Genomic DNA, 57,671 nt, shown 5'->3' with positions numbered 1-57,671 from the left:
TAATATTTTATTAGGCAAAAACGCCAAATTTATGGGAGGTTTCGATATTATTATATATTTCAATACATTTTAAAAGCTTAGATTTATTTTCCTATTTTTGTATCATGAAACATATCATCACAAGCCGTTTTATAGTATTAACTCTTCTTGTCATTGCAGCTGCACTAAGCAGGGCACTACCCTATTTGATTCCACATATCTGGAACTTTACGGCCATTGGAGCCCTGGCAATATTTGCAGGCGCTCAGTTCAGTGATAAACGAATGGCATTCATTGTACCGATAGCAGCTATGGCTGTCTCCGACCTATTCATTGGAAATGGATTTAGTATTGCGGTCTATATCGGCTTTGTTGCAATGGTTGCATGCGGGTTCATGATCAGGAATAAGGTAAACGCGACTAATGTAATTTTAGCTTCATTTATCAGCGCATCAGTTTTTTATCTGATCACTAATTTTGCATTTTTATATCCGGCTACCCTATACCCACGAAATATATCAGGAATTCTGACTTCGTATGCTGCAGGCCTTCCATTCTTTAGAAATATGCTGGTAGGTAATTTGGTATTTTCGGCACTCTTATTTGGAAGTTTCTATCTTTTATCAAAAAGATATCCTGTATTGGCAAAAGTTTAGTTTGGGATTAAGAGATAATTCGTAGAATATACAACTGGAATAGTTCTGATCTTTGTAAAAATCCTGAATTCCTTACTCGGGATTTAAATGTGGAATTTAATGTTTTTCCCCTCTCCGAGAGGATTTACGATGCATATTTTTTACGAGCTTCTAATTGTGCCCTTTCGCCTTCAACAGTAATCTCTTCGTGAGTTTTAAGATTAAACTCTTTTAAAATATCCTTCACCAGGACATCCGGAGATAAACTTTCTATAATTGCCCACTCTTCCTCATGGAAAACTTTTATATCCACTTTGCGTCCGTATTTTTTCTGAATTGCAGGAAAATGTTGTACGAATGGCCATAGATGTAAAAAGACTTTCTCCAGGTTTACAGGAGCCCAACAAAGTTGAGGGTTCCAGGAGCCTGTCTTTGCCAGCTCTTCACCACTGATACTGCATATTTTACTGGTTCCTTTTCTGGTACTGGAAACTACAACGCATTTATGCTTCCATGCACGTGCATTAATCATTTGTCCGGCTGAAAAAGCTGAAGGGAAGAAAATGATTTCAGCTCCCTGTTTACGGTACATCTCCCATCCATCATCCCATAATATATCAAAGCAAATCTGAACCCCAATTTTCCCGAAATCAGTTTGGATAACAGGCTGAAATAATGGTCCGGGCATCACTCCACTTTTTATCTCACCTTCTGTCGGATGAACTTTATGATACGCTCCGACACGTTTCCCTTGCCGGTCAATAACAACAGACGAGATATAAAACATCCCATCCCCTGCAGGGGTATCAACAGAACATATAGTGTAGCAATTGTTTTTTTTAGAGAAATCAGAAAACTGGTTTAACACTTCTTCTGATTTAATTATCCTTTGCTTTACAGAGAACTTACCATCCATTTTAGTATTTGCAATGTAGAAACATTCGGGCAGGCAAATCACATCGGGGCTAAAAGGTTCGATACCCTTCAGATATTCCAACACTCTATTAACCATTAAATCCGGAGTGTCTTCAGATAGTTTTTCTTGCGAAAAACTTGCTATCCAAACCTCGCGTGGAAGTTTGTTAGCTGAATTTTTTTGGGAATTTAAGGGATGGTCTATGCCTGATGTTTCAGACATGCCAATGTTGCCTATAGACATGAGACCTGCAGTTATTGCTGACTTTTGCAAAAAATTTCGTCTTGAGTTTTGATTCATCTTCATTTGTATATAATTTCTTATCAGTTCTTATCCTCTGCTTAAGTAAATATAATGCTAAAGTACCGTTCTAAGCTATTTCATTCCATACAAAGCAAACTGGTTCCTATAAGACCAAAAGCCCATAAAGGCCAATCGCTGATAGTACTACATCAGGATAGGCTAATCTCATACATTAACTTATTGATTTAACAATCGCTCTACCAATTCAGGAACAGCAGCAACAGAGCTTTCAGGAATCCGTTCAATATTTATTGCAGATATCTCCATTGCCTTGGGATCTACCAGAAATTTCTGGGCTTTACCAGGTATCAGATCAATGAGGCCTGCTGCCGGGTAAACCTGTAATGAGGTACCTATTACTATGAATATATCAGCAACGTAGCATTTTTCAGCAGCTTTTTCGATCATTGGAACAGCTTCTCCAAACCAAACAACATGTGGCCGAAGCTGAGAGCCTAATTCACAACTTTCGCCCATTTTCAATTCCCAGCCGGAAATGTCATAGGTCAGATTGGGGTTTTTATCCGATTGGGACTTTGTGATCAGGCCATGTAAATGAATAATTTTGGAAGATCCTGCACGTTCATGAAGATCATCGACATTTTGAGTAATGATTGTCACATCATACTTTTCTTCCAGTTTAACCAGAGCATAATGTGCTGCATTGGGTTCAGCTTCAAGAACAGATTTACGTCGTTCATTATAAAAATTTTGCACAAGGTTGGGATCCCGTCTCCAGGCTTCCGGGGTAGCAACATCATAAACATTGTACCCTTCCCATAGTCCCCCAGAATCTCTGAAAGTTTTTAAGCCACTTTCGGCTGAGATACCGGCTCCTGTAAATACAACAATTTTTTTCATGGTTTTTGTCAGATTATATCCAGGTATAAGAATCCAGCTTCCTCTGCCATGTCTGTTTGCTTAATTTGCAATGGTCTGAATACAACTTCTCCGGTTTGATAAGTTATAGGCTCTCTGAAGATTGGCCCATTGTAACAAAAAGTGTGGAATTCACCATTTTCTCCGAATGGATCAATTCCATGGGGTAATTTCTTGAAGAAATCCGGATTTAATTGTTTTCCAATCCAATCCATCCCTAATTTATCCGATTGGACACAGCAAGTTATAGCTTCATATCCTCCATCTGATAACTCTTTTTGAAGTTCCATCAAAGAAATCTTCCACAAAGGAAAATATGTTTTCAAGCCCGCCTTTGTTGCTAAATCCTCCCGATATACCCGGAGGTCTTCCAGAAAAATATCTCCAAACACCAGGGTGTCAACACTCATTTCTGTTAATTGTGAACAGGTTTTCATAAATGCCTCTTCATAAGTATGATTGTCAGGCTGACTTGATACCCACATTTTAATGACTGGAAATCCAAGTTGCTCAGCTTGCCTGTCAAGCACTTGTTCGGCTATTCCATGCATTGAAATTCGCTTATAATCACTATTTAAAGTGGTTATAAGTCCTATTATTTCGACCTGAGGGTTTTGTTTAAGCCTGTTTAATGCCATTGCTGAATCCTTACCTGCACTCCAAAATAAAACTGCCTTCATCATGAATAATCTGTCTTAAAACAAAAATAGCGATGAATTTTCATCCATCGCTATTTATTATTTGGTTTTGCAACTTATCGGATATCTAACTTAAATCCAGCATTAAAATTAATCCCTTTTGTTTGATAGCCTGCAAATTCGACATAATTCTCATCCAGCACATTCTTAACATCTGTAAACAAGCTAAGTCTGGTTGAAACTTTGTATTGCGCATAAACATCCAGCACATTAAATGAACCCAGTTCAGCGTCCACCGTTTTGAAAGTCTTACCATCAAAATATCTGTCTCTTCTGTCGCCAGTAAACTTATAGATCAGATTAAAGCTTAGGGATTTACTTAAATCAAGACCCGCATTCAATCCGAAAGAATTCTTTGGCCTACGGAAGAGATTAAAAGATGTGCCTGCCGGAGTAGTCACCTCCCCATCTACATAAGCATAGAAAGCATTCAGATTCAGTAATCCATTTGGTTTATAGCTTAGTTCAACTTCATAACCTTTATCATTTTGTTTATTTTGATTTAAGTAACCAAATTTACCAGGAGAAACCTGACCAAAATCAATTACATTTTCAATATCCCTCTTAAAATAAGAAAGGGATAGATTTATTTGCGGTGTAAAATTCAGATCAAAACCTGCTTCATAAGTTCTGGATGTTTCAGGACTAAGAGCCAAATTCCCGTATTCTGAAAACAACTGATACAGGGATGGCACTCTGTAAGCAGATGAAAGGTTTGCAAATACCTTATAACGGTCTGCAATGAGGTAGGATGGATTTATAGTATAGGTAAAGTTACTGCCGTATTCACTATGATCATTAAATCGACCACCAATCTCTGCCTGAAAGCCCAATTTTGATTTAATAAAAAGAGAGCTGAACAGACTTTTTATATTATTGTCTGCAAATAATCTTGAACTAAATGGATTTCTCTGATCAGTACTAAGATTCCTGTATGAAATGCCACTTGCCACATCTATAAAATTATTGAAAGCATAATTGAGGTTAGTTTCCAGATGCGTAATATTCCCTGTATTATTGGTAAGTGAACCCTGATTATTATATTTATTTTTCAGGTTATTCTGGCTTAGATTGAAATTGAGAACAGCTTTATTTAGATCCAGCTTCCCCCCAATTCCGGCCAGAAATGAAGATTTGCTATAGGTATAGTCCTTTGCATCAGCAAATGCACCATTATCGAGGTCGGCGGCATTATTGTTAGCCTGAAAGTTCCCTCTTAACAGAAAGTTTTTGCTTACCCGCTGCCCCATATTAAACATCATGGATTTCTGATGGAATCCATCCTTATCAAAACCTGATTCAGCATTAGCAGGCATTGCTGAAGAGAAATTCTTTGAATCCAGATTAGAGGCATTGAATGATAAAGATGTATTTTCGATTTGTCCGCTCAAACCTAAAACTTGTTTATAAGTTCCGTAACTCCCTCCGGTAGCCAGAAGATTTGCTGCTAATTTGCCGCTGCCTTTTCTGGTAATCACATTAATAACGCCTGCTACTGCATCAGAACCATATAATGTAGAATTTCCTCCCTTTAAAATTTCAATGCGCTCAATATTTTCAATCCCAATGGCCGAAATATTGTATTCTCCGGATATTTCTGATGCATCATTTACAGGAATACCATCAATCAGTATCAGGGTATTGGCAGCACTTGCACCACGGAGATACACAGCCTTAATATCAGCAGGATTTCCTCCATTTCCTCCTATTGTCAAGCCGGCCACATTGTTTAACAGTTCGGGCAAAGTCCTACCCTGACTTTTTGAAATCGTTTCTGCAGTGATTACCCGAACCACCTTCCCTATTTCCGATAATTTTTTGGGTGAACGGCTGGCCACTACCACCACTTCATCGAGATTTGACGCAGGTCTTTCCTGTGCCAGGGTACTGCTGTTCAGCAATACCAGTTGTGCAAGTCCCAGACTTAGCCCAACGTAAAGTTTTTTTGTTTTCATTTTGTTGTGAGTTTTTGTCCCACAGCAAACAGATAATGAAGGAATACCAGAAATGAATCTATTCTTGCGAATAGTCCTCTCCAAGCTTCAATCCCCGAAAGCTATGAATTATTATGCAGAGGCAGGTCTTCTGACTTACTCCCGGTTTATCCTGCCTTCCCATCCGCATATGGCGAAAAGTGGCTTATTATGGAACCGTTATGGAGAACACAGCAGCGGGACTGTCCGGGATTCTAACCCGGTTCCCTTTTAATTCCGATTTTGATTTCGGAAACCTAAAGCATTGCAAATTTAATATTAGCACATAAAACTACAAATGAATGTTATCAACATTTTAAGAGAATAAATCTATATAAACAAATTAAGGGAAATTCGCTTAGAAGGTTAAGAGGCCTTAAGGCATTTTAGGAGATGAATGAGATAATATTGGGAATAAAAACAGGCTAATAATATTATTTACCAATCGTCATAAAAAATCTGGTTGTAGAAAAAATAATAATTTTCTTACAACCAGATAAAAATTGGAGTTCAATAAATATGAGGTATTTTGATTCAACCTATTCTTAGAATTCGTCTTCTGGTGCCGGTTCTTCCTGATCAATTTCACCATCCTCACGAGGTGTATCTACAAATTCTTGTTCTATTGCAGCAAGGTCAGCATTTATTTCAGCCTGAGATAAAAAAGTTCCCTTGTATGGAAATAATTGAACATCCCCATGGTCTAAATGTGCATCCAATGCATTCGAAGAAACTTCAATCATTTTTCCTTTGTGTCTGATCTTAATTTTTCCGCCTGCTGCATTCGCAGTAAACGATGCCGCAACTAATGCAGTGATCGCCAATAAACTTAATGTTCTCATTTTTAATAAAATATTTACGTTTTGTTTACGAAAGATAAATTAAATTATTTAACTAAAACTATATTTCATTTCCTATTTTTTTTAAAATATAAAATATTGAGATAAATTATTAATTTAAATTTAATACAAAACACTAAAATCTTAACAAGGATAACAGGAAAAAAGGCACTCATGATAACGTAATAAAAACAAAGTCATTTTTTATTATGAAATATGACATACTATTCAATATAATGGGGGTTCTATTATATTTGTTTTAAAATATTACTTTGAGCCCTAAAATGAATTTTGGTATGAATTCTGCTGTGTTTTAACTTTTACCTGTTCTACATAATCATCAAGATTAAATATCTAACCAGATATCAAACTGAAGTCAACTAATATGAAGGAATTACCACTAACCGTTAAACGATCAATAGAATTAATGGGTCTTTGCCTTATAGGGGTACTAGTTGCCTATGGTCAGCAAATCATTATGCCGGTAATTCTTGCTTTTTTCCTGAGTATAGTTCTGCTTCCGGTTTACCGATTTCTGAGGTCAAAAAAAGCACCAGAATTTTTGGCTATCCTTTTACCCATATTACTAGGGGCTGTTTTAATTGCACTGGTTATCTGGTTCTTTACCGGACAATTCAACAGCCTTCTGGCTGAGTTTCCGATGATTAAGAAGAATATAGCGATGCATTTGGCTGATTTGAGCGGATGGATCAACCAAAAAACCAATTTTTCAACTCCTGAACAGCTAAAATTTATAAATGAGCAAAGTAATAAAATTCTGTCCAATGCAGGAGCAATTCTCGGTGGTGCTGCAAATTCAATAACCTCTATTTTAATTTACATTGGACTGGTACCTATATACATTTATCTTTTTTTATCCTATAAATCACTGCTGATACGCTTTGTATTTGTATGGTTTGAAAAAGCAGAACATAAAAAAGTTGAGGAAGTCATGAAAGAAACCGAAGTGATAATAAAGGGCTATCTGATCGGACTTATGATCCAGATAAGTTATATCATAGTACTTTTAGGAGGATTACTACTTCTATTTGGCATAAAGCACGCCTTATTAATAGGTGTGATCTTTGCAATATTAAACCTGATTCCTTATATAGGTGCCTTGATAGGGAATATAATAGGTGTACTTCTTACACTAACTAATTCACAGGAAATATTACCGGTATTCATTGTTCTTGGTGTTATTGCAGCAGTTCAGTTTCTTGATAATAATATTTTAATGCCAAGAATTGTAGGTTCAAAAGTCAGAATAAATGCTTTTGCTGCGATATTGGGTGTATTTATTTCAGGAAGTCTGGCCGGTTTTACTGGTATGTTCCTTGCCCTGCCTATGATCGCAATTTTCAAAGTAATTTTTGACCGCTCAGAAATGTTCAAACCCTGGGGAATTCTCCTGGGTGATGAGGTTATCCTAAAAAAGCCTATCAAATTTCCCAAATTAATTATTCGAAAAAAGAAAATCGATAAGTCAGAAGTGTAAAAAAATAGGCCCTATTCAGATGATCCGGTTTTGAAATTGTTCCTCAATGCCTAAACCAAATAATGCAAAATCATACTTGACAGGGTCATTAGGATCAAATTTCCGTAGGTTTTCAGTTAGTTCAGTTGCAGTTAGCCAATCAACCTGCTTCCGGCTGATGAGTTTTAACTTTCTTGCTACCCGTTCAACATGAAGATCTGTCGGACAGATCAGATCTGAAGGTTTAATGCTGTTCCAGAGTCCGAAATCTACACCCCGATCATCTTTACGTACCATCCACCGTAAAAACATATTCAGTCTTTTACAAGTTGATTTTTTTGAAGGCGAACTGATATGCTTTTTTGTACGTGCCGGAAAATCAGGTAAAGAGAAAAAATATGTTCTGAAGGAATTTAATGCATATTCTGTAACAGATTCTGAATTTTTGTTTTTCAATTCGCTAAGGAAACATGGTGCAGATGCAACTTCATTATATTCCGAAGAAAGCTTTCCCTCTTCAATAAAGTCTTCACGGAAAATATTTGGTCTTAAAGTCTTAAAAGCTGTTTCCAATGTATCAGACCTTAAATAGTGCTGTCTGAAAAACTCAATGAAATATAAGGTATCTGTATCGTTGAAGGTGCGGTGCTTAAAATTGGCGAAACGTTTCAGATCGGTTTCCTGGTGATTTAAAATAAAATCATAAGGAACGCCGTCCATCAAGTAAATAAGTTCTTTACACTTATTAATAATCGTTTTTCTTTGCCCCCAGGCCAGAATTGATGCCCAGAAGCCCATGATCTCGATATCCTGCTTTCTCGCAAATAGGTGAGGAATGCAGATCGGATCATTTTCTATAAAACCCGGTCGGTTATACTGATCGAATTTGACATCAAGAAATTCTTTCAGTTCCTGAAAAGTATGAAAGGAAGCCGGGTAAGCTATCATTTAATTTCAATCAATCAGGAAAGTGCTTGTTTCAAATCATCAAGCAAATCTTCTATATCCTCCACTCCTACGCTTAACCGTAAAAGATTATCAGTTACCCCAACTTTATCACGTTCAGCTTTTGGAATAGAGCCATGGGTCATAGATACCGGGTGATTAATCAGCGATTCAACCCCACCCAGTGATTCAGCTAATGAAAAAACTTTAAATGAAGATGCAACCCTGTAAGTCTCCTGCAAATCAGCTCCTTTCAGTGTGATAGAAATCATTCCACCGAAATCACGCATTTGTTTTTTTGCAATATCGTGGTTGGGATGATCGGAAAATCCGGGCCAGTATATTTTATCCACTTTAGGATGGGTTTTCAAATAGGTTGCGACTTGAGAGCCATTTTCACAATGGGCTTTCATTCGAAGATGAAGTGTTTTTAGCCCCCTTAAAACAAGAAAACTATCCATTGGCCCGGGTGTTGCACCACAAGCATTATAAATGAACCAAAGACGATTATACAGATCATCATCATTCAACATTAATGCGCCCATGACGACATCTGAATGGCCCCCAAGGTATTTGGTAACTGAATGCATTACGATATCTGCCCCAAGATCAATCGGATTCTGAAGATAAGGAGAGGCAAAGGTATTATCTACAGCCAACAATATCTTATTTGATTTTGCAATTGCAGCGACAGCCTCTATATCAACAATTTGCATGGTTGGATTAGTAGGTGTTTCAATCCAGATCAATTTGGTATTCTGGTTTATATACTGCTTCACATTCTGAGCATCATTCATATTTATAAAATGAAATTTGATGCCATAATTTGAAAATATTTTGGTGAATATGCGATAGGAACCTCCATAAAGATCATCCCCTGTAATCACTTCATCACCCGGACTTAAAAGTTTCATCACAGCATCAGTAGCGCCCATCCCACTGGAAAAAGCCAGTCCGTGTTTTGCGTTTTCAAGTGCCGCAAGGCATGATTCCAATGCTTTACGTGTTGGGTTGGTTCCCCTGGAATATTCAAACCCCTTATTGTCTCCAGGCGACTTCTGCCAGTAAGTTGAAGTCTGATAGATTGGAGTCATTATTGCCCCGGTACTTGGATCTGGTTCCTGCCCGGCATGTATTGCTTTGGTTCCGAATTTCATAGATATTTTATTAAAGATCTTGCGAATTACAAAAAATGGATATAGTTATGAATTAATTGAAATTAAGCAGGTTATTTACTCTTATTTACCGGAACTAAAGATGGATTAAGTTCCTGTTTAAATTTATAGCCCATGTGTTTGCCTGTAGGATAACCTGAATTTGAGCCCATGTATTGTTTTTCCTCCAGAGATATTTGCCTTACAGCTTCAAAAGGTGGAGTCAGCAAATCAAAATCCATACAATAAATTATAGCAAGTTCCAGGATCTTCCTGATCTGCTCTTTTTTTAATTTGCCTTTCCAGAATGAGTTAAAGAGAAAACCAAGCTGGCTCTGACCGTCTACAAAGAAATGTTCTTCCCTGTTTATGAATATCCTGCCTATCAGATAACCAATATCTGAACTTCTGTTATACTTTAAGGAGTCAGCAAGAAAATTATGAATGTGAATGATTCCGCAATATTTCCTAGAGGGGTCATCCTGAACATATTTTAGTTTATTGATCTCATGTTCAGGTGGGAAACTGAACACATTGCTGTGCATGGATAAAACCAGAACATCGCCTGAGAACTTAAGTTGTGCTTCAAAATCTCCCCTGTCAGAGTAGCTAATCTCAACATTCCGATCTATTTTGTGAAAATCATTCTGCATATCAAGACAGATCTCCTGAAGCACCACTTTAAACTGATTAAAAACAGAAGAAGTTGTTTGGAAAATTTGCTGCTTTACTGAAGCTTTATTCTCAAGTAGCTTTAAAATATGTTCATAAGATTCAACTTCTTCCATTTTTCAATTTTTAATATGCTCTGGCAAACAACACCCTTTGTGTGGAAGGATTTCCGGTCACCATACAAGATCCGCTCTCTAATTTATTATTTAAAGGAATACAACGTATCGTTGCCTTTGTTTCGTCTTTTATGCGCTTTTCGGTTTCAGATGTACCATCCCAATGCGCTGAAATAAATCCTGCCCTGGTATCCAAAATTTCTTTAAACTCCTCGTATGAGTTCGCCTCATGAGTGTTTTCCTCTCTGAATCTAAGGGCTTTATTGAATATATTCTGCTGAATATCTGAAAGTAAATTTTCTATATGATCTATAATACCTTCCCTCGAAATAGTTTGCTTTTCTTTTGTATCCCTTCTGGCGATCTCAATCGTACCATTTTCCAGATCACGCCCTCCTATTGCCAAACGAACCGGAACACCCTTCATTTCATACTCTGCAAATTTAAATCCAGGTCTTAATGTATCCCGGTTGTCATATTTTACGGATATGTTTTTTTGTTTAAGTTCATTTGAGAGCGCTTTCGCAAGTTCAGATATTTTTTCGAGTTCTTCGTCCGAACGATAGATCGGAACGATAACTACCTGAATAGGTGCCAGTTTTGGAGGTAAAACCAATCCGGAATCATCAGAATGTGCCATGATCAATGCCCCGATAAGCCGTGTTGAAACTCCCCATGATGTAGCCCAAACATAATCGAGTTTTCCTTCCTTACTTGTAAACTTAACATCAAAAGCCTTTGCAAAATTCTGACCCAAGAAATGGGAAGTTCCTGCCTGTAAGGCTTTTCCATCCTGCATCAAAGCCTCAATGCAATAGGTATCCAAAGCTCCTGCGAAACGTTCATTGGCCGTTTTCTTGCCTTTGATGACAGGAACTGCCATCCAGTTTTCTGCAAAATCTGCATAAACATCAAGCATGCGCTCTGTTTCTTCGATAGCTTCCTGTGATGTGGCATGAGCGGTATGGCCTTCCTGCCATAGAAATTCGGCAGTACGTAAAAATAGTCTGGTCCGCATTTCCCAGCGAACCACATTAGCCCACTGATTAACCAGAATTGGTAAATCTCTGTAGGATTGTATCCATCCTTTATAGGTGTTCCATATAATAGTCTCTGAAGTTGGTCTGACAATCAGTTCCTCTTCCAGCTTGGCATCCTCATCAACAATAATATTTCCATTACCATCATTTTTTAAGCGGTAATGGGTAACTACAGCACATTCTGTCGCGAAACCCTCAACATGAGATGCTTCCTTCGAAAAAAATGACTTAGGAATGAATAATGGGAAATAGGCATTGCTATGGCCAGTTTCTTTGAACATTTTATCGAGAGCTGCCTGCATATTTTCCCAAATCGCATAGCCATAGGGTTTTATGACCATACAACCCCGCACTGCAGAATGTTCGGCCATATCTGCCTTCCCTACTATTTCATTATACCACTGTGAATAATCCTCTTCTCTACTGGTTAAACCCTTACTCATCTTACTTAGCTGTCAAAAAATTACGTATATTTATATAATTTAAACTTTAGGCAAAGTTATAAAACTAGACGATGTATTATAATTTTTTGAAATGCAACCAATAGGGATATAATCTCGTCTACATATTAAGCGTTAACATTAAATACTACGGCCATGATAAAGAAAATCATTTATTTTTCAGCACTGCATGCTTTTATAATTGCAGTAAGTCTTTCTTCATGTATGAGTACTAAAACTGCTCAGATTACACTTCCTGAAGATGACGTTTACTACTCCAATGCAAAAGCTAAGGAGATTGTGATTGCTGAGCGGGTTATACGGGAAGAGAAGCCGGCCTCTGATTATGTTACAGAAGAAGAATTATACGGTGATACCTACAGCAATTATGGTTATACTGATTATACCTCACGTATTAACCGGTTCAGAGGATATCATCCTTCATTAAGTTATTATAACAGCATTTACGGTTTTAATTATGATCCATTTTTCAGCCCATCCTTTTTTCCATATAGTTATTACGGTTCACCAGGTATAAATATTGGGATCGGAATTAACAGTGGGTTTTTCAGCTACAATCCATGGAGATATTACGGATTTAACTATGGCAACAATTTCTGGGGACCATATTCCTACTATAATCCGTACAATTCTTTTGGATTTGGAGGCGGTAATTTCAATCGGGGTAATTTCAACCGCGGATATTACAGCGGGATTTACAGTAGTCCGGCAGTTAGCGCACCTAACTACCGTGCACGTCCAACCCGCGCAGGAGATAACATCCCAATGGAAAGGGGTACTGTAATAGGTGCACCCGGTTCAATTATCAGGGATAACAGCGGGAATATCATTCAATCACGTGGAAGAGCAGAACGTTATGGTACTGAACCAACAAACAATACACCAAACCGGACACAGCCTACCACACGTCCTGAACGTGTAAACCAGAGTCCCCCAGCAAGAACCACCCAGCCGGAGCGAATTTATACTGCTCCAAGACAAGATAATGGTTCAGGTTCAAGAAGTTCACAACCATCCAATAATAACGGAGGCGGCGGCAGCAGTGGGCCACGTCCGTCAAGAGGAAACTAAGAGAGATACTTTATGAAATTAAGAGTTTTATTCTCTATGGCAGTCATAGTGGCTGCTACAGGGGAGATACGTGCCCAGTATTCGGAAGATGCATTACGATTTTCAAGATCCCAGTGGGGAAGCACAGCCAGATTTAAAGCAATAGGCGCACAAACAGGTGTCGGGGGAGATTTAAGTTCTGTTGGCGGAAATCCTGCAGGAATAGGCTTTTTCACACGTTCTGAGTTGAGTATTACCCCTGAATTTAACGGCTATAATAATAGTTCGAACTATCTTGGCAATCAAACTATTGCAAGAGGGGATAAACTTGGCCTGGCAAATGCCGCAGTTGTATTTCATACCAGGGCAGCAAAACCCAAAGGTGCGAAGCTTGACCAGGGATGGTTAAGTTTTAATTTTGGTTTGGGATACAGCCAAACACAGGGTTTTGACAATGGCATCGGGTATTCAGGCACAAATCCAAATAATTCAATTGCTGATTATTTTGCAGAATCCGCGAGCAATAATTACGGAGCACCAAATACCCTTCAATCAGGTTCATTGGAAAGGATGGCCTATGATAATTATCTGATCGGATATGACAATCCGGGCGGATACTATTTCCCCGAAACTGATGTCAATAATGTACAGACAAAAAATGATCTGAGATTTGGAAGACAATCTGAAGTCAATTTTAGTGTCGGAGCAAATTACAGCAATCAGTTCTATGTTGGTGCAAGTGTTGGTATTGCAAATATAAATTACAATACCAGTGATTTATATCAGGAGAAAGGGTTCAATGTAACCGAAAACAATGATTATGAACTCTCATACCGTCAATCACAGTTAACCAGAGGCTCAGGAATCAATGCGAAGATTGGTGCAATTTACAGACCAATCCCGAATGTTCGCTTAGGAGCAGCGGTAGAAAGTCCAACCTGGTATACCATTGACGATAGCTATTCAGAAGGATTGGATACAAAATATGGTAAAAACAGAGTCGATTCGCAGTTTGTAAATAATGATGAATTCTATGATTTTACATACAAATTACGAACTCCTTTAAAAATCAGTACAGGTATATCTTATTTCTTTGAAGACAAGGGGTTTATTTCCGCAGATATTGATTATGTAGATTATTCAACCATTAACTTTGCACAGGCAAACACAGGTGACATTCAGGTAATATCTGATAACAATAAAGCAGTAGTGACAAATTATACCGATGCAATTAACTTCAGGATAGGTGCAGAATACAAAATTGATAATCTGATGCTCAGAGCGGGATATGGCTCACAGGGCGATCCTTATGTTGTTACAGACTATAAACGCTTTAATATAAGTACTTATAGCGGGGGTTTAGGGTATCGAATTAATAATTATTATATCGATCTTACTTACCAGAAAGTAGTATCTGACTCAGAAAGGTGGCCCTATTCATTCAATAATAATCCTACCTCAATTGCAAGTATAAAAAATAACAGGAATAATGTTTTCTTAACAATAGGGAGCAGATTCTAACAAAAAAAACCGCCGGAAGGCGGTTTTTTTTGTTTACTAACTCTTTCCGACAAAGGATCTGAGCATCCAGTTATTCTTTTCTTTAAACTGCATGAATTTATTGATAAGATCGCTTGTACCCTCATCACCAGCTTTTGAAGCCAGGTCCATAATCACACGTTCCATTTCAATTAAATTACTGAAATCATCCATAATAGCCAATACCATTTCGGTATCCTTCATCCCAATAGTATTGATCTCTTTAAGTTTTGATATTTTTAAGTAATCTGTAAAAGTACTATAAGGTGATTTACCTATTGTCAGTATGCGTTCTGCAAGTTCATCAATGGTTAACTGGGCATTGGTGTAGAGTTCTTCAAATTTTACATGAAGTGTAAAGAAATGCGAACCTTTTACATTCCAATGGCAGCCTCTTAACTTTTGGTAATGAATATGATAATTTGCAAGTAAATCGTTCAGATGATCTACAATTGGCTTTAATTCTTTTTCTTCCAGACTTATTTCTTTTGCGTTCATATGATTATTGATTTATTGATTCATATAAAAAACTTCACAATTTTCATGCCCGAAAGTTTTAATGTATTTTAGGATCATCTCTGATTCAATCAGAGTTAATAATTATGTGTTTCTTTTCATGAACTTGAATAAATCAAAATTAAGACAAATTTTATCCGAAAAATTTGATGGCATCATCTGGAAAATTGAGATGAATGATAAATTTGGTTTAATGGCAATTGAAAGCCGCATAATAGATTTAAAGAAAACATCTTTTACCGTCATGAATTACCACACCGGCGAAGTCCATTTTAAAGAAAAGATTTTTCAGGAACCATGGAATCTCAATCTGGCGTATATTGCACAGAAAAATCTGATTATTAAAGGCTTTGATCAGCATGAAAGCCTGGAAAGTAAAGGGATTATCTCTGTTAATATTCTAAATGCTGAAATCTTATGGGCACATTATAATTTATCTTTGAACAGGGCAACCGATGAGGGTTTGCAGGTATATGATCCAAGGATTAATCCTAGAAGATATTCCTGGATAAGCCATATTAATGGAGAAAGTATATTAGATTCTGAAAAAGTAAACTATCCCCGGGAGCCAGTTTTATTCCCTGAATTTATACAACAATCGGAAATTCCTGATTTCCTTACGAGGGCTGAAATAATTGGAAAGCCCTCGGCATTAAGTCTAGAAAATCATACTATTATATGTTTTCATGAAAAAATTACAAATAAAATTCAGCAAAGACTGCTTGTTTATCAGGAAGATACCATTTTACTTGATGAAATATTGATCAGGGATATACAAAAACTGCAACCTGAATCGTTCTTTATGGTAAATAACTACTTGTTCTATATCCGGAACAAGAATGAAATAGTTTCATATTTTGTATAATTGCACAATTTTTAAATTCTGATTAATGCTGAAACGATTCGTTTTGTCAATTTGTATTGCCCTAATTTCATTCACAGCGAGCGCATCAATAGATTCAATCAATGTTGAGGAATTAAATGGCTATAAAAATATTGTACATAAAGTGGTAGCTAAGGAGACTTATTATTCCATAGCCAGAAAATATAATGTAAGTCCTCAATCGGTTATTCAATTCAACAGTAACCGTTCTTTGCAGATAGGTTCCATTATAAGGGTACCTACAGAAAGGCCTTTTAAAGAGTCGGCAACTAATAAACCTCAGGTTGCAGGTGGCTCTAAGCTTGCGGTTATCGATTATAAAGTTGGCCCCCGTGAATATTTAGGCTTGATTGCCAGAAAGTTTAATACCACGATAGAGGACTTGAAGGCCTTGAATAATTTAACAAACAATACTTTAGCAATTGGCCAGATCATAAAAGTCCCTTATGGTACTGCTGCTCAGGAACAGCTTGCACCTCCGCCATCAGCTCCAATTGATACTCCATCAGCAGATTCCAGAAACCAGCCTACCATGGTTGATAGCAGCAGGAATGCCAGCGATCGCCTGAAGCTACCACCGTCAAGGTATGGTTTAAGAGAGGTAACTGAACGTGGTGTTGCAATCTGGATAGCAGATGATAATCTTGATGGAACTAAAATGCTGGCACTGCATCAAACTGCACCAATTGGCACAGTAGTAAAAATCACCAATCCAATGACTGGAACAAGCACTTTCGCCAAGGTTGTTGGGAAATTCACGCAGAATGAGTCAACCAAAGACGTTATTATTGTTATAACGAAAGCTGCCGCTGATTTAATCGGGGTAATGGACAAACGATTTCAGGCAACTTTAGTTTACGGTGTTCCAAATGAATAAGAGACCTTTTGTAATTGGTGTAGCAGGTGGCAGCGGATCAGGAAAAACATTTTTTCTAAAATGTTTCTTAAAACATTTCAAAGAAAATGAAGTCTGTTTGCTCTCACAGGATGATTACTATTTTCGGATTGCCCATACCATGACGGCAGAAGAAAATAAATTCTATAATTTCGACCTACCCTCAACCATTGATAATCAACAGTTTATAAGCGACATAAAAAAGCTGATAAAGGGCGAAACTGTGCATAAAAAGGAATATACCTTTAATAATCCGGATGCTGAGCCAAAACTTCTGGAAATAAAGCCTGCGCCAATTATTATGGTTGAAGGCTTATTCATACTTCATTTTAAGGAGATTGCTGATCTGCTGGACCTTAAAATATTCATCGATACCAAAGAAGAAATTGCACTACAACGCCGCTTAAAAAGAGATTTTACTGAGCGGGGGTATCCCGAAAGTGATGTTCTTTACAAATGGAAGAATCATGTAGTCCCGGCATTCAAAGATTATCTTTTACCTTATAAGGAGCTTTGTGATGTGATTATTACCAATAACACCCATGTTGCGGAAGACATTATTAAGATAACCAGTGAGATATCAAAAAAATTACGGAAAAGCATATTGGCAGAACAAATAAGCTAGATCTGCATTTCAGGAATTTGGCCCTCGATAATCAGTTTTCCGGATGTAGCCTTACGTATATCTTCCAGGCTTACTCCCGGGGCTCGCTCGAGCAACCGGAATCCACCTCCTGATGCGACTTCAAGAACTGCAAGTTCGGTAACGATTTTTTTAACACAGTTTACACCGGTTAGAGGCAAGGAGCACTCTTTTAGTAATTTACTCTCACCTGCTTTATTAACATGCTGCATTGCTACAATAATGTTCTTTGCTGATGCCACCAGATCCATTGCTCCACCCATTCCTTTCACCATCTTGCCAGGTATTTTCCAATTGGCTATATCGCCATTCTCAGAAACCTCCATCGCACCCAAAATTGTAAGATCAACTTTCTGAGACCTGATCATACCAAAACTCATTGCTGAGTCGAATATTGCAGAACCCGGCAATGTAGTAATAGTCTGTTTTCCTGCATTGATCAAATCCGGATCTTCTTCACCATCATATGGAAACGGCCCCATTCCTAATAAACCATTTTCAGACTGAAGTACCACATTGATCCCTTCAGGGATGTAATTAGCCACAAGGGTAGGAATCCCGATACCCAGGTTTACATAATAACCATCTTTAATTTCCTTAGCGATACGTTTTGCTATTCCGGTTTTATCTAACATGTTTGATTTGAGGATTTGAAGATTTGGTAATTTGAAAATGATAAAACATTAATTTGATTTTGAAGATGAAATAATCTTGGAAATAATTTTGATTATAGATTGAATTTGGGTTGTGGGTAAGTCTATTGTGGGTAAATCTTCTGAATGCTGTATTAAACTAAAGTAATATTCCACTTCATCTGCTTCTTTGGCTGCAATTTTCATTTTATGTATAAAGTCAGCTTTACTCTCTGCATTTTGAGCCTCCCTTACATTTGCACCTATTGAAATACCTGCTCGTAAGATTTGATTTGAGAGGGCGTAATCATGACTTTGTTGTAAGATTTTTGAACACTTTATGATTTCTATTGCAAAATCAAATGTCAATTTAACGATCAAATTCTCTTTGTCACTTCTCATTTAATCATCAAATTTTCAAATCTTCAAATTGTCAAATCCCGATTGCCAAATCATCAAATCAATCTCACCGTCCTCTGCTCAATCCTCTTCTCATAATTCCTTCCCTGAAATATCCGGTGAACATAAATACCGGGTGTATGAATCTGATCGGGATCAAGCTCCCCTATCTCTACCAGTTGTTCTACTTCGGCAATTGTAATTTTCCCAGCCATAGCCATTACCGGATTAAAATTACGGGCAGTTGATCGGAAGATCAGATTACCGGCTGTATCCCCTTTCCAGGCCTTCACAATTGCAAAATCAGCATCAAAAGCCATTTCCATCAGGTAATCCTTACCGTTAAAATTACGAACTTCTTTACCTTCTGCCACCTCAGTACCAACACCTGCAGGTGTAAATATGGCCGGCATTCCGTACCCTGATGCCATGCAACGCGTTGCTAGTGTACCCTGAGGGATAAGTTCCACTTCCAGTTCGCCGCTCAGAAGCTGTCTCTCAAACTCCGCATTCTCACCAACATAGGAGGAGATCATTTTCTTTACCTGTCTTTTTTTTAGCATTAATCCGATTCCGAAATCGTCAACACCTGCATTATTGGATATGCAGGTTAACTGATTAATCCCTTTTTTAACTAATGCATTTATGCAATTTTCAGGAATACCGCAGAGTCCAAACCCTCCAAGCATCAATGTCATCCCACTCTCAATGTCGCTAATTGCCTCATCGGCATTTGCCACTACTTTGTTGATCATATTTTATAATTGGAAAAGCTGAAATTAACAAATCAATAGTGAAATACCGCAGATTTACTTCTTTTTAAGTACAATAATTTTATCATTTGAACCATTACTGGTAGCTACAAATACCCTGCCATCCGGTGACACACAAACATCCCTTAAGCGACCATAGTTGGCTCTGAATATCTCTTTTGTCTCTTCTATTTTATCAGTACTGGAATTTAGTTTTAGCTGGTAAAGAGTCTGATCCTTTAGTGTAGCCAAAATCAAAGAATTCTTCCATTGAGGAATTCCATCATGATTATAGTAATCCATTCCGGATACAGCGAGCGTTGGGGGTCCAGCTCTTAAGCGGGACTGCCACATTATTAGTGGTGCAAAATGATTGTTCTCCACTTTCATTGCAAAAGCCATTGACTGTTGGCCATCCGAAATTTCTGTTCTTAAGGATCAGATTAATTTCATCATCTATATTTGACCCATGCTCTGAACTGAACAGACTTTCTTTTACAAAAACCAGTCCTTGCGGATTACGATGACCAAAGGACCATACAGGATTCGAATTTATAGGATTATCTGAAGGAATAGAGCCGTCCAGATTTAAACGAAGAATCTTTCCACTTAAAGAATTAATATTCTGAGCCGATGCCTGATTTGATGCATCACCGGTACTGATAAATAATTTGAGATCCGAACTGATCAGTAAACGACAACCATTATGAATGCTTGATGCTGGTATATTGTCCAGAATGATCAAAGGATTTACCAGACTTCTGCCATTATAAGTGTACCTGACTATTTTCTCGGTATATGTACCGGCCTTATCATAATTATAGGCAACAAATACATGAGGATTCAACGTAAAGGAAGGATGCAGAACCATTCCCAACAATCCCCCTTCTCCAATTGATTTAACATCCGGGATTGTGAAAACCATATTTATAGTTCCATTATCGGGGTTAACACGACTAATCTTACCACCCCTCTCAGTCATCCAAATTAAATTATCAGGACCCCATAATAATTCCCAGGGAAAAGTTAGATTCTGCGTAAGAATCTGAATATCAAAGGCTATATCCTGTGTTGTTTCAGAGGTACTGACTGAATTCTTAGCTGATTTTTTGCATGCTGTACAGGCAATAAATAATGCGAAAACCAAAAAGATTAATGAAGTTTTCATATTCTCTGTTTCGTATATAACGCATTAATCAGAATAATTATCTATTTAAGATAGACATAAGTTATGCCATCCCCGCCCCGGTCGGCATGTTCATCCTCAATACGGCTGACCTCAGTATATTTACGTAAATATTCACGAATAAGTTTGCGCAAAATTCCATCGCCTTTGCCATGAATGATCTTCAAAGAGGATAAACCCAGCATTACAGCCCTGTCAAGATACTTTTCAATCTCATAGATAGCCTCCTCGCCCCTTCTTCCGCGAAGATCAAGTTCTGTATTGAACGTTGAGAAACTCCCGGTAAGATCAGTACCATGTGATTTTCTGATCTCTTTTGGAACAGAGCGGTTTGATACCTTCTCAACACGGCTTAATTTTACAACTGAGCGTAAGTCGCCCATAGCCAGAATGACATTATCACGTGCAATTTCCATGACTTGCCCTACAGTTTCTGAATCGATGAGCTTCACCCAGTCGCCGGACTTAATTTCCACAGCTTCTTTGATCTTCGTGATTTTCTTTTCCTGAACATCATGCTTCTTCAATTCCTGCTGCAGATTTTGTCTCAGATTTTGCGTTTTCACCTTTTCTGCCTTGCTTTCCCTGATTTCTGAAATCGTGTTTTCGATCAGCTTGTTTGCATTTTTAATAATATTCTGTGCCTCAAGTTTGGCATCTTTGAGAATTAACTTCTTATTCTGTTCCAGATATGCCTTTAATTGCTCGTTTTCAGCAAGTAGAGCCTTCACTCTTTCCTCTTTCTTATCTACCGACCTTTTCGCTTCAATCAGGTCTTTCTTATCCCGCTCAAGGTCTACAAGCAGCGTATCTACTTTTTTCTGATAATTACCTACTTTTCTTTTTGCCGATTCAATCACATCGGCTCCAAGGCCAATTTTCTGTGCAATTTCAAATGCATATGAACTTCCGGGCTTACCTAAAGAAAGTATATAAAGTGGTAGCATCTTTGCATTATCAAATAACATGGATGCATTTTCAAGTCCGGGAGTGGAATTGGCAAAAGTTTTCAGGTTTGAATAATGTGTAGTGACCACACCCCTTACGTTCTTTCTGTTTAGTGATTCCAATACTGATTCGGCGATCGGTCCTCCAAACTGCGGATCCGTACCTGTACCAAATTCATCAATCAGAATCAGCGTTTTCGCATTGGCCCATTCCATAAAATATTTCATTTTAGAAAGATGAGCACTATAGGTACTTAAATCACTCTCAATAGATTGATCATCACCAATATCTGCAAATATCTGTTTAAATACACCCAGCTTTGAGTGTTCATCTGCAGGGATTAAAAGACCGGCCTGGACCATGATCTGAAGAAGGCCAACTGTTTTCATACACACCGATTTACCTCCGGCATTAGGCCCTGATACTACAATAACCCGATCCTGTTCGTCAATTTTAATATTAAGGGGTACAACCGACTGATTATCCTTCTTCAAACTAATCATTAATAAAGGGTGCCGGGCATTTATCAGATTAATTTCTGATTCCCTGACCAATACAGGCATTTCGGCTTCAATGCTAATCGCAAAGAGGGCTTTAGCACGAACAAAATCAAGTTTTGTTAATAAACCATGATAGGATAATAATAAGGGTACGTATGGTCTTAATTCGCTGGTCAGAGCAACGAGCAATTTTATAATCTCTCTTTTTCTCTCAAATTCAAGATCCCTGAGCAGATTATTTAACTGAAATACCTCTTCGGGCTCCAAATATACGGTCTGTCCGGAAGCAGATTCATCGTGAATAAAACCTTTTAATTTTCGTTTATTTTCAGCCAGTACCGGAATGCATAACCTACCATCCCGGATGGTTAGATTTCCATCAGCAGTCCAGCCATTATTTTGAGCATTTTTATAGATTTGATCTATTTTCTTCCGGGCTTCCTGTTCAGCCTTCGAGATTCCGGATGTAATCTCCATTAAAGCTGAAGATGCATTGGGTTTTATCTTTCCTTTGGGATCTATAATTTTTTCGATCTTTAGAATGATGGATTTTTCAATCGGAAGATGTTCAAAAAGTGCCGTAAGATTTGGATAAAGACCCTCACGGTCAGAAAAATACTGAATAATAGAGAATACTGTTACCAGTGAGGCAGATACCTTAAAAAATTCATCTTCAGAAAGATAGGTTCCTTCAATTCTGGCCTTTTCAACCATACTTTTGATATCGAAGAAATTTTGAATACTTAAGGGAGAATCATTTTGAAGGATACTCTTAAATTCATTGGTTTGGCGTAAAAACTTATTTATATGATCGTAATTATGCATTACCTGGATCTTATCGACCATCTCCCGTCCCATAGGGCTTAGGCAGTATAACTTAATAAGTTCCTTAATGTCCAGAAAGCCCAGCTTTTCACTGGCATTATTGGGGTATATCATTTCTTATTCTGTGTCCTGTTCGTTTTTCTAATCTCGGCACTATTGATTATATGCTCCTTTTCATCCAAAATTGCCTGAACCCTGTTATACATGGTGTCGAGCATTGCCGGTTTCATACTGTAATACTTCAGGCTTTTTTCGTACAATTCAGGTGTAATATTATATGTTTTATAAATGGTAGCATATAGATGCTTATTATTCTGTCTGAGTGTATCATTGTATATGATAGTTGACATGTAACCATCCATTGTATGGAGATCTGCCATAATTAGGATCATTTTTTTTTGATCTATAATGTCCTTTGGTATTTTTTTCTGCTCACAGGCAAATAATAGTGGAGCTATAAGGAAAAGAAGTTTGATTACTTTCATTTAAATTCAGGTTGCAGACTGACAAATAAGATTTGATATGATAATTCTGTTGCATTTTAGTATTGTATCCCGTAGGTTTAGCAATTAAAAAAATCAATCAAAAATACAGATTAATGAGCATTGCAGATAATATATCGGCTATAAACAAAGAGATTGCGAATACCGGAGTGAAATTAATCGCAGTGTCTAAAACAAAACCTTTAGAAAGTATTTCTGAAGCATATAATGCCGGACAGCGGATATTTGGGGAAAATACAGTACAAGAACTTGTTGACAAACAGGAAAAGCTTCCCAAAGACATAGAATGGCATTTAATTGGGCATCTTCAAACAAATAAAGTTAAATACATAGCTCCTTTTATCAGCCTGATTCATTCGGTTGATAGCATGAAACTATTGCTGGAAATCAATAAACAGGCATTGAAGAACAATCGTGTCATTGATTGCCTGCTTCAACTTGAGATTGCAGATGAAGATACGAAGTATGGCATGGATCTGGCAGAAGCAGTCGAATTGCTGCGATCTGAGGAGTTTAAGGGATTAAAGAACATCCGGATTTGCGGAGTCATGGGAATTGCAACCCTTACCGAAAATAAGGAAATGACCAAAGAAGAGTTCTATGAGTTAAGTACTTTCTTTAAAGGTTTGAAGGAAACATTTTTTAGAAAGGATCCGGCTTTCAGTGAGATTTCAATGGGTATGTCGGGTGATTACAAGCTTGCAATTGATCAGGGAAGTACAATGATCAGACTGGGTAGTACAATCTTTGGATCCAGATCAAATAAGAAAAATTAACTATGTCAATAACTATTCGAACTGCAGTTAAAGCAGACTGTAGCAGATTACTTGAGCTGATTCATGAACTAGCTGTTTATGAAAAAGCTCCTAATGAGGTCACAGTGAGCCTGGAAGAATTTGAGAATGCAGGTTTTGGACCTAATCCCGTATGGAAAGCCTTTGTAGCTGAAGTAGATGGAATCATTCAGGGATTTGGCCTCTATTATGTTAGATATTCTACCTGGAAAGGCAGCCGTATGTATCTGGAAGATTTGTTAGTTACTGAAAAAATGCGAGGAAAAGGAATGGGAAAGATGATCCTTGACAGATTAATCGAAGAGGCTAAAGAAAAGGGATTCAATGGCATTTCCTGGCAGGTCCTTGACTGGAATGACCCGGCTATCCATTTCTATAAAAAATACAATACCGAGTTTGATTCAGGATGGATTAATGTTTCCCTTTCAAAGGATCAGATTGAGAAGTTATAAATTTTAATAATTGTTTTTTAACCAAATATACATTAGTGAAGGTATTTAAGTTTGGAGGCTTTGCGGTTTCTACTGCAGCAAATATTAAAAATCTGGTTAATATTATCAACATGAACAGTACAGATCAGCTCTTGATCATCGTATCTGCCATGGGAAAAACAACAGATGCACTTGAAAAGCTTTGCCTTGCATATTTAAACAATAGAAATGAAGCGATCCTTCTTCTAAATGGTATTAAGGAATTTCATGAGCTGATTATTTCTGAACTATTCGGATCTGAAGATCATCCGGTTTATGACGAAGTTGCCAATACCTTTATTGAAATTGAATGGATGCTTGAAGAGGAACCTCATCCAGACTTTGATTTTATTTACGATCAGATTGTTTCTATCGGCGAACTTGTTTCAAGCAAAATAATATCAGCCTATTTAGCAGAATGCAAGCTCAATTCTAAATGGATCGATGCCAGGAGCTATATTCATACCGACAATTCTTATAGGGAAGGTATAATTGACTGGGAAAAAACCTCGGCTTCAATCCTTCAATTACAAGAGCATATTAAGAATCAAATTATTGTCTCTCAGGGTTTTATTGGCGGTACAAGCGAAAATTTCACAACAACACTTGGAAGAGAGGGTTCTGATTATTCAGCTGCTGTTTTTGCATCCTGTATACATGCTGAATCATTAACCGTTTGGAAGGATGTACCTGGTATTATGAATGCAGATCCTGCACTATTTAGTTCCGCACAGAAATACGAAGAACTCCCCTATTCAGAAGCATTGGAACTGGCCTACTACGGAGCAAATATCATCCACCCCAAAACAATAAAACCTTTACAAAATGCCGGCATTCCATTATTTGTTAAGCCTTTTCTAAAGCCTGAAGAAAGTGGCACAAGGATTGACCAGTCAGCAAAGTTAAATAATAACATTACGGCCATTATTTTAAAGAAACACCAGATACTGTTAACTATTTCTACCAAAGATTTCTCCTATATGGATGAACAGTATTTGAGCGCTTTGTTAAAAACCTTTAGCGAGGCCCATATCAAACTAAACATGATGCAGCTATCTGCACTTAGCGTTTCAGTTTGCCTTGATCAGGATGAAGTAAAATTAAAGAAGGTTACTGATCTGTTTCATGATAAATTACTGTTTAAAGCAGATGAAGGTCTTGAATTATTGACTATTCTCAATTTTAAAGAAGATGAAGTCCAGAAACTTAGCAAGGGAAAAACAATAATGATGGAACAAATCAGTATTAAAACAGCCCAACTAGTCATGAAATATTTGTGAATAAGAATCTTTTAAATATTGAAGTTCAGAACTTTATTGAGGATAATTTGAATTCAGATATCCGAACACTAAGTCTTAAAAAAAGTCCTTTTCCCAATATTAGTACTAAAGAACTGGCTGAGCAGATCGACAGTAAAAAAAGGTGTGAGCAGAAACTTCCTCTATGGTTTAATACCCCTGGTATCTATTACCCGCCAAAACTGGCTATTGAACAGGCTTCATCAGAACTGGCAGCCAGATACAAATCGAATTTCATTACTGGAGATGATATTATCGACCTCACAGGCGGTTTTGGAGTTGATACCTGCATTTTTGCCGGGAAGGCAAAAAATGTAACACATTGTGAACTGAACAAGGAATTATCTGAAATCTCTGAGTATAATTCAAAAATCCTAGGTTTAAAGATCAGCTACCATTTGCAGAATGGTGTGGAATATCTTCGTTCCAATGATAAGTCTTACAGTACAATTTATATCGACCCTTCCAGGAGGGTTAATTCAAAAAAAGTTTTTCTATTGAAGGATTGTGAACCTGATATTATCCATAATCTGGATCTATTGCGATCCCGTTCAGAGTTTCTGATGATCAAAACAGCCCCTCTTTTGGATATTCATTCAACAATTAATGAATTGAAGGAAGTAAGTTATGTTCATATTGTCAGTATAAAAAATGAATGTAAGGAACTGTTATATCTTATTGACAGGAAAAAATGCGGAATTGATCCATTAATCATTTGTGCATTGATAGGTACTGAAGAAAGCAGTTCCTATACATTCCGATTAAGTGAAGAACGGAATTTCGGGATCAGTGAATACTCAGAACCTTTAAATTTTATTTATGTACCTGATGTAGCCCTGCTCAAAGCTGGATGTTTTAAACTGATTACACGCGACTTCAATGTTCATAAAATACAGCAGCACACGCATTTATACACTTCTGCCGAACTGGATAGTTCATTCCCTGGCCGAAAATTTAAATTCAAAAAGGCCTGGAGCTATGGTAATTTTATTAAAGAACATAAATTTAAAAAGGCAAATATTATTTGCAAAAATTTCCCTTTGAGTCCGGAGAAAGTAAAGAAAAAATTGAAGATAGGTGACGGCGGAGATGAGTATCTCTTGTTCTGCACTAACAAAAAAAATGAGCTTATCGTTCTTAATTGCGACAGATTCATTTAAAAAAATGGAGCAAATAAATGCTCCATTTTAAATTCGAACCTATTTATCAGGCTGAGGGGTCATTCTTAAATAAGGTTTTATTTCTGTGAATCCTTTAGGGAATTTAGCGGGAATATCAGCTGTTTTAATAGCCGGAACCACAACTACATCCTCACCTTCCTTCCAATCGGCAGGAGTTGCTACACTGTAGTTGGCAGTCAACTGAAGGGAATCGATAACCCTTAAAATTTCCTGAAAATTCCTTCCTGTAGATGCAGGATAAGTAATCATCAGTTTTATCTTTTTATCAGGTCCTATGATGAAAAGTGAACGAACTGTAAAAGTCTCTGAAGCTAATGGATGCATCATACCATACATTTCTGCAATTTCCCTGTTCTCATCAGCTATAATCGGAAAATTTACTTCCACATGCTGTGTTTCGTTGATATCTTTGATCCAGCCTTTATGTGATTCAACAGAATCAACACTTAATGCAATAACCTTAACATTTCGTTTATCAAACTCATTCTTCAAAGAAGCCGTTTTACCTAATTCTGTAGTACAAACAGGTGTATAATCAGCAGGATGCGAGAAAAGAACCGCCCAGCTATCGCCTAAATAATCGTAAAAACTAATATCTCCCTGAGATGTTTTTGCTTTGAAATTTGGGGCTAGATCGCCCAGTTTTAGATTCATAATCGTAAAATTTAAGCAGATGTGTTAATAAGTTAAACAGTACTAATTTAAGGGATATTTTGGATTGATTTCAAAAAAAACACTTCATAAATAGCTATGAAGTGTTTTTTTACCCGAATGTGTTTAAGGGCAATTCAATAATTCAATTTTACTGCTTTTTAAACCTTAATTTATCATCAATCATTCCCTTGAATACATTTTTATCAAAAACTTCATTCAATCTTTGAGTTTCAAAAGCAGACATACCAGATACACTTGCAATCTTAGATGGAATATTACTGATCGAGAAGGTTCCTTTTTCAGAATAGCTTAAGGCAGCAGCCAGTAATCGTTCTGTTGGGTCACCAAAATCCTTAGTAACATCATCAGACACACTATAATCAACAGCCATTCCGCTGTAATATCCACCCTCATTCTTTTGGTTTTTAGTTTCAAACTGAGGAACATACAGGTCAAGTTTATCAATTTTAATTGCAAAAAAACCAACCGGCTTACCATAGGTTTTCTGGCCAATAATTTTAACATTACTAGGCATTACCCCTTTCATACTGTTGATCAGTAATTCACTGGCAGAAGCTGTGCCGCTGAGAACCAGGAAATAGATTTTGCTGAATTCTGCTCCACCGATCTTTTTAAATATCTCTACATTATCATTTAACGCAGGGTCAACATTACTTACTAATTTAACCTTATAATTTATGTCAGCATAGGTAGCATATACCCCATTCACACCACCTGTAAAACTTTGTAATTTACCCTGAGCATCAAGAAGCGGCTGGTGGGATAAAATCTTCGCATTTCCATCCTGCATGGTCTTTGTCCATATAGTAGTATACATTACCTGCCCATTATATGCTGCAGGGGCAATTAGATTTGTAAACACGTCTGCGGTAGCAACTGAACCACCCCCATTATAGCGAAGGTCTACAATTAGCTCAGTGGCACCGGCAGTCTGAAATTTACTGATTTCAGTTGTTAAAGCATCCCTTGAATTAGTAGTAAAACTATTGTAAACAATATATCCAACTTTTTTAGATCCTGCGTTGAGTATTTTAGTCAGAAATATGGGATTGTTTGAATAGGAAGCTCGAGTAATCGTTACATCTTCCAAACTACCATCCGGTTTCAAAATAGTCATAGAGACAGAATTAGCTGAACCAAATACTGCATTACCAACAAAATCCAAAGTCGCACTTTGAGAAGTACTCAAGTCGGTTCTGCCATTTAATTTCTTAATCTGGTAACCTCTTTTCAGACCTTTAGATGCTGCAGGTGAGTTTGGTGAAACGTACTTTATACGTAAGTCATCTGTAGGAGTTGAACTTATGCCATCAGTATCATGATAAAAAACAGAAAAGCCAAAATCTCCGCTTACACCACCCAATGAGGTCGATACTGAGCCATCATCCAGGAATGAATACTTATCTGTAGGTTTATTTGTTCCAGGCAAGGCAATAATGGCATTTAATACCGCCTGATTACTACCATAACTTCTTGGATTAAAAACTGCATAAGTTGGCATGCCTTCATTCCAGTAATAGGTTTCCTTAGCATAAAGGAAAATAGAATCTTTAGTCAGGTCCGACCTTGAGGCAACAACCGGGACAGTTGGGTTAGGTTCCGGTCCTACACTAGCTTTCGGGTCTTTCTTACAAGAAGATGCAAGCATTAATAAACTCAAAGAGAATATTAACAATTTACTTATGGATCTTAAATTCATTTTATTCAACATTTTTTTTGGTTAGTTTTATGTAGTTTAGAATTGGCAGTTCAAATTTAAATTCAATTTACAGAAATTCATCAACAGCTAAATAATCAACACCCGAGGATATTGCAAATTCCTGATCAGTTTCTGTTGCTCCAATGATCATAATATCTTTTCTTGTTAACTGATGATCTTTCATTATATACGATAATACGTCAGGATTTGGTTTCAGGTTTATCTCTGATGCATAATAAACTCTCAAATATTTTTCCAGGCCATTCCATTCGATCTGTCTGATCTTATTCAACTGAATTTCAGGCTTTCCGTTTGTCACCAAAAACAAATGTTTCCTGTCTACAATAATTTCCTGCATTAATTCCAGAATGCCTGAAAATAATAACAATTTCAATGGTAATATTGCTGTAGAATACAATCTTTCAAAATTATCCCGATATTTCTCATCTATACCAAAAGCTTCTTTTGCCCTGTCAAAAATCCCTTCATCTCCATGATGAGTGTAAGATGTTTTAAAAAATGCTGTAAGATCCTGAGCAGTTGGAAAGCCTTCAGTAAATTCAATAAAATTGGCAAAGAGGTAATAAACCTGCAGCAGATAATCTTTCTCAGGATAAATTACATCGTCAAGTTCAAATACAAAAGCTTTTATACGATCGTCCAGATCTTTATATTTAAGCATGTTCAAATTTATTTAATCAATATTGGAAGATTACAAATATTAGACCAATCAAATTGAATTTAGTTTATTCATGCTTATAATATCCAATCATTTGACAGCAATATGATATTTATTCCATATTCCTTAAAAAGCTGATCTGCTTTGGATAATTCTTTGATTTCTGGCACTTTGAGCGGAAAAATTTTAACAATATGATTATCAAGGCATATTTTTAGCATTTCACTTGTAAAAATTGGTGATGAAGCATCGGGTATGCGAATAAACCTTTTACCTGGAATTTCAGGCATTTCAATTTGCTCAGCAAAATACACTTCAGACTCATTTAGCAAGCGCTCTAACTTGTATGCGATGGCAGAGGATGCTGCGGTAATCAGAATTGCCATGGCTAATAATTAATTATCAGACCATCCTTCATCAATACCTTTCGATCGGCCATTTCTGCCAGATTTTCATTATGTGTAACGATGACAAAAGTTTGTTGCATACTGTCGCGAAGTTCTAAAAATAAGCGATGCAGACTTTCGGCATTTGAAGAATCCAGATTGCCGGAAGGTTCATCTGCCAGAATAATTGCCGGATTATTGACCATTGCTCTGGCAACAGCTATCCGCTGCTGCTCACCACCGGAAAGTTCATTGGGTTTATGATTTGCCCTGTTCCTTAAACCAAGAAGATCAAGAAGTTCAAATGCCCTGGCTTCAGCTTCTCTTTTGCCTTTTTTAGCAATAAATGCAGGAATACAAATATTTTCGAGGGCTGTAAACTCGGGCAGCAAATGGTGGAACTGGAATATAAAACCAATTTGCTCATTTCTAAAGGCACTCAGCTTCTTTGAAGAAAGGGAGTTAACGTCAATATTATTTAATAGTAAAGTCCCCTGATCAGGTTTATCGAGGGTTCCAATTATATGTAGTAAGGTGCTCTTTCCAGCACCTGATGCTCCAATAATAGTAACAATTTCAGCCTTTTTAATATCCAGATCAACCCCCTTTAATATCTGTAAGTTACCGTATGATTTCCGAATTCCTCTTGCCTCAAGCATGAATATAGATCTTATGAATATGCAAATGTGTGAATTGTTTACTAAACTATGGCTTCCTGTAAAATAATAGCTTAATTTTTGAAAAAAACAGCCTTTACTATTTTCAGGTTAGCAATAAAAACGTAGTTTTACCACAAATAATAAGTAAATGAATATTCACGAATATCAGGGTAAAGCAATTTTAAAAAGCTTTGGTGTCAGAGTCCAGGAAGGCATTGTTGCTGATACTGCAGAACAGGCTGTTGACGCCGCTAAAAAGTTAAAGGTAGATTATAATTCAGACTGGGTTGTTATAAAGGCTCAAATCCATGCCGGAGGCAGAGGAAAAGGTGGCGGTGTTAAACTTGCAAAAAACTTAGATGAAGTTAAGGAAAAAGCAGGCCAGATTATCGGAATGCAATTAGTGACCCCTCAAACCGGTCCTGAAGGCAAGCTGGTAAGTAAAGTTTTGGTTGCTCAGGATGTTTACTATCCTGGTGAGAGCGAAACCAAAGAATTTTATGTAAGTGTATTGCTCGACCGTTCCAGAGGACGTAATATCATCATGTACTCTACAGAAGGAGGCATGGATATTGAAGAGGTTGCAGAACATACCCCTCATCTGATTTTCAAAGAAGAAATTGACCCTAAAGTTGGTCTTCAGGGATTTCAGACACGTAAAATCGCCTTTAATCTGGGATTAAGCGGTGATGCGTTTAAAGACATGACCAAGTTCATCGCAGCATTGTACAAAGCATATGAAGGAACAGATTCTGCTATGTTTGAAATCAATCCTGTTTTAAAAACATCTGATAATAAAATACTTGCTGTTGATGCCAAGGTAAATCTTGATGATAATGGTTTATTCCGTCATCCGGATTATGCAGCTATGCGTGATACCAGCGAGGAAGATCCAACAGAAGTTGAAGCAAGCAAATCAAATCTGAACTACGTAAAGTTAGATGGTAATGTTGGTTGTATGGTTAATGGTGCCGGACTTGCAATGGCAACTATGGATATCATTAAACTTGCAGGCGGTGAGCCGGCAAATTTCCTGGATGTTGGTGGAACTGCCAATGCTGAAACTGTAAAAGCAGGATTTAACATCATTCTTTCAGACCCGAATGTAAAAGCGATCCTGATCAATATCTTTGGTGGTATTGTACGCTGCGATCGTGTAGCTCAGGGTGTGATTGATGCTTACAAGGAAATAGGAAATATTCCGGTGCCTATCATAGTTCGCTTACAGGGAACTAATGCTGTAGAAGCTAAGAAGCTTATAGATGAATCGGGATTGAAAGTTTATTCAGCGATTCTTTTAAAAGAAGCAGCTGCACTTGTAACGAAGGTTTTAGAAGAAAAATAATCTTTAGGTTTTAACCTGAGGTATAAAGCCGTTGATTTAAAATCAACGGCTTTTTTCATTCTAATAATTTCGAATTATCATTTATACCTAATTTAACGTAAACTCGACATAATAATTAAAAACCACATAGAAACATAGCGGTTTATGGTTGCCAACCTTCATTTTAGGCACAGATAACCTTGAAGCTTCGCTTCAATCTATGTTTCCTTTAAAGCACAATTTAAGCCTATCTATGTGGTTAGATATTGATCTTTAGATTTTTATATATCGAACTCACGTTAATTTACAAAATTGAGATTAAACAAAAAAAGGAACCAAATTTGGTTCCCTTTAAAAATATGTTAGAAATAAATCTATTTTACTGTATCAACCACAGCTTTAAAGGCTTCAGGATGGTTCATAGCCAAATCAGCTAAAACTTTACGGTTCAAACCATTTCCTTTTGCAGTTAATTTACCCATTAATACTGAATAGGATAATCCGTGCTGACGTGCACCGGCGTTAATACGCTGAATCCACAACGCTCTGAATTCTCTTTTCTTAGTTTTACGGTCACGATAAGCATATTGCAAACCTTTCTCGACTGTATTCTTAGCAACGGTAAAAACCTTGCTTCTTGATCCCCAATAGCCTTTGGCTAAATCTAAGACCTTTTTTCTTCTTCTTCTTGACGCTACTGCGTTAACCGAACGTGGCATGTTGTGTTGTTTTTTGGTAAGCGGTGTTCCTTTTAAGAAACTTTAAAACCTGATACCTGGTTAAATTAATTTGTTAATTATTTGCCGATTGTAAGCATACGTTTTACGTTGCCCATATCTGCGTCAGAAACTAAACTTGTCTGACCTAAAGCGCGCTTACGTTTGTTGCTCATCTTGGTTAAGATGTGGCTCTTGAATGCGTTCTTTCTTTTGATTTTACCTGTTCCAGTAAGCTTAAAACGCTTTTTTGCACTGGAGCACGTTTTCATTTTTGGCATAACTCTATCTATTTATTATTTGTCAATTATTCTATTTGTCAATTTGTCAATAAGCGATATGTCCAATGGACAAATCGATAAATCCGATAACTATCGGATGACAAATTATTTTTTCCCTGCATGTTTAGGAGCAACGGTCAAAAACATCCGTTTTCCTTCCAGCTTAGGAAGCTGCTCTACCTTACCAACATCTTCCAATGCCTGAGCAAATTTTAATAAAAGGATTTCTCCCTGCTCTTTATACACAATCGCACGGCCTTTGAAATGAACGTAGGCACGAACTTTTTCTCCGTTTTCAAGGAACCCAATAGCATGTTTCAGTTTGAACTGAAAATCATGGTCATTGGTATTAGGTCCAAAACGAATCTCTTTAATGACCGTTTGTTTTGCATTGGACTTAATTTCCTTCATTTTTTTCTTCTGCTCGTAGATAAACTTGTTGTAATCAACAATTTTACATACAGGCGGAACTGCATTCGGGGAAATCTCAACAAGGTCAAGATCCTGTTCAATAGCCATAGCTAAGGCTTCCCTGAACGGATAAATACCAGTTTCCACGTTATCACCAGTTAAGCGCACTTCAGGCGCCCTGATCAAGTCATTGATCTTATGTTCTGCTTCTTTCTTTTTAAACGGAGGTCGTGGTCCCCTGTTAAAGCCTGGTCTTCCTAATGCCAAATTATATTTACTTAAATTGTTATTTCTTTAACTAATTGATTACTAAACTCTTCTATCTTCATACTTCCAATATCTCCCTGACCATGTCTTCTTACAGAAACCATGCCGTCATTCATTTCCTTCTCTCCAATGATAAGCATATAAGGTATTTTCTTCATTTCCGCATCACGAATCTTTCGTCCAATCTTCTCATCTCTGGAGTCAATCAGGCCGCGAATATCGGAATTATTAAGCGATTCTAAAACTTTTTTTGCATATTCCTCATATTTTTCGGAGATAGGGAGAACAATAAATTGTTCAGGTGTTAACCATAAAGGAAATTCTCCGGCACAATGTTCGATCAATACGGCTACGAAACGTTCAAGTGAGCCAAAAGGTGCCCTGTGAATCATAACCGGACGATGCTTCTGATTATCGCTTCCTGTGTATTCCAGCTCGAAACGTTCAGGTAAATTATAATCAACCTGGATAGTCCCCAACTGCCACTTTCTTCCCAATGCATCTTTCACCATAAAGTCGAGTTTGGGCCCGTAAAAAGCAGCTTCTCCAAATTCAATAATGGTTGTTAAGCCCTTTTCCTCTGCTGCTTCAATGATTGCAGATTCTGCTAACTTCCAATTCTCATCACTACCAATATATTTCGCTTTGTTTTCGGGATCACGAAGGGAAATTTGTGCGGTATAATTGTCAAATCCCAGGGCCTTGAATACATAAAGAACAAGGTCAATAACTTTCTTAAATTCTTCCTTCACCTGATCGGGTCGGCAGAATAAATGTGCATCATCCTGAGTAAAGCCACGTACACGGGTAAGTCCATGCAATTCGCCGCTCTGCTCATATCTATAAACGGTTCCAAATTCTGCATACCTGACCGGAAGGTCTTTATAGGAACGAGGCTTGGTTTTATAGATTTCGCAGTGATGTGGGCAGTTCATCGGTTTTAAAAAGAACTCCTCCCCTTCCTGCGGTGTTTTTATAGGTTGAAATGAATCAGCACCGTACTTCTCATAATGTCCAGAAGTGATGTATAGATTCTTATGACCAATATGCGGGGTTATTACCTGTTCATATCCTGATTTAACCTGTGCCCGCTGAAGGAAATTCACCAGTTTTTCTCTCAGTGCAGTTCCTTTTGGAAGCCATAAGGGCAATCCCATACCCACCTTATCTGAAAAAGCAAAAAGCTCCAGTTCCTTACCCAGTTTACGATGATCGCGTTTTTTCGCTTCTTCGATCATGTGCAGGTAATCAGTCAGTTCACTTTGTTTCGGATAGGTAACTCCGTAGATACGGGTTAATTGTTTCCTGCTCTCATCCCCTCTCCAGTAAGCTCCGGCAACATTCATCAGCTTTACTGCTTTGATAAATCCTGTATTCGGAATATGTGGTCCACGGCATAGATCAGTAAAATTTCCCTGGGTATAAAAAGTAATTGAACCATCGCTAAGATCTTTGATCAGATCCAGCTTATATTCATCATCTTTTTCTGTAAAATATTTAATAGCATCAGCTTTTGAAACTGCCTTTCTTGAAAAATCAGATTTCTGTCTGGCAAGCTCCAGAATTTTATCTTCAATCTGTTTAAAATCATCAGAGGAAAATTCACGATCACCGAAATCGACATCATAGTAAAAGCCGGTTTCAATTGCAGGTCCAATGCCAAACTTGGTACCAGGATATAAGGATTCGAGAGCCTCAGCCATTAAATGCGCAGATGAATGCCAGAAGGTAGCTTTTCCATCCTGATCATTCCAGGTAAGTAATTTTACTGCTGAATCTGATTCAATCGGGCGATTTGAATCCCATACTTGCCCGTTAACCTCTGCTGCTAAAACATTTCTGGCTAATCCTTCAGAAATTGAAAGTGCGATTTGATTCGCTGTGGTTCCCTGTTCGTATTCCCGAACTGAACCATCAGGAAGAGTGATCTTGATCATCTACAAAATGATTTATAAGTTATATTTTAAAATATTCAAATGATCACCTACAAAGTGATCTTCAATTCAACAGCAAAAATAGGATAATTTGAGGGATTTTTATGCATAAACTAATGTTATACGCTTAAATAAAGTCAATCCAATAAGACCCAAGTAAATCTTAATAATACTTTTTAAATAATTTATAATCTTTCAGGATAGTCTTAGGTTTAATACAAACCGCATAATATAAAACTTGCCTCAGGAAGTTGGTAAAGACCCTTTAGATAGCATACATGAATATTAATGGACAAATTTATCCGTTATTAAAAAATATGTATATTTGCTGCAAAAACAAGGACAAATGTTTTCAAAAGCTTGTGAATACGGGATTAGAGCGTCAATTTACATTGCAGAGCAATCGCAGTTAGACAGAAAAGTAGGACTCAAAGAAGTTGCAGAATCAATTGATTCTCCCATAGCTTATACATCGAAAATTTTGCAACAACTTTCCCGTAACAAGATCATAAACTCAGAGAAAGGCCCTGGCGGCGGTTTTTCTATGGATAAACAAGAGCTTGATAAGGTATATTTAAGTACAATAGTTTTAGCATTTGATGGTGAAGAAATTTATAAAGGTTGTGGATTGGGCTTAAAACAATGTAACGAAAAAATGCCTTGTCCTGTTCACGATCAATTTAAACTGATTAGAGACAAACTAAAAACAATGTTAGAAACTACAAGTGTACAATCATTAACAGCAGATTTTGAAAAAGGATTAACCTTTTTGAAGCGTTAAAAAATTTTAATCAAATAGTGGACAATTTTATCCAATACTTATAAAAAATGAAAATAGAAAACATACTTAATGAATGGGGAATTATCATTACCATTATCCTGATTGCTATTCCGGTAATTGTTGCTTCGATCATCGTTATCTTAAGAGCTAATACTGTTGTAAGTAATTACTTCAAGAAAAAGGAATTAGAAAAATTCAATGAATACATCAAAGATTTACATCCTGAAGAAGTACAAAAACTGGAGCAACGAAAAAAAGAACTTGAATTTGCTCTATCAAACAATGAATTAGCAGGTGAAACCACTCCTATTGATACGAAAGGATTAATAAATCATGTGAGCCAGGTGGAGGCTCTTCGTTTTATTGAGCAAAAGAAAAAAAGCCAGCCCAGGCCTTATATTGAACCTCAGTTATCCAAACTCATATTATGGTATTTAGGTTGTGCAACTTTTTGGCTAGTATTTGGCACAACAGTCGGTGAATATCTTGGAATAAAATTCGTAGCACCAGATGTTGACCACTATAGTTGGTTGAGTTTCGGCAGGCTTAGACCGGTTCATACCAATGCTGTTTTTTGGGGTTGGGCGTCTTTAGCAATGATGGGACTGGCGTATTATGTAATTCCGAGGGTAAGTAATGTTCCAATTGCAAGCATAAAAACAGGCTATCGTTCCCTCATCCTTATCAACACATCTGTTATTATTGGCAGCATCTGTTTGATGGCAGGAATAAATAATGGCGGTGGAGAATATAGAGAATACATTTGGCCGGTAATGGCATTATTTGGCATTGGTATCCTTATTTCTTTAAGGAATTTTTTCAAAACCATTGCTAAAAGGACAAACAAAGAAATATATGTATCTAACTGGTATATTATATCAGCAATGATGTATTTACTGGTAATTGCCTTTGTTGCCTATTGGCCGGGTTGGCAAAGGGGTTTAGGAGAAACCATTGTACAGGGCTATTACATGCATCAGGGCGTAGGCATGTGGTTTATGCTTTTTAACCTTGGACTGATGTATTATTTCCTGCCACAACAATTAAACAGACCTATCTATTCTTATAGCTTAGGCATTTTAGCATTTTGGACTCAAATTCTATTTTATACCTTAATCGGGACACATCACTTTATTTTTAGTGCGATTCCCTGGTGGCTACAAACTGTTGCCATTGTAGGGAGTGCAGGAATGATTATACCTGTGGTAGCAGGTACAACAAACTTCTTAATGACCTTTAAAGGTTCCTGGAATAAACTTTCGGGTAGTTATACCCTCCCATTTTATTTGATAGGCATAATATTTTATTTCACAGGTTCATTACAGGGAACTGCAGAAGCATTCCGTTTCACCAATTTGGTTTGGCATTTCACAGATTTTACAGTTGCCCATTCACATTTAACCATGTATGGCATTATATGCTTTATGCTTTGGGGGTTTATTTACACTATCGTTCCAAGATTAACGGGCAATGAACCTCCACAAATTACAGTTGGGGCACATTTCTGGTTGGCATTAATCGGCTTAATATTCTACTCATTTCCTTTAATGTATGGAGCAACTCTGCGGGGCCTAATGTGGATGGATGGAAAACCATTTATTGAAAGTGTAGAATTGATGGCTCCTTACTGGATGTGGCGTGCCATCGGAGGTTCATTGATGTGGCTATCACACATTTTGTTTGCTTATAATTTTTATGTGATGGTAAGACGTAAAGAAGAAATAATAATACCAGAATCACCAATAGATATCTTAAAAGCCAAATTGGAATTAGACAAACAAACCATTACAAATAAATAAACAAAGAAATGGAATTTTTCGATAATCATAAAAAATTGTTCAGATCAGCACTTGGTTTATTCCTTCTGTTAACACTGTTTGTTGCTATTATTCCTGCTCTAAATAACCAGGAAAACAATGCTCCATTGCCGAATTATGAACCCTCAAGTGAAGAAGCATCTCTGGGCAAGAAAAGTTTTATTGCCAATGGTTGCGTAGCTTGTCATACACAACAGGTACGTAATGTTGATATGGATAAAATGTGGGGTAAGCGACCCGGAATTGCTGCTGATTATGCAGGAATTACACGAACAGATTTCTGGCGAAATACTGCCACCTTAATGGGAACAGAAAGAACAGGGCCAGATTTAACAAATATTGGTACACGACAACCTGGTTTAGCATGGAATTTATTGCATCTCTATCAACCAAGAACTGTGGTTGAAAAATCTATAATGCCCGCCTATCCCTGGCTCTTTGAAATAAAAAATGAAATAGGTAAAGATGACGTTGAAGTCATTGTTCCTGATGAATTCAGAAAAGGCATAAATGGGAAAATCATAGCTAAAAAAGAAGCGCTGCATTTAGTTGCTTATTTACAAAGCCTAAAACAAACTCCATTGCCTGAAGGGAAAATACCAATGGAATTTTTGTACAAGAAAAAAGAATCTCCAATGTCTGATGGTAATAAAGCGAATCTTCCTGATGGCCAAACACTCTACACACAAAACTGTGCTAGTTGTCATCAGGCTAATGGAGAAGGTTTGAAGGGTGCTTTCCCCCCATTAAAAGGAAGCTCCATTGTACTTGAAGATAATCTTGAATTGTTTGTAGATATAATTATGAGGGGCTATGATGCCAGAGAAGAATATGCTGTTATGAATGCAGTAGGAACCGACAATAATTTAAGTCCTGAGGAGGTAACTGCAATTATCAATCACGAAAAAACCAGTTGGGGTAACAACGCCAAAACGGTAACTAGTGATGATGTAAAAAAAATAATGGATTACATCAAGCAGGCATCGAAAAAATAGTCCATAATCTATTGCTATCTGCAACCGATACAGAAAAAACAAAACAATAATTTTTGAAGAAATGAAAAATAAAATAAAGAGTATTATCATCCTTATTCTTGTGTTTTTCGCATATAATACAGCCATTTCCTGCCCGGTTTGCGAAAAACAACAGCCCGAAATAACCCAGGGATTAACACATGGAACAGGGCCGGAAAGCAACTGGGACTGGGCAATCATCACCGTAATTAGCCTTATTACTTTGCTGACACTTATTTTTTCTATAAAATATCTTATCAAACCAGGTGAAAAGAACATTGACCATATAAAACAATTAATCTTATCAAATACTGAAAATGAAAGAAGATAAAAGTAAAATAATGTTATTTATTGATGATGATCTTCAACCTATAGCAGAATTATTAACACCTGTACAATTTGAATTAGATACCAGAAAACTTACTGATGGTGAACACATTTTAAAACTTGTCAGCAAATCGCCAACCGGAAGAGAAGGTATACGAAAAATAAAATTTGTAGTTCGTAATGGTCCGGCTATTGCGGTTGAAGGATTAAGCGACAATGGTGTAGTTGATGGGGTTATCCCTTTGATGATAAATGCCTACGACAAAGGAAATCAAAGTAAATTTATAATAGAAGGAAGCGAAACTCCACAAAGCGTTCCGAATTGGTTATGGATTTTACTGATTGTCTTTTTCGCCTGGGCAGCATACTACCTGATTACTAATTTTAGTCTTTAAACTCTTCAGAACGGAACTAAACCTAATTACAGGGAAGCTTACACATAGAATTGTAATTTTATAAGTATAAAAGTACTTAAATACTTTTATTGTCTTATATTTGATTCGTAAACTAATTCAACATAATATGGAAATCTTAGAAAAGAACTTTATCAATGTTACCCTTATTGAACCTAAGTTGAAACACCCGACAATATTCAGGGTATTTGACAATCTTAAAGCCGGGGAAAGCCTGACCATTCATAATGACCATGATCCTAAACCTGTATATTATCAATTGCTGGGTGAGCGTGGCGATATCTTTACCTGGGAATATCTTGAAGAGGGTCCAGAATGGTGGGATGTAAGGGTGTCCAAAAGGGAAGATAGTCAGGAAACCATTGGAGAGATCGCCGTGAAAGATCTCCGTAAAGTAGAAGTATTCAAAAAATATGGGATCGACTTCTGTTGTGGTGGCAAGAAGACTCTAGCCGAGGTATGTGCTGAAAAGAATATTGACGCGACGAAAGTACAAACAGAACTAAGGCAGATTGAAACTGCAAACAAAGCAAGCAACGTTTCTTATAATGACTGGAGTATAGATTTTCTTGCTGATTATATTGTCAATACCCATCACAGTTATGTAAGGAAATACCTGCCTGAACTAATGACTTATGCATCAAAAGTTGCACAGGTACATGGTGCACAGCATCCTGAACTTATACCAATTCAAAAACTGGTTTCCGAGATCAACGAAGAACTTACTGAGCATATGGGACAGGAAGAAAATGTATTGTTTACCTATATAAAGAAGATTGTAGAAGCCCGGAAAGGTAATCTTCCATTAGTCAAACAGGAGAAAGATCTGGCCGGATTAATTGACGAATTGGAGAAAGACCATGACCTGGTGGGAAGGGCTTTTGACCAGATCCGTGAACTGAGTAAGGAATATGCATTACCTGCGGATGCCTGTGCAAGCTATACCTTATTGTATAAAATGATACAGGAGTTTGAAGATGATTTACACCTGCATATCCATTTGGAAAATAACATTCTGTTTCCAAAAGCAATTGAAATGGAGCAGGTTGGTTGAGATGTGAGAATTGAGATATGAGATATGAGACAGGAGATGCAGATAAATTCAGGAACGAAAATCGCGGATTTGATAAAGTTCCATCCGGATGCACTGGAAGCAATAATTTCTTTAAGTCCGGATTTTAAGAAACTACGTAATCCGATCCTCAGAAGATTAATGGCGGGCAGAACAAGTATATCAATGGCTTCAAAAATTGGGGGATGCAAACCAGAGGATTTCTTTGAAATATTGAAACCTCTGGGCTTTGTTTCCGACAATTCAATTCAGGAACAGGAAGTTCTGCTCCGAAAATCATTGAAAGATTTTGTAAAGGATATTGAAACTGCCCATATTATTCCTTTGGATGTCAGGGCGATGCTTGCTGAAGGCAATGACCCGCTGAGGCTTATTCAGCAATATGTCAAAGAGCTGAAGGAAGGGCAGGTATTAAAGATCATTAATACATTCGAACCTACTCCCCTGATCAAATTATTGGAAAAGCAAGGTTTTGAATCCTACGTCGATCAGATTGAAAAGAACCTGATTGAAACCTATTTTTACAGAAACAAGCCTGCAGAAATAAATCAAGCTATCCCTGAAGGAGTAGAAAGTGACTGGAATCAGCTTTTAAAGCAATATGATAACAAGATGATTGAACTTGACGTTCGGCATCTCGAAATGCCCGGCCCAATGATGGCCATTCTGGAGGAGCTGGAAAAACTGGATTATGGCAAAGCATTATATGTTCATCATAAACGCATTCCTGTTTTTCTTCTGAGTGAACTAAAAGACAGAAACTTCGAATATCGAATTAATGAGATCAGCGGGACTGAAGTATATTTATTGATATTTAAGAAATAATATGCCAGTAAGCGATCCAGGTTCCGGGTTACAGCAAACCACGTCTTATAAAGTCGTGCTGCCTTTTTATGTTTTCGCGGCAGTATCATTTTTAATATCATGTACCCTCCTGCTGCTCAATACGGATATTTTCCATCAGCATTATTTTCAGCCTCAAACTCTGGCAATAACCCACCTCATGGCTTTAGGATGGGGAACTATGATCATTCTGGGTGCCAGTCACCAGTTGCTCCCTGTACTTATTGAAGGTAAACTTGATAGTTTTTTACTTGCCTTATTATCCTTTATTTTTGCTGCCGTCGGTATTCCACTTCTTGTAACCGGATTTTACCTGTTTAATACGGGCCTCATCCTGCAGAGCGGTGCAGTTTTGATCAATGCTTCTGTAATCTGTTACTTTTTGAATGTGATAACAAGCATTGGTGAAAGCAAAAAATACAATATTCATGCCTTTTTTATTGCCACAGCTTCACTTTGGCTTTTCACAACTACTTTTTTTGGGCTGCTCTTAGTCTTCAATTTCAGTCGTTCCTGGTTACCAGAAAATTCTATAGAATACCTCTCCATCCATGCACACATGGGTATTGCAGGGTGGTTTTTACTGGTGATTATTGGGGTTGCTTCTCGGCTTATTCCCATGTTTCTGATTTCCAAATATTCAAGTCCTGTTAGCCTGTGGTGGATCTTTGCACTGATCAATATCGCACTCTTAGGTTTTATCATTTTAAAATCTTCGGGTGCCTATCCAAACTTCTATTATAGCCCGTTTTTGCTTGTACTCATCGCATTAATATTATTTGGATATTACAACTACAAAGCCTTTAAAGAACGGATAAGGAAGCATGTTGACAAGCAAATGAAAATTTCACTCTTATCTGTGGCCATGTTGCTTCTGCCTCTCCTCAGTTTACTGGTAGTTATTTATTCTATCAGGGAAAATTCAAGATCGAACATGGTGCTTTTGTACGGATTTTGCATATTCTTTGGCTGGATAACTGCACTGATTATGGGTATGACGTTTAAAACATTACCCTTCATAATATGGAATAAGGTCTATCAAATAAGGGCTATCGGAAAAACACCTGCACCTAAAGAATTATTCAGTGAAATTCTTTTCAAAGTCATGGGCTTGCTCTATCTTACAGGCTTCATACTGTTCTTTGTGGGTATCCTATTATTAAATAATTTGCTTTTGAAAACCGGTGCGGTAACCTTGCTGGTATCGGCCATTGTATATGTCATTAATGTTTTAAAAACAGTGTTTCATCAGGCGAAAGAATAATGGAGGTTTTAAGCAATAATAATCTGTATTGCAGTGCAGCCCTTGCCGGTCTTTACGATGTGTTCGATCCCGAAATTGGGCTGAATGTGGTAGATCTCGGGCTGATTTACCGGATAGATTTTAAAGATGAAGATAAAACCATAGCTGTTACGATGACTCTGACTACACAATTTTGCCCTATGGGAGAAAGTATAACTTCAGATGTACAGCAATCAGTTAGCAATGCTTTTAAGGACTATCAGGTCAGTGTTAATCTTGTGTTTGACCCTGCCTGGAGTCCGGATAATATCTCACCTGAAGGCCAGGAATATTTAAACCGCTAAAAATGTTAAGTTATACCTGTAAGACAGCGATAAAGGCCGTTATATATCTGGCATCAAAGGCTGAGGAGAATGATAAAGCCGGTATGGTTGAAATTGCGAATCACATAGAAGCAAGTGAACATACTGTTGGTAAAATACTACAAACCTTAGTGCGGAAAGGTTTAATACATAGCTCCAAGGGGCCATCAGGCGGTTTTTTCATCAATGAATCACAGCGTGTTCAGCCAATAATCAATATCGTGGAGGCCATTGAAGGAGACCAGGTATTTAAGGGTTGTGGTCTGGGTTTAAGCAAATGTTCAGCCTCACATCCATGCCCTATTCATGACGATTATAAGGTTGCACGTGATTTGATTGAAAAATTATTCCGGGAGAAAAAAGTAAAGGATCTTTGCGATCCTGTAAGCAATGGGCTTGCGTTCCTGATCGGGTAAAACCTTTAAAAAACAGGTTTATACATTTCCCCAACCACTTGCCAGAACATCAGCAATATGCATAGTTTTTAGCTTGAGATTATGCTGATCAATATAAGCCTGAAGGTTAATTAAACAGGATGCATCAGTTGAAATAATATAATCAGCCTCCATTTCAAGTGCATTATTAATCTTCTGTTCTGCCATGGCACTGGAGATAGAATCAAATTTGACTGCAAACGTGCCCCCAAAACCACAGCAAACATCTGTATCCTTCATCTCAACAAGGTCAAGACCATGCACCTTTGTCAGCAACTGCCTGGGTTCGGTTTTAATATTACATTCCCTTAATGCTGAACAGGAATCGTGATAAACCGCCCTTCCTTCCAATTCTGCTCCAAAATAATCTTTCTTCAGAATATTCACCAGAAATCCAGATAATTCATGAATGTTATTTTGAATGGAACGGCATTTATTATGTACTGCAGTATTCGTAAAAAGGTCGTTAAATGAATTTTTTACCATACCTGTACAGGATGCCGAAGGTGAAACGATATAGGTACTATCAGAAAAATCATTCAGAAATTTTGCTCCTACCACTTTAGCCTCTTCCCAAAAACCAGCATTATAAGCCGGTTGTCCGCAACAGGTTTGTTCAGCATTATACATTACTTTACATCCAGCCTTTTCAAGAATCTTAATCGTGTTAAATGCAGTCTGAGGGTATAACTGATCGATAAAGCAGGGAATAAATAATTCAACATTCATATTCTTAAAACAGATTTTATCAGGAGGAAGGGAATCCTGCTAAATTCCGAAAAAAAATTATACTGAACGCAAACTATCTGAATTTTCTGACTTTATAAAAAAGATTGAGAAAAGGATGATTAAACCAAATATAAAAAATCCGGCGAGGCTAATGGCCGAATTGCGCATACTTCCGGTAAATTCTTCGATATATGCAAAACTGAACAGGCCAATAACAATCGCAATCTTCTCTGTTACATCATAAAAACTAAAAAAAGATGCTGTATCGGGTGTATTTTGGGGAAGGAATTTGGAGTAGGTGGATCTGGAAATGGACTGTATCCCTCCCATTACCAATCCCACGACTGCTGCAACAGCATAGAACTGAGTTTCATTTTCAATGTAATAAGCTGTAATACATACTCCAATCCAGATCGACAGAACAACCATAATAACCTGGATATTACCATATTTCTTTGCAAAAATCGACATAATCAATGCACCAACTATTGCCACCAACTGAATAATCAGAATGATAGCAATCAATTTTGAGGTGCCAAGTTTCAGTACTTTCTCTCCAAAGCCCGCAGCAACAAGCATAATTGTCTGTACTCCCATTGAATAGAAAAAGAAGGCGAGCAGAAATCTTTTTAATAAAACCATCGACTTTAGCTGATTCCAAACTTTGAGAAGTTCCTGAAATCCATTTTTAACCGTACTTTTTGTGATCTTATCGTAGTTAGGACTTCCTGCAGGCAACTTTTTAAATGGGATCTGAGCAAATCCTATCCACCAGATACCTACCAATAGAAAAGATAAACGAGCGGGTAATGAAGCATCTGTAATACCAAAAAGCTCAGGCTTAAGAACAAAAACAAAGCAGATAATCTGAAGAATAACACTTCCTACATAGCCGAAAGCGAAACCTTTAGCACTTACCCTGTCCTGTTGATCTACGGTGGCAATTTCAGGCAAATACGAATTATTGAACATTACCCCACCGATATAACCTATTGCAGCCAATGTAAAACAGATGATACCAAGTTCGAGTGTTTCCAGCTTAAAAAAATAAAGACCGGCACATGAAATACTTCCTATATAGGTAAATACCTTCATAAATATTTTCTTATTACCCCTAAAATCTGCGATCGAGGACAATACCGGAAGTAAAAGAGCCATAATAAGGTAGGCTAGCGACAGCGCATAATTTGATAGCGCGGTGTTAGTAAAAGTTCTGCCAAAAAAAATTACCTGATCCCCAAATTCCTCAGTGGTAGTAATTATTGTATAATAAGCTGGAAAGATTGTGGATGTAATGACCAGATTATAGGCTGAATTGGACCAGTCGAACATGGCCCAGGCTTTTATCGTCTCTTTATTATTTCGCATTGATAAGGCTTAAATTAATAATATTATTTAATCTGTGCGAAATTTATAAAACTCGAATGTCTATGAGAATCAATTGATGCTTCTGACTACTGAAGCACCTGAATTATCTTTGTTAATTTTAGAAGGTTTACCTTTATACTCCACTTCACTGGCTCCATAAGAATTAACTTCCAGTGAATTTAATACATTAATCCGTGATTTGCTTGCACCTGTACTACTAATCCGGTACTCTCCGACCACAAATCCGAGCGCTTCTACAGAGCTGGATCCGGTCATATCCAGATCATGCCTTCCGGCCTGCCCTTTCAAAACTATTTCAGATGAGCCGCTTGAAGAAGTTTTTAATGATTTGACGTTCAGATCGAGCGTCACCTTTGATGAACCCTGCAGATCCACATCAAGTTCGTTTAGGTCTAATTTTCCATCACTCAAAATTTCAACGGAACCTGAAGATTCAATTTTTTGATAGTCCTTTGAACTAAGGTAAATCGTAACCGGGCCTGCATCACAAAAATTCCCGTCAATATCAATTTTAAGCGTTCTTCCACTAAGTCTGGTTTGAATCTCCTCCTGAATATTATCATCAGCTAAAATCCTGACAGAACTTGTTGAATCCTGGCTAAGTACAATTTTAAGAGAACCACTTGTCTTAACTTGGGTAAATGTTCCTATATCCCTGGTTTCAGTGACCTGATTGCCAGAGCCTTCTATACAGTCAAATCCATTGCAGGATGACAATAACAGTACACCTGCAGAGAGATAAGCAATTAGATTCAGTAAAAACTTTCTCATGGTCCTTTTTCTTTTGATAACAAACGCAATAATTAAGTTACAATATAAATAAATAAGCATAAAAATCACTATTAGTAATTGCCCAAAAAATCTGTTTACATTCTTATATCTGGGTATTATTCTAACCTCTTTAGGAGGATGGGGGTCAAACTGCAGGGGGATGAATTGCCCTTTTCAGAGAAAATCCATTCTATCCCCCGCTGGTCCAAAGGACTCCTTCGGATAGGGAGGCGCGTTTGGCCCTGTGTGCTGGCAGGGGGAGGTAACACCCATATTTAAAACCTTCAGCTTTTTAAATAGTAAAACTCCCCGTTCACTTTAATCGTTCCGGCATCAAGCATCATTCTGATAACCTTAAGCCTTTCATTAGAATTACCTGTAGTTATGGCTTCCATGAGCTGATCGAGATGTGAAGGATTCTTACTTAATTCATTTAAAACTTCCTTGATAATTTCATCAGTACGGCCATCACTTTTTGTCAGCTTTCTATTTTCAATACAAACATCACACACACCACAAACCTTTGCATGGGTTTCGTTGAAATAGTGGAGTAATTGCTGACTCCTGCATTTATGATTTTCTGCATAAGCCAGAACAGCTTCGACCTGTGATTTATGAATCTGATAGCGATCTGCATGGTATTTTCGATCAATATACAGATGTAGTGAGTCGGCCCTTGGCTTAATAAAATTTAACTGAGGTTTATCAGTTTGCTGTATATAATTAATTACCTGCAGCTCATGTAATTTGCTAAGTATTTTAACCGTTTCAGCTCTGCTAATACCAACCCGTTTTGCGAGATCGCTCTCTTTGACACCTACTAACTGTTCAAAAACACCTCCATATGATCTTAATAAAACTTTAATAAAATGATCGAAAGCCGGTTGACCAACCTGAAAACGATAAAGATCTTCATGCGCAAAAAGTACCTGAACCCGGGAGGGTAAAAAGACGGTTTCACTCAATGCGATATATTCATCATGCTCAAGAAACTTTAATGCATGTATCGTTCGTATAGGATCCAATTTAAACCTGTTGCAAAAATCTGCCAGATCAAATTCTAATGAAAGGCCTTCCCCCGCCCCATAGGCAAGCTGATAATAATTTCCAAGATGATGATAGATCTGTTTTATCTCATCAATTGAAGGGTAATGCTGATCTAGTCTTTTAGTAATCAGAGCTTTATCTGCATTAGAATATAGTAAAACCGCATAAGCTTTCTTCTCATCCCGGCCTCCCCTTCCGGCTTCCTGATAGTATGCTTCCAGGCTCTCGGGCAAATCCAGATGGATGACAAAACGAACATCCGCTTTGTCAATTCCCATACCGAATGCATTTGTTGCAACTATTATCCTGATCTCCGAGCTTTTCCAGGCAGATTGCTTTTTCATCCTTAAAGGAGTTTCAAGACCGGCATGATAAAAATCACTTGTTATGCCTTCCAGATTGAGTTGTCTGGAAACTTCCTGCGTTTCACGTCTGTTCCTGACGTAAATAATGCCAGAGCCTTTTACATTCTTTGCTATGGATATGAGCTTTCTAAGTTTGTTTTCTTCATTGTAAACCAGATAACTCAGATTTAATCGTTCAAAAGATTTTCTGAATACCTGCCCATTTTTAAAATTGAGTTTTTGCTGTATATCTGCTGCAACACGTTCAGTAGCGGTTGCGGTAAGGGCAAGTACAGGAATTTCAGGATGAAGTTCCCTTAATTCAGTTAAATGAAGATATGGAGGTCTGAAATCATAACCCCATTGCGATATACAATGCGCTTCATCTATTGCGATCAGATTGACTTTCATATGCCTGATACGCTCCCTTACCAGATCCGACAAAAGTCTTTCGGGCGAAAGATAGAGAAACTTGATATCTCCATAAATACAATTATCCAGGGCAATATCTACTTCCCTTTTTCCCATACCTGAAATAATTGCGATTGCCTTTATACCCTTTTCCTTCAGATTCTCAACCTGATCTTTCATCAGGGCTATCAATGGTGAAACGACTATGCAGATACCCGGTTTTAATAGTGCAGGAACCTGAAAACACAGGGATTTACCCCCTCCTGTAGGCATGAGCGCAAGTGTATCCTTACCCTCCAGAACCGACTGAATAATATCCTCCTGCAATGGCCGGAATGTGGAAAAACCCCAGTAATTAGAAAGGATTGATTGAATTGTCATTCTTGTTGGTTCGGGCTTTAATGATTTATCACAATAAAATCAAGAAATCTTCATTTAATAGCTGATTAACTCAAAACTATGAATATTTACTAAATTGCGGGTTGAATTGATTTTTTACATGAAGAGAGCACTAACACTTACATTAATATTTTTGCTGGCATTAGAGTTGTCAGCACAGCAAAATCCGAAATGGAATGTTGAAAAACCTACGGGGCCATCAAAATCATTAAGCTTTCAGACTAACGAAGGAACCTGGATGAACCTTGACCTTAGTCCGGATGGACAGACAATTGTTTTTGATCTCCTTGGCGATATCTACAGAATGCCAATTACAGGAGGCAAAGCTACATTGCTTGCAGGAGGCATGGCCTCAGAAGTCCAACCAAGATTTAGCCCTAACGGAAGATATATTTCATACACAAGCGACAAAGACGGTGGAGATAATATCTGGATCATGAATACTGATGGATCCGGTAAGAGACCGATAACTACAGAAACATTTCGCTTATTGAATAATGCAGTCTGGACACCAGATAGTGAATATTTAATAGCCAGAAAGCATTTCACCAGTAAGCGTTCACTTGGTGCCGGAGAAATGTGGATGTACCATATTGCAGGCGGTGGTGAAGGTGTTCAACTAACTATAAGAAAGAATGATCAGCAGGATGCCGGAGAGCCTGTAGTTTCTCCAGATGGTAAATATGTTTACTTTTCTGAGGATGTTAGTCCGGGTCCTTTATTCCAATACAATAAAGACCCGAACGGCGAAATTTATAATATCCGCAGACTCAATCGCGAAAATGGTAGTATAGAAACTGTTGCAGGAGGCAGCGGAGGTGCTATGCGCCCTCAGATTTCACCTGATGGTAAGTTTCTGGCTTTTGTAAGAAGGGTCCGTTTGAATACGGAGTTATTTATACAGGACCTACAAACAGGTGAAGAATGGTCGGTTTATGATGATCTTAGCCATGATCAGCAGGAAGCCTGGGCAATTTTTGGGCTTTATCCCAATTTTGCCTGGACACCAGACAGCAGAGAGATTGTTTTCTATGCTGAGGGAAAGATCAGAAAACTTGAGGTATTGACTCAATATTTAAGTGAAATTCCATTTGAAGTAAGTGTCAATCAAACAATCACCGATGCTCTTCATTTTGAGCAGAAGGTATTTAATGAGGAGTTTTTCGCCAAAATGATCCGCCAGCTCAGTACATCTCCTGATGGTAAAAAAGTAGCTTTCAATGCAGCTGGACACATCTATTTAAAGGATCTTCCAAACGGAAAGCCAATTCGGATTTCAAGTGGTAATGAGTTTGAATTTGAACCGGATTTTAGCCCGGATGGTAAATCACTGGTCTATGTAAGCTGGTCGGATGATAATCGAGGCTCTATCATGAAGTTTAGTATACCCGACTCTTCCTTTATGAAACTTAGTACTGAAAAGGGTTATTATTATAGTCCGAAGTTCTCAAACAGAGGGGATAAAATTGTTTACAGAAAAGGGGTGGGAAATGATGTATTAGGATATGCATTCGGAAAGAATCCCGGTATCTATACCATACCGGTAAACGGGGGAACACCAAGTTTAATTCTGAACAATGGTATCCGTCCAAGTTTTGATACAAATGATAGCCGTATATTTTTCCAGAGTACTGAGGGAGATAAAAAAGCGCTGAAAAGTATGGATCTGAATGGTGGAAATATCCGGACTCATTACACATCAACCTATGCAAATGTCTTTAGTCCGAGCCCTGATGGAAAATGGATAGCATTTACAGAACTCTTCAATGTTTATATCACCCCTTTTGCAAATACAGGAATGGCATTGGAACTTTCTTCTAATAACAAATCCCTGCCTCTTACAAAAGTTAGTAAAGATGCCGGGACCTATATCCATTGGAGTAAAGACTCAAAGCGGTTAAACTGGACATTGGGCCCTAAGTATTTTTCAAGGGATATCCACAGTACTTTTAGCTTTCTGGGTAGCTCCGAAAAAGTAGCCAAATCTGACACTTTGGGATTAGATATTGATTTGCGATTAAAATCAGATCTGCCAGAAGGCAAAATCGCGATAACGAATGCGCGGATTATCACGATGAAAGGTGATGAAGTGATTGAAAATGGTACAATTGTGATCGACCAAAACAAAATCACAGCCATTGGTACTAACATAAGTATTCCTGAAGGTGCAAGGGTCATTAATGCAAGCGGAAAAACGATTATGCCAGGTATTATTGATGTACATAGTCATCTTAGAGCCAGTTCTGATGGGGTTAGTCCGCAGCAGGATTGGAGTTATTATGCCAACCTTGCTTTTGGGGTAACTACATCACATGATCCTTCTGCCAATACTGAAATGGTATTCAGCCAGGCAGAAATGGTCAGGGCTGGCCATATGGTTGGGCCAAGAGTCTACTCGACAGGAACCATTCTGTATGGTGCTGACGGAGATTTTAAAGCTGTTGTGAATAGTCTGGATGATGCAAGATCTGCTTTGAGAAGGATGAAAGCTGTTGGAGCTTTTTCCGTAAAATCATACAATCAGCCAAGGAGGGATCAGCGGCAGCAGATTATACAGGCTGCCAGGGAATTACAATTAGAGGTTGTTCCTGAAGGCGGATCTACCTTCTTTCATAACCTGACTCATATCCAGGATGGTCATACCAGTCTGGAACATAACATCCCTCAGGTTCCCTTGTTTAAAGATGTTAAGGCACTTTGGAATAAAAGTACCACATCTTATACTCCGACTCTGATTGTTAGTTATGGATCTCAGTCAGGCGAAAACTACTGGTATGACCGTACCAATGTATGGGAAAATGAGCGGCTTTTAAGTTACACCCCTCGCTATATAATCGACTCAAGATCGAGAAGAAGAACAACTTCAGCATTTGCAGATTATGGCCATATTAAAGTTGCAAGGGCTGCGAAGGAACTTTCAGATGGCGGGACTAACGTAAACCTGGGAGCACATGGGCAGTTGCAGGGACTTGGGGCACACTGGGAGTTATGGATGTTCGCCCAGGGAGGTATGTCGTCACTGCAGGCTATCAGGAGCGCCACATTAAATGGTGCTGAGCATTTAGGTATGGCTAAGGAAATAGGCTCACTGGAGACCGGAAAACTGGCAGATATGCTTATTCTGGATGCAAATCCTCTTGATGACATCCGAAATACCGAAAAAATCAAGTATGTGATCATAAATGGTCGTGTGTATGATACCGAAACAATGAATGAAACTATTAGTCGTGAAAAAGCACGAAATTTATTCTGGTGGCAGATGAGCAGATCAGAAAGCTATACAATCCCACAGGGTAATGTTGAGACTTATACTTTCACACATCCGGAATGTGATTAAAAAGCTGACAGGGTTTTAAACGCAGACAGGGTTTTAAACCCTGTCTGCGTTATCAAATTAAATATTCTGCGCAATAACAAAACCAGCCGACCATGCCCATTGAAAGTTATAACCACCCAGCCATCCGGTTACATCAACACATTCACCACCAAAAAACAAACCAGGCACTTTTTTAGCCTCAAGCGTTTTTGAGGATAGTTCATCAGTAGCTACCCCTCCTCTCATTACTTCAGCTTTATCATAGCCCTTGTCACCTGCAGGTTTCACATCAAAATGATGAATGTATTGATCAATTTTCTGAATATCTTCCTTAGTTAAGGAAGCCAGATTTTTTTCAACAGGTAAAAATTTTGCTAAGGCATCAGCAAATTTCTTTGTGAACAAATCAGATAATAATCCAGAGAGCGTTTTACGTCCATTCACCATCTTCTGAGCCTGAATAAGTTCAATAATCTTATCATGAGGTAACAAATCAATAGAAATATGTTCCCCGGGTCGCCAATATGATGAAATTTGAAGGATAGCCGGACCACTTAGCCCCCAGTGAGTAAACAATATATTTTCCTCAAAACTAATCCTGTCATTGGAAACCCTGCTGAATATCGAATTACCCGAAAGCTGAGCATACCATTCAGCATCTCTACCGGTAATTGTAAGCGGCACGAGTGCAGGCGCTGTTTCAGTGACCTTTAGTCCGAATTGCCTTGCTACCTTGAGGCCGAAATCACTTGCCCCCATTTTTTGAATGGGAAGTCCGCCTGCTGCAATCACAACCTTTGGCACCCTGATTTCTTTTAATTTCCCTGCCCTTGAATAACTGATTATAAAATCCCCATCTTCCATCTTCAAAACTTCCTTTACCTCTGCATTGCAAATTATTTGCTGCCCAAGATCAGCACAAAGCGATTCAAAAACCTGCACAATATCTTTTGCATTATTTGTAACAGGGAATAACTGTCCTAATGTTTTTTCTTTTCCTAAAATGCCATTTGCCTCAAAAAAAGCGATGGTATCTTCCACTGTAAACTGCGAAAATGCAGATTTACAGAAATGCGGGTTTTCGGATATAAAGTTGGATTCTGCCGAATATAAATTGGTATAATTACAGCGTCCACCACCCGAAATAAGAATCTTAGCCCCAATTTTATCATTCTTCTCAAGAATCAGGGTTCTTTTCCCAAGATATCCAGCCTGAACAGCACACATGAGTCCGCAGGCACCACCCCCAATAATTACAGCATCAAAATTATCTTCCATACTCATTCAGGTGGTAAATATAAACGGATATCCTCAGGAAAATTTATTCTTTAAAGCAGCCAGTTTAATTGCAATGTCAGTTTCCGGAGCAGCTTCTTTCTCTCTTGGTTTTCTTATAATATTTACTGTCGCAGGCTTCGGATTAGGTTTTGGCTTTGGTTCAGGTCTGTTCTCTGATTTCATTGAAAGCGCGATACGCTTTCTATTCACATCAACTTCAGTTACCCTAACCATCACTTTCTGGCTTACCTTGACCACTTCATTTGGATCTTTAATGAATTTATCAGCCATCTGACTCAGGTGAACGAGCCCATCCTGGTGAACACCAATATCAACAAAAGCTCCAAAAGCAGTGATATTGGTGATAATTCCAGGCAAAGTCATTCCAACATGAAGGTCGGTAATTGCATTGATACCATCAGAAAAACTAAATGCTTCAAATTGCTCCCTTGGGTCAAGACCCGGCTTTGCCAGTTCCTTTAATATATCATTCAGGGTAGGCAAACCAACACTTTCACTGACATAATTCTGCAATTTGATCTTTTGACGCAGCTGTTCATCTTTCATCAGATCTTTAACTTTGCAGTTCAGATCTTTGGCCATTTGCTCTACCAGTGCATAACGCTCAGGATGTACCGCACTGCTATCAAGTGGATGTTCGGCATTTCGAATGCGTAAAAATCCTGCTGCCTGCTCAAATGCTTTATCTCCAAGACGAGGGATTTGCCTGAGTTCAGATCTTCTTTTAAACGCACCATTTTTATTGCGGTATTCGACAATATTTTGTGCCAGTTGCGGACCAAGCCCTGAAATATATGCCAGAATCTGCTTTGAAGCAGTATTCAATTCCACCCCGATTGAATTTACACAACTGATCACCGTATCATCCAATGAGGTCTGTAATTGATTCTGATCTACATCATGCTGATATTGTCCGACCCCGATTGATTTTGGATCAATCTTTACCAGCTCTGCCAAAGGATCCATTAAACGACGGCCAATGGAAACAGCCCCTCTTACTGTAATATCTTTATCCGGAAATTCCTCCCTTGCAACATCGGATGCTGAATAGATCGAAGCACCACTTTCATTAACCATAACTATAACAATATCAGTTAATTGTAGTGTTTTAACAAAAGTTTCAGTTTCCCTTCCGGCAGTACCGTTTCCTATAGCAATGGCCTCAATTCTATACTTTTCGACCAGAAACTTTATGGTTTTAGCAGCTTCCTTAGAGGCTTCTGCTCCATTGTGGGGATAAATATTGGTATTCTCAATTAGCTGACCCTGATCATCAAGGCAAACAAGCTTGCAACCTGTCCTGAACCCGGGATCAATAGCCATGATACGTTTCTGGCCAACGGGGGCAGCTAATAATAGTTGGCGGGCATTCTCTGCAAAAACCCGTATTGCTTCAGTATCTGCCTGTTTTTTGGTCATTAAACGGATTTCTGTTTCCATAGAAGGCTTAATCAGACGTTTATATGCATCTGCAGCAGCCAAACTAACCTGCTCTGACGAAGGGTTAGCCCCATTTACAAATAAGTCTTCAAGGATTCTGATCGCATGGTCTTCAGGTACTTCAATATCAAGTGTGAGAATAATTTCCTTCTCAGCCCTTCTTAAAGCTAATACCCGATGGGAAGGTGCGGTTTTTACAGGTTCTGTCCAATCGAAATAGTCTTTGTATTTCTGCCCCTCAATTTCCTTCCCTTTAATCAATTTAGAATGAAAAGTCCCCGACTGAATGAACAGCTCACGTATTTTGCTACGAAGTTCAGGCTGCTCTGCCATAAACTCAGCCAGAATATCCCTTGCCCCGCTCAGAGCGTCCTCAATATTCAATACTCCCAGCTCCTCATTGATGTATTTTGAGGCTTCTGTATCCAGGTCTGTGCTACTTTGGTTCATTATGAAATCTGCCAAACCTTGCAAACCCTTTTCTCTCGCAACAGATGCTTTGGTCTTACGTTTAGGCTTAAATGGAAGATAAATATCCTCCAGGATAGTCATGGTTTCAGCTTCCATGATTTGCTTTTCGAGCTCGGGAGTCAGCTTCTCTAGTTCTTTCATCGATTTTAGAATCGCTTCCCTTCGCTTATCAAGCTCCTCAAGCTGCTGCTTTCTATCGCGAATAGCCGCAATCTGAACCTCGTCAAGGCTCCCTGTTGCTTCTTTGCGGTACCTAGCGATAAAAGGCACCGTTCCACCCTCATCAAGCAGCTCAACGGTTACTTTCACCTGCTTCTCTGTTACTGATAGTTCATCAGCAATCTTTTTATATTTATTCAAAGTCATATTCAATCAGATATTCCATGCGAATTTGATGCTATCTATTTTCATTTCAAAAAAAGCTTATCCACAATTAATGATAATTAATTGAGAAATAACGAACCGTTTGAATACTTTAATTCAATTATTCTTAATTTTGATTAATGGATGAAACTTCTCAGTTAAGCGAGTTTGGTAAGATATTTATCTACCTGATCATGGGTGTTTTATTCGTGCTCTTTACATTTTTCATAGGGAAACTGGTCGCACCTAAAAAACCAAATCCCGAAAAATTGACTTCCTACGAGTGCGGGGAAGAACCACAAGGAAATTCCTGGATACAATTTAATTCACGTTTCTATGTCATAGCATTGGTTTTTCTACTTTTTGACGTTGAATTAGCCTTTATCTTTCCATGGGCAACAGTTTTCAGTCAACAGGAGCTGATAAATGCAGATTCTTACTGGGGTTGGTTAAGCCTGTTTGAAATGTTCATCTTTGTCGGCATTTTATTGATTGGATTGGTATATGTTTGGAAAAAAGGTGACCTGAACTGGATCAGGCCTGAACAATATTTACCTGTTTCACCTTCAAAGATTCCTCTTTCTGCCTATCTGGCTTTGAATACTGAAACCTATCAAACAAAGTCGTTTACTCTAAATTCTGAGATTCCAATAGCTGAAAAAGTAATCACTGAAACACCGGTTTCATCCGGAAAACCTGGATTTACACCCAAATTTAAAAGACCTGCCTTGTGAGTTTAGAAATGAAAAACGATAGTGGTTCAGTAATGGTCGTTAAGGTTGACGATTTACTTAACTGGGCGAGATTATCGTCACTTTGGCCAATGAGTTTTGGTATTGCCTGTTGTGCGATCGAAATGATGGGATCCATGGCATCTACCTACGATCTGGATCGTTTTGGAGTATTTCCCCGTCCATCGCCAAGACAGTCAGATGTCATTATTATTGCAGGTACCGTAACATTTAAAATGGCTGAACGCATCAAACGTCTGTATGAACAAATGCCTGAACCAAAATATGTGATTTCTATGGGATCATGTTCCAACTGCGGAGGCCCATACTGGCAGCATGGATACCATGTGGTAAAAGGTGTTGACAGAATAATTCCTGTTGATGTATACGTACAGGGCTGCCCGCCAAGGCCCGAAGCACTTATAGGGGCAATACTAGAGCTGCAAAAGAAGATTGAGCAGGAGAGCCTTTTAAACAGCTAAATCCTACTTATGAGCACTAGTCCGGATGTTTTATTTCTCCTG

Annotated in this window: 57 protein-coding genes and 1 riboswitch; of the genes, 25 read left to right on the top strand and 32 right to left on the bottom strand. The window is 37.9% G+C overall.

Features of this window, described 5'->3' with window-relative positions; translation table 11 throughout:
• The first annotated feature begins 104 nt into the window (after positions 1-104).
• Complete coding sequence (locus tag Q8S11_RS07550) at positions 105-635, top strand: DUF6580 family putative transport protein (protein WP_305661477.1); 531 nt, start codon at positions 105-107, stop codon at positions 633-635.
• A gap of 124 nt (positions 636-759) precedes the next feature.
• On the opposite strand, the gene Q8S11_RS07545 is transcribed toward Q8S11_RS07550, so the two are convergent.
• The 5 genes from Q8S11_RS07545 to Q8S11_RS07525 form a co-directional block, all read right to left on the bottom strand.
• Positions 760-1,830 carry a carbon-nitrogen hydrolase family protein gene (locus Q8S11_RS07545; RefSeq protein WP_305661476.1) on the bottom strand — a complete coding sequence of 357 codons (1,071 nt, stop codon included), beginning with the start codon at positions 1,828-1,830 and terminating at the stop codon, positions 760-762.
• 180 nt (positions 1,831-2,010) lie between these two features.
• Positions 2,011-2,694, bottom strand: coding sequence for an NAD-dependent deacylase (locus tag Q8S11_RS07540; RefSeq protein ID WP_305661475.1), 684 nt, complete (start codon positions 2,692-2,694; stop codon positions 2,011-2,013).
• Positions 2,695-2,702: 8 nt separating this feature from the next.
• A complete protein-coding gene (locus Q8S11_RS07535) occupies positions 2,703-3,395 on the bottom strand; it encodes an ATP-binding protein (RefSeq protein WP_305661474.1) in 693 nt (230 codons plus the stop codon).
• A gap of 71 nt (positions 3,396-3,466) precedes the next feature.
• The gene (locus tag Q8S11_RS07530; RefSeq protein WP_305661473.1) at positions 3,467-5,365 is read right to left on the bottom strand and encodes a TonB-dependent siderophore receptor; all 1,899 of its coding nucleotides are present in this window, start codon (positions 5,363-5,365) and stop codon (positions 3,467-3,469) included.
• Positions 5,366-5,467: 102 nt separating this feature from the next.
• A riboswitch (cobalamin riboswitch) is annotated at positions 5,468-5,659 on the bottom strand.
• A gap of 269 nt (positions 5,660-5,928) precedes the next feature.
• Positions 5,929-6,225, bottom strand: a complete 297-nt coding sequence (locus Q8S11_RS07525; RefSeq protein WP_305661472.1) for a hypothetical protein — start codon at positions 6,223-6,225, stop codon at positions 5,929-5,931.
• 382 nt (positions 6,226-6,607) lie between these two features.
• On the opposite strand from Q8S11_RS07525, the gene Q8S11_RS07520 reads away from it, so the two are divergent.
• Entirely contained in the window at positions 6,608-7,720 is a 1,113-nt protein-coding gene (locus tag Q8S11_RS07520) for an AI-2E family transporter (protein ID WP_305661471.1), read from the top strand.
• Between the two features lie 15 nt (positions 7,721-7,735).
• On the opposite strand, the gene Q8S11_RS07515 is transcribed toward Q8S11_RS07520, so the two are convergent.
• From Q8S11_RS07515 to proS, 4 genes are all read right to left on the bottom strand, one after another.
• The gene (locus Q8S11_RS07515; RefSeq protein ID WP_305661470.1) at positions 7,736-8,647 is read right to left on the bottom strand and encodes a TIGR02757 family protein; all 912 of its coding nucleotides are present in this window, start codon (positions 8,645-8,647) and stop codon (positions 7,736-7,738) included.
• A 14-nt stretch (positions 8,648-8,661) separates the two neighbouring features.
• Positions 8,662-9,801, bottom strand: coding sequence for a cystathionine gamma-synthase (locus tag Q8S11_RS07510; protein ID WP_305661469.1), 1,140 nt, complete (start codon positions 9,799-9,801; stop codon positions 8,662-8,664).
• 71 nt (positions 9,802-9,872) lie between these two features.
• Positions 9,873-10,586 carry a hypothetical protein gene (locus Q8S11_RS07505; protein ID WP_305661468.1) on the bottom strand — a complete coding sequence of 238 codons (714 nt, stop codon included), beginning with the start codon at positions 10,584-10,586 and terminating at the stop codon, positions 9,873-9,875.
• 10 nt (positions 10,587-10,596) lie between these two features.
• The gene (gene proS, locus Q8S11_RS07500) at positions 10,597-12,069 is read right to left on the bottom strand and encodes a proline--tRNA ligase (protein ID WP_305661467.1); all 1,473 of its coding nucleotides are present in this window, start codon (positions 12,067-12,069) and stop codon (positions 10,597-10,599) included.
• Between the two features lie 153 nt (positions 12,070-12,222).
• Between proS and Q8S11_RS07495 the strand changes: the two genes are divergently transcribed.
• Together Q8S11_RS07495 and Q8S11_RS07490 are read left to right on the top strand one after the other, a co-directional pair.
• Entirely contained in the window at positions 12,223-13,158 is a 936-nt protein-coding gene (locus Q8S11_RS07495; RefSeq protein ID WP_305661466.1) for a hypothetical protein, read from the top strand.
• A gap of 12 nt (positions 13,159-13,170) precedes the next feature.
• Positions 13,171-14,658: an OmpP1/FadL family transporter gene (locus tag Q8S11_RS07490; protein ID WP_305661465.1), complete on the top strand. Its 1,488-nt coding sequence runs from the start codon at positions 13,171-13,173 to the stop codon at positions 14,656-14,658.
• A 36-nt stretch (positions 14,659-14,694) separates the two neighbouring features.
• On the opposite strand, the gene Q8S11_RS07485 is transcribed toward Q8S11_RS07490, so the two are convergent.
• On the bottom strand, positions 14,695-15,174 hold the full coding sequence (locus tag Q8S11_RS07485) for a Dps family protein (RefSeq protein WP_305661464.1): 480 nt from the start codon (positions 15,172-15,174) through the stop codon (positions 14,695-14,697).
• 118 nt (positions 15,175-15,292) lie between these two features.
• Between Q8S11_RS07485 and Q8S11_RS07480 the strand changes: the two genes are divergently transcribed.
• The 3 genes from Q8S11_RS07480 to Q8S11_RS07470 are packed head-to-tail and all read left to right on the top strand — an operon-like array spanning position 15,293 to position 17,595.
• On the top strand, positions 15,293-16,057 hold the full coding sequence (locus tag Q8S11_RS07480) for a DUF4905 domain-containing protein (RefSeq protein WP_305661463.1): 765 nt from the start codon (positions 15,293-15,295) through the stop codon (positions 16,055-16,057).
• Positions 16,058-16,082: 25 nt separating this feature from the next.
• Positions 16,083-16,952, top strand: coding sequence for a LysM peptidoglycan-binding domain-containing protein (locus Q8S11_RS07475; RefSeq protein WP_305661462.1), 870 nt, complete (start codon positions 16,083-16,085; stop codon positions 16,950-16,952).
• On the top strand, positions 16,945-17,595 hold the full coding sequence (locus tag Q8S11_RS07470) for a uridine kinase (RefSeq protein ID WP_305661461.1): 651 nt from the start codon (positions 16,945-16,947) through the stop codon (positions 17,593-17,595). Before Q8S11_RS07475 ends, Q8S11_RS07470 begins: the two co-directional genes overlap by 8 nt.
• Here Q8S11_RS07470 and Q8S11_RS07465 read toward each other — a convergent pair.
• Genes Q8S11_RS07465 through Q8S11_RS07435 form a run of 7 tightly spaced genes read right to left on the bottom strand, consistent with a single transcriptional unit; the run spans position 17,592 to position 23,340 of the window.
• Positions 17,592-18,248 carry a CoA transferase subunit B gene (locus tag Q8S11_RS07465; protein WP_305661460.1) on the bottom strand — a complete coding sequence of 219 codons (657 nt, stop codon included), beginning with the start codon at positions 18,246-18,248 and terminating at the stop codon, positions 17,592-17,594. The genes Q8S11_RS07470 and Q8S11_RS07465 overlap by 4 nt on opposite strands.
• Before the next feature lie 48 nt (positions 18,249-18,296).
• Complete coding sequence (locus Q8S11_RS07460; protein ID WP_305661459.1) at positions 18,297-18,647, bottom strand: four helix bundle protein; 351 nt, start codon at positions 18,645-18,647, stop codon at positions 18,297-18,299.
• Positions 18,648-18,700: 53 nt separating this feature from the next.
• Entirely contained in the window at positions 18,701-19,399 is a 699-nt protein-coding gene (locus tag Q8S11_RS07455; protein WP_305661458.1) for a CoA transferase subunit A, read from the bottom strand.
• Between the two features lie 54 nt (positions 19,400-19,453).
• Positions 19,454-19,699: a PQQ-dependent sugar dehydrogenase gene (locus Q8S11_RS07450; protein ID WP_305661457.1), complete on the bottom strand. Its 246-nt coding sequence runs from the start codon at positions 19,697-19,699 to the stop codon at positions 19,454-19,456.
• The gene (locus Q8S11_RS07445; protein ID WP_305661456.1) at positions 19,686-20,564 is read right to left on the bottom strand and encodes a sorbosone dehydrogenase family protein; all 879 of its coding nucleotides are present in this window, start codon (positions 20,562-20,564) and stop codon (positions 19,686-19,688) included. Before Q8S11_RS07445 ends, Q8S11_RS07450 begins: the two co-directional genes overlap by 14 nt.
• A 41-nt stretch (positions 20,565-20,605) precedes the next feature.
• Positions 20,606-22,969 (bottom strand): endonuclease MutS2, encoded by a 2,364-nt coding sequence (locus Q8S11_RS07440; protein WP_305661455.1) that lies wholly within the window; start codon positions 22,967-22,969, stop codon positions 20,606-20,608.
• Positions 22,966-23,340, bottom strand: a complete 375-nt coding sequence (locus Q8S11_RS07435) for a DUF4296 domain-containing protein (RefSeq protein ID WP_305661454.1) — start codon at positions 23,338-23,340, stop codon at positions 22,966-22,968. The genes Q8S11_RS07440 and Q8S11_RS07435 overlap by 4 nt, the downstream gene beginning before the upstream one ends.
• A gap of 113 nt (positions 23,341-23,453) precedes the next feature.
• On the opposite strand from Q8S11_RS07435, the gene Q8S11_RS07430 reads away from it, so the two are divergent.
• From Q8S11_RS07430 to Q8S11_RS07415, 4 genes are read left to right on the top strand one after another with little or no spacing between them, the layout of a single operon-like run.
• Positions 23,454-24,134, top strand: coding sequence for a YggS family pyridoxal phosphate-dependent enzyme (locus tag Q8S11_RS07430; RefSeq protein ID WP_305661453.1), 681 nt, complete (start codon positions 23,454-23,456; stop codon positions 24,132-24,134).
• Positions 24,135-24,136: 2 nt separating this feature from the next.
• Complete coding sequence (locus tag Q8S11_RS07425; protein WP_305661452.1) at positions 24,137-24,604, top strand: GNAT family N-acetyltransferase; 468 nt, start codon at positions 24,137-24,139, stop codon at positions 24,602-24,604.
• Positions 24,605-24,639: 35 nt separating this feature from the next.
• Positions 24,640-25,902, top strand: a complete 1,263-nt coding sequence (locus Q8S11_RS07420; RefSeq protein ID WP_305661451.1) for an aspartate kinase — start codon at positions 24,640-24,642, stop codon at positions 25,900-25,902.
• Positions 25,899-27,080: a hypothetical protein gene (locus tag Q8S11_RS07415; RefSeq protein WP_305661450.1), complete on the top strand. Its 1,182-nt coding sequence runs from the start codon at positions 25,899-25,901 to the stop codon at positions 27,078-27,080. Before Q8S11_RS07420 ends, Q8S11_RS07415 begins: the two co-directional genes overlap by 4 nt.
• Positions 27,081-27,119: 39 nt before the next feature.
• Here the strand turns inward: Q8S11_RS07415 and Q8S11_RS07410 are convergent, their stop codons facing one another.
• The 5 genes from Q8S11_RS07410 to Q8S11_RS07390 all read right to left on the bottom strand — a co-directional run bounded on the left by Q8S11_RS07410 (position 27,120) and on the right by Q8S11_RS07390 (position 31,199).
• Positions 27,120-27,755, bottom strand: coding sequence for a peroxiredoxin (locus Q8S11_RS07410; RefSeq protein ID WP_305661449.1), 636 nt, complete (start codon positions 27,753-27,755; stop codon positions 27,120-27,122).
• A 148-nt stretch (positions 27,756-27,903) separates the two neighbouring features.
• A complete protein-coding gene (locus tag Q8S11_RS07405) occupies positions 27,904-29,475 on the bottom strand; it encodes a S41 family peptidase (protein WP_305661448.1) in 1,572 nt (523 codons plus the stop codon).
• Positions 29,476-29,542: 67 nt separating this feature from the next.
• On the bottom strand, positions 29,543-30,157 hold the full coding sequence (locus tag Q8S11_RS07400; protein WP_305661447.1) for an HAD hydrolase-like protein: 615 nt from the start codon (positions 30,155-30,157) through the stop codon (positions 29,543-29,545).
• Between the two features lie 74 nt (positions 30,158-30,231).
• Positions 30,232-30,540, bottom strand: coding sequence for a hypothetical protein (locus Q8S11_RS07395; protein ID WP_305661446.1), 309 nt, complete (start codon positions 30,538-30,540; stop codon positions 30,232-30,234).
• A gap of 2 nt (positions 30,541-30,542) precedes the next feature.
• Positions 30,543-31,199, bottom strand: coding sequence for an ABC transporter ATP-binding protein (locus Q8S11_RS07390; protein WP_305661445.1), 657 nt, complete (start codon positions 31,197-31,199; stop codon positions 30,543-30,545).
• 148 nt (positions 31,200-31,347) lie between these two features.
• Between Q8S11_RS07390 and sucC the strand changes: the two genes are divergently transcribed.
• Positions 31,348-32,544, top strand: a complete 1,197-nt coding sequence (sucC, locus tag Q8S11_RS07385; protein ID WP_305661444.1) for an ADP-forming succinate--CoA ligase subunit beta — start codon at positions 31,348-31,350, stop codon at positions 32,542-32,544.
• A gap of 353 nt (positions 32,545-32,897) precedes the next feature.
• Here sucC and rplT read toward each other — a convergent pair whose 3' ends face one another.
• The 4 genes from rplT to thrS all read right to left on the bottom strand — a co-directional run bounded on the left by rplT (position 32,898) and on the right by thrS (position 36,135).
• Complete coding sequence (rplT, locus tag Q8S11_RS07380; RefSeq protein WP_305364588.1) at positions 32,898-33,242, bottom strand: 50S ribosomal protein L20; 345 nt, start codon at positions 33,240-33,242, stop codon at positions 32,898-32,900.
• Between the two features lie 77 nt (positions 33,243-33,319).
• Positions 33,320-33,520, bottom strand: a complete 201-nt coding sequence (gene rpmI / locus Q8S11_RS07375; protein WP_305364589.1) for a 50S ribosomal protein L35 — start codon at positions 33,518-33,520, stop codon at positions 33,320-33,322.
• Between the two features lie 105 nt (positions 33,521-33,625).
• Positions 33,626-34,198 carry a translation initiation factor IF-3 gene (gene infC, locus Q8S11_RS07370; protein ID WP_305364590.1) on the bottom strand — a complete coding sequence of 191 codons (573 nt, stop codon included), beginning with the start codon at positions 34,196-34,198 and terminating at the stop codon, positions 33,626-33,628.
• 11 nt (positions 34,199-34,209) lie between these two features.
• Positions 34,210-36,135 carry a threonine--tRNA ligase gene (gene thrS, locus Q8S11_RS07365; RefSeq protein ID WP_305661443.1) on the bottom strand — a complete coding sequence of 642 codons (1,926 nt, stop codon included), beginning with the start codon at positions 36,133-36,135 and terminating at the stop codon, positions 34,210-34,212.
• Between the two features lie 343 nt (positions 36,136-36,478).
• Here thrS and Q8S11_RS07360 point away from each other — a divergent pair, with 343 nt between their 5' ends.
• From Q8S11_RS07360 to Q8S11_RS07315, 10 genes are all read left to right on the top strand, one after another.
• The gene (locus Q8S11_RS07360; protein ID WP_305661442.1) at positions 36,479-36,913 is read left to right on the top strand and encodes an Rrf2 family transcriptional regulator; all 435 of its coding nucleotides are present in this window, start codon (positions 36,479-36,481) and stop codon (positions 36,911-36,913) included.
• 47 nt (positions 36,914-36,960) lie between these two features.
• Complete coding sequence (locus Q8S11_RS07355) at positions 36,961-38,712, top strand: cbb3-type cytochrome c oxidase subunit I (protein WP_305661441.1); 1,752 nt, start codon at positions 36,961-36,963, stop codon at positions 38,710-38,712.
• Between the two features lie 8 nt (positions 38,713-38,720).
• On the top strand, positions 38,721-39,725 hold the full coding sequence (locus tag Q8S11_RS07350) for a cbb3-type cytochrome c oxidase subunit II (protein WP_305661440.1): 1,005 nt from the start codon (positions 38,721-38,723) through the stop codon (positions 39,723-39,725).
• 61 nt (positions 39,726-39,786) lie between these two features.
• A complete protein-coding gene (locus Q8S11_RS07345) occupies positions 39,787-40,074 on the top strand; it encodes a hypothetical protein (protein WP_305661439.1) in 288 nt (95 codons plus the stop codon).
• Positions 40,061-40,465, top strand: a complete 405-nt coding sequence (locus Q8S11_RS07340; RefSeq protein ID WP_305661438.1) for a cytochrome C — start codon at positions 40,061-40,063, stop codon at positions 40,463-40,465. Before Q8S11_RS07345 ends, Q8S11_RS07340 begins: the two co-directional genes overlap by 14 nt.
• Before the next feature lie 127 nt (positions 40,466-40,592).
• Positions 40,593-41,537: an iron-sulfur cluster repair di-iron protein gene (gene ric / locus Q8S11_RS07335; RefSeq protein ID WP_305661437.1), complete on the top strand. Its 945-nt coding sequence runs from the start codon at positions 40,593-40,595 to the stop codon at positions 41,535-41,537.
• 24 nt (positions 41,538-41,561) lie between these two features.
• Positions 41,562-42,380, top strand: coding sequence for a DUF2249 domain-containing protein (locus Q8S11_RS07330; protein ID WP_305661436.1), 819 nt, complete (start codon positions 41,562-41,564; stop codon positions 42,378-42,380).
• A gap of 1 nt (position 42,381) precedes the next feature.
• Positions 42,382-43,662 carry a cytochrome C oxidase subunit I gene (locus tag Q8S11_RS07325; RefSeq protein ID WP_305661435.1) on the top strand — a complete coding sequence of 427 codons (1,281 nt, stop codon included), beginning with the start codon at positions 42,382-42,384 and terminating at the stop codon, positions 43,660-43,662.
• On the top strand, positions 43,662-43,985 hold the full coding sequence (locus Q8S11_RS07320; protein ID WP_305661434.1) for a metal-sulfur cluster assembly factor: 324 nt from the start codon (positions 43,662-43,664) through the stop codon (positions 43,983-43,985). The genes Q8S11_RS07325 and Q8S11_RS07320 overlap by 1 nt, the downstream gene beginning before the upstream one ends.
• 2 nt (positions 43,986-43,987) lie before the next feature.
• Complete coding sequence (locus Q8S11_RS07315) at positions 43,988-44,419, top strand: Rrf2 family transcriptional regulator (RefSeq protein WP_305661433.1); 432 nt, start codon at positions 43,988-43,990, stop codon at positions 44,417-44,419.
• Between the two features lie 18 nt (positions 44,420-44,437).
• On the opposite strand, the gene Q8S11_RS07310 is transcribed toward Q8S11_RS07315, so the two are convergent.
• From Q8S11_RS07310 to Q8S11_RS07295, 4 genes are all read right to left on the bottom strand, one after another.
• Entirely contained in the window at positions 44,438-45,166 is a 729-nt protein-coding gene (locus Q8S11_RS07310; RefSeq protein WP_305661432.1) for a (Fe-S)-binding protein, read from the bottom strand.
• A 57-nt stretch (positions 45,167-45,223) separates the two neighbouring features.
• Positions 45,224-46,534, bottom strand: coding sequence for an MFS transporter (locus tag Q8S11_RS07305; RefSeq protein ID WP_305661431.1), 1,311 nt, complete (start codon positions 46,532-46,534; stop codon positions 45,224-45,226).
• Between the two features lie 69 nt (positions 46,535-46,603).
• Positions 46,604-47,326 carry a head GIN domain-containing protein gene (locus tag Q8S11_RS07300; RefSeq protein WP_305661430.1) on the bottom strand — a complete coding sequence of 241 codons (723 nt, stop codon included), beginning with the start codon at positions 47,324-47,326 and terminating at the stop codon, positions 46,604-46,606.
• Between the two features lie 284 nt (positions 47,327-47,610).
• Positions 47,611-49,509 (bottom strand): ATP-dependent DNA helicase RecQ, encoded by a 1,899-nt coding sequence (locus tag Q8S11_RS07295; RefSeq protein ID WP_305661429.1) that lies wholly within the window; start codon positions 49,507-49,509, stop codon positions 47,611-47,613.
• A gap of 118 nt (positions 49,510-49,627) precedes the next feature.
• On the opposite strand from Q8S11_RS07295, the gene Q8S11_RS07290 reads away from it, so the two are divergent.
• Positions 49,628-52,864, top strand: coding sequence for an amidohydrolase family protein (locus Q8S11_RS07290; RefSeq protein WP_305661428.1), 3,237 nt, complete (start codon positions 49,628-49,630; stop codon positions 52,862-52,864).
• Positions 52,865-52,921: 57 nt separating this feature from the next.
• Here the strand turns inward: Q8S11_RS07290 and Q8S11_RS07285 are convergent, their stop codons facing one another.
• Both Q8S11_RS07285 and Q8S11_RS07280 read right to left on the bottom strand, forming a co-directional pair.
• Complete coding sequence (locus Q8S11_RS07285) at positions 52,922-54,121, bottom strand: NAD(P)/FAD-dependent oxidoreductase (protein ID WP_305661427.1); 1,200 nt, start codon at positions 54,119-54,121, stop codon at positions 52,922-52,924.
• 33 nt (positions 54,122-54,154) lie between these two features.
• The gene (locus tag Q8S11_RS07280) at positions 54,155-56,419 is read right to left on the bottom strand and encodes a Tex family protein (protein ID WP_305661426.1); all 2,265 of its coding nucleotides are present in this window, start codon (positions 56,417-56,419) and stop codon (positions 54,155-54,157) included.
• Between the two features lie 137 nt (positions 56,420-56,556).
• On the opposite strand from Q8S11_RS07280, the gene Q8S11_RS07275 reads away from it, so the two are divergent.
• A complete protein-coding gene (locus tag Q8S11_RS07275) occupies positions 56,557-57,150 on the top strand; it encodes an NADH-quinone oxidoreductase subunit A (protein ID WP_305661425.1) in 594 nt (197 codons plus the stop codon).
• Between the two features lie 8 nt (positions 57,151-57,158).
• Positions 57,159-57,629 carry an NADH-quinone oxidoreductase subunit B gene (locus tag Q8S11_RS07270; RefSeq protein WP_305661424.1) on the top strand — a complete coding sequence of 157 codons (471 nt, stop codon included), beginning with the start codon at positions 57,159-57,161 and terminating at the stop codon, positions 57,627-57,629.
• Positions 57,630-57,671 lie beyond the last annotated feature (42 nt).

Source organism: Daejeonella sp. (assembly GCF_030695525.1).
Classification (GTDB): Bacteria; Bacteroidota; Bacteroidia; order Sphingobacteriales; family Sphingobacteriaceae; genus Daejeonella.
This window is presented reverse-complemented; position numbering and strand designations above follow the sequence as displayed.

What these genes read in the sequence shown, in the direction of transcription:
- Q8S11_RS07395 (WP_305661446.1), bottom strand. Translation starts at nt 30,540, where the DNA reads ATGGCAATTCTGATTACCGCAGCATCCTCTGCCATCGCATACAAGTTA.
- Q8S11_RS07540 (WP_305661475.1), bottom strand. Translation starts at nt 2,694, where the DNA reads ATGAAAAAAATTGTTGTATTTACAGGAGCCGGTATCTCAGCCGAAAGT.
- Q8S11_RS07300 (WP_305661430.1), bottom strand. Translation starts at nt 47,326, where the DNA reads ATGAGAAAGTTTTTACTGAATCTAATTGCTTATCTCTCTGCAGGTGTA.
- Q8S11_RS07525 (WP_305661472.1), bottom strand. Translation starts at nt 6,225, where the DNA reads ATGAGAACATTAAGTTTATTGGCGATCACTGCATTAGTTGCGGCATCG.
- Q8S11_RS07465 (WP_305661460.1), bottom strand. Translation starts at nt 18,248, where the DNA reads ATGTTAGATAAAACCGGAATAGCAAAACGTATCGCTAAGGAAATTAAA.
- Q8S11_RS07495 (WP_305661466.1), top strand. Translation starts at nt 12,223, where the DNA reads ATGATAAAGAAAATCATTTATTTTTCAGCACTGCATGCTTTTATAATT.
- Q8S11_RS07345 (WP_305661439.1), top strand. Translation starts at nt 39,787, where the DNA reads ATGAAAAATAAAATAAAGAGTATTATCATCCTTATTCTTGTGTTTTTC.
- Q8S11_RS07535 (WP_305661474.1), bottom strand. Translation starts at nt 3,395, where the DNA reads ATGATGAAGGCAGTTTTATTTTGGAGTGCAGGTAAGGATTCAGCAATG.
- Q8S11_RS07435 (WP_305661454.1), bottom strand. Translation starts at nt 23,340, where the DNA reads ATGAAAGTAATCAAACTTCTTTTCCTTATAGCTCCACTATTATTTGCC.
- Q8S11_RS07455 (WP_305661458.1), bottom strand. Translation starts at nt 19,399, where the DNA reads ATGATCAACAAAGTAGTGGCAAATGCCGATGAGGCAATTAGCGACATT.
- Q8S11_RS07515 (WP_305661470.1), bottom strand. Translation starts at nt 8,647, where the DNA reads ATGATAGCTTACCCGGCTTCCTTTCATACTTTTCAGGAACTGAAAGAA.
- Q8S11_RS07295 (WP_305661429.1), bottom strand. Translation starts at nt 49,509, where the DNA reads ATGACAATTCAATCAATCCTTTCTAATTACTGGGGTTTTTCCACATTC.
- rpmI (WP_305364589.1), bottom strand. Translation starts at nt 33,520, where the DNA reads ATGCCAAAAATGAAAACGTGCTCCAGTGCAAAAAAGCGTTTTAAGCTT.
- Q8S11_RS07425 (WP_305661452.1), top strand. Translation starts at nt 24,137, where the DNA reads ATGTCAATAACTATTCGAACTGCAGTTAAAGCAGACTGTAGCAGATTA.
- Q8S11_RS07530 (WP_305661473.1), bottom strand. Translation starts at nt 5,365, where the DNA reads ATGAAAACAAAAAAACTTTACGTTGGGCTAAGTCTGGGACTTGCACAA.
- Q8S11_RS07310 (WP_305661432.1), bottom strand. Translation starts at nt 45,166, where the DNA reads ATGAATGTTGAATTATTTATTCCCTGCTTTATCGATCAGTTATACCCT.
- Q8S11_RS07430 (WP_305661453.1), top strand. Translation starts at nt 23,454, where the DNA reads ATGAGCATTGCAGATAATATATCGGCTATAAACAAAGAGATTGCGAAT.
- Q8S11_RS07275 (WP_305661425.1), top strand. Translation starts at nt 56,557, where the DNA reads ATGGATGAAACTTCTCAGTTAAGCGAGTTTGGTAAGATATTTATCTAC.
- Q8S11_RS07390 (WP_305661445.1), bottom strand. Translation starts at nt 31,199, where the DNA reads ATGCTTGAGGCAAGAGGAATTCGGAAATCATACGGTAACTTACAGATA.
- Q8S11_RS07520 (WP_305661471.1), top strand. Translation starts at nt 6,608, where the DNA reads ATGAAGGAATTACCACTAACCGTTAAACGATCAATAGAATTAATGGGT.
- proS (WP_305661467.1), bottom strand. Translation starts at nt 12,069, where the DNA reads ATGAGTAAGGGTTTAACCAGTAGAGAAGAGGATTATTCACAGTGGTAT.
- Q8S11_RS07360 (WP_305661442.1), top strand. Translation starts at nt 36,479, where the DNA reads ATGTTTTCAAAAGCTTGTGAATACGGGATTAGAGCGTCAATTTACATT.
- Q8S11_RS07470 (WP_305661461.1), top strand. Translation starts at nt 16,945, where the DNA reads ATGAATAAGAGACCTTTTGTAATTGGTGTAGCAGGTGGCAGCGGATCA.
- Q8S11_RS07320 (WP_305661434.1), top strand. Translation starts at nt 43,662, where the DNA reads ATGGAGGTTTTAAGCAATAATAATCTGTATTGCAGTGCAGCCCTTGCC.
- Q8S11_RS07450 (WP_305661457.1), bottom strand. Translation starts at nt 19,699, where the DNA reads ATGGATTACTATAATCATGATGGAATTCCTCAATGGAAGAATTCTTTG.
- thrS (WP_305661443.1), bottom strand. Translation starts at nt 36,135, where the DNA reads ATGATCAAGATCACTCTTCCTGATGGTTCAGTTCGGGAATACGAACAG.
- Q8S11_RS07350 (WP_305661440.1), top strand. Translation starts at nt 38,721, where the DNA reads ATGGAATTTTTCGATAATCATAAAAAATTGTTCAGATCAGCACTTGGT.
- Q8S11_RS07475 (WP_305661462.1), top strand. Translation starts at nt 16,083, where the DNA reads ATGCTGAAACGATTCGTTTTGTCAATTTGTATTGCCCTAATTTCATTC.
- Q8S11_RS07545 (WP_305661476.1), bottom strand. Translation starts at nt 1,830, where the DNA reads ATGAATCAAAACTCAAGACGAAATTTTTTGCAAAAGTCAGCAATAACT.
- Q8S11_RS07355 (WP_305661441.1), top strand. Translation starts at nt 36,961, where the DNA reads ATGAAAATAGAAAACATACTTAATGAATGGGGAATTATCATTACCATT.
- Q8S11_RS07505 (WP_305661468.1), bottom strand. Translation starts at nt 10,586, where the DNA reads ATGGAAGAAGTTGAATCTTATGAACATATTTTAAAGCTACTTGAGAAT.
- Q8S11_RS07305 (WP_305661431.1), bottom strand. Translation starts at nt 46,534, where the DNA reads ATGCGAAATAATAAAGAGACGATAAAAGCCTGGGCCATGTTCGACTGG.
- Q8S11_RS07460 (WP_305661459.1), bottom strand. Translation starts at nt 18,647, where the DNA reads ATGAGAAGTGACAAAGAGAATTTGATCGTTAAATTGACATTTGATTTT.
- Q8S11_RS07510 (WP_305661469.1), bottom strand. Translation starts at nt 9,801, where the DNA reads ATGAAATTCGGAACCAAAGCAATACATGCCGGGCAGGAACCAGATCCA.
- Q8S11_RS07340 (WP_305661438.1), top strand. Translation starts at nt 40,061, where the DNA reads ATGAAAGAAGATAAAAGTAAAATAATGTTATTTATTGATGATGATCTT.
- Q8S11_RS07285 (WP_305661427.1), bottom strand. Translation starts at nt 54,121, where the DNA reads ATGGAAGATAATTTTGATGCTGTAATTATTGGGGGTGGTGCCTGCGGA.
- Q8S11_RS07405 (WP_305661448.1), bottom strand. Translation starts at nt 29,475, where the DNA reads ATGAATTTAAGATCCATAAGTAAATTGTTAATATTCTCTTTGAGTTTA.
- Q8S11_RS07550 (WP_305661477.1), top strand. Translation starts at nt 105, where the DNA reads ATGAAACATATCATCACAAGCCGTTTTATAGTATTAACTCTTCTTGTC.
- Q8S11_RS07440 (WP_305661455.1), bottom strand. Translation starts at nt 22,969, where the DNA reads ATGATATACCCCAATAATGCCAGTGAAAAGCTGGGCTTTCTGGACATT.
- Q8S11_RS07480 (WP_305661463.1), top strand. Translation starts at nt 15,293, where the DNA reads ATGAACTTGAATAAATCAAAATTAAGACAAATTTTATCCGAAAAATTT.
- Q8S11_RS07290 (WP_305661428.1), top strand. Translation starts at nt 49,628, where the DNA reads ATGAAGAGAGCACTAACACTTACATTAATATTTTTGCTGGCATTAGAG.
- Q8S11_RS07325 (WP_305661435.1), top strand. Translation starts at nt 42,382, where the DNA reads ATGCCAGTAAGCGATCCAGGTTCCGGGTTACAGCAAACCACGTCTTAT.
- sucC (WP_305661444.1), top strand. Translation starts at nt 31,348, where the DNA reads ATGAATATTCACGAATATCAGGGTAAAGCAATTTTAAAAAGCTTTGGT.
- Q8S11_RS07330 (WP_305661436.1), top strand. Translation starts at nt 41,562, where the DNA reads ATGAGACAGGAGATGCAGATAAATTCAGGAACGAAAATCGCGGATTTG.
- rplT (WP_305364588.1), bottom strand. Translation starts at nt 33,242, where the DNA reads ATGCCACGTTCGGTTAACGCAGTAGCGTCAAGAAGAAGAAGAAAAAAG.
- Q8S11_RS07280 (WP_305661426.1), bottom strand. Translation starts at nt 56,419, where the DNA reads ATGACTTTGAATAAATATAAAAAGATTGCTGATGAACTATCAGTAACA.
- Q8S11_RS07270 (WP_305661424.1), top strand. Translation starts at nt 57,159, where the DNA reads ATGAAAAACGATAGTGGTTCAGTAATGGTCGTTAAGGTTGACGATTTA.
- ric (WP_305661437.1), top strand. Translation starts at nt 40,593, where the DNA reads ATGGAAATCTTAGAAAAGAACTTTATCAATGTTACCCTTATTGAACCT.
- Q8S11_RS07490 (WP_305661465.1), top strand. Translation starts at nt 13,171, where the DNA reads ATGAAATTAAGAGTTTTATTCTCTATGGCAGTCATAGTGGCTGCTACA.
- Q8S11_RS07445 (WP_305661456.1), bottom strand. Translation starts at nt 20,564, where the DNA reads ATGAAAACTTCATTAATCTTTTTGGTTTTCGCATTATTTATTGCCTGT.
- Q8S11_RS07400 (WP_305661447.1), bottom strand. Translation starts at nt 30,157, where the DNA reads ATGCTTAAATATAAAGATCTGGACGATCGTATAAAAGCTTTTGTATTT.
- Q8S11_RS07410 (WP_305661449.1), bottom strand. Translation starts at nt 27,755, where the DNA reads ATGAATCTAAAACTGGGCGATCTAGCCCCAAATTTCAAAGCAAAAACA.
- Q8S11_RS07315 (WP_305661433.1), top strand. Translation starts at nt 43,988, where the DNA reads ATGTTAAGTTATACCTGTAAGACAGCGATAAAGGCCGTTATATATCTG.
- Q8S11_RS07485 (WP_305661464.1), bottom strand. Translation starts at nt 15,174, where the DNA reads ATGAACGCAAAAGAAATAAGTCTGGAAGAAAAAGAATTAAAGCCAATT.